We start from the raw sequence: 55542 nt of genomic DNA, 5'->3' as shown, positions 1-55542 counted from the left end.
CCCCCGCCCACCTGACAGGATTGCGCCCGCGCCTACAGCTCCGTGATGTTGCCGCGCAGGGGCTGCTTGCGTTGGTAGTGGCCGCGCAGTTCCTCGGCCAGGCCAGTGGCTTCCTGGTTTACCTTCTCCTCCTGCGGGTCCAGTAGCTGCATCTGGGCCTCGTAGCGGGACTTGAATACCTGCAGGGAGCTACGGCGCAGGGTTAGGCCCTGCTGCATAAGGTTCAGGCGCTCCTCCATGATAGCGGTTAGGTGCTGATTGTAGGCCTTAGCCCGCATAAACCAGGTAATGCGCTCTAGCGTGAGGTCAACCTGCCCAGGAAAAACGGCCGTTACGGCCCCGGTGCGGGCTTGGCTGGTGAGGTGGGCCGCGGCGTTTTCTGCCAGCCAGTAGCGCCGGGCCATGCGCAGGTAGCGGCCGGTGGCGGTAGTGTCGGCGCGGTCGGCGGCCGGGAGCAGGCGGCGCAGCTCCGCCACTTGGGCAGCCGTTTTGGCTTCGAAATCGGGTAGGCGCTCGGTTTTTACGGCTTCCAACACAATGGGCTCGGCCTTTTTGGCTGCTACCGATGCGGGCGGCGTAGCAGGTTTCGTTGGAGTGTGCAGGCCCCACCAGCCCAGCCCCAGCACCGCAGCAACCAGCACGCCGGCTGGCCACCACCGGGCCCCGGCAGAGGTTTCGGGTGCTGACTCAGGGTAGGCAGACTCTGGGGCAGCAGTGGCCTCCGGGGTAGGGGGGGCGGCAGGCTCGCCCGCGGCGGCGCAGCTCCCGGCCGGCTTCGGCTACCAAAGAAGGATGGTACAACTCGGGGTGCTGCACCAGGAAAAGCAGCTCCTCGGTTGGTTTTTGCAGGAAAGAGTCGGGGATAGAAGAGGCAGCCATGCCGAGGTAACAAACGGATAAGGGTGTAAAATCCCCCAAATTGGTAAAAAACGCCCGGACTACCGCTGCCTCCTTCCCAACGCGGCCGCCGGGCTTGCGTATAGCCAAAGCCGGGCCCCACCCGCCCGTTTCCTTCATCTTTACGCACCTTCCTCATGGATACTCCCCGCGAAGAACCCCTGGACGCTAGCTCCCTGCCGAACCGGCCCGACGCCCTCTCCAACGACAGCCAGCCCGAAGGCCGCATCTTTCCCGGCAGCCACGATACCGGCCTTAACGCCGATGATAACTCCGGCAGCGGCGGCACCGAAGGCGGCCAAGCCATCAGCGGCGCCCGGGTGCGCTCCGGTGCTCCCAACTACGACGCTCCCGGCAACGCCCAGGACGGCGACGTCGGCGGTAATACGGCCAGTGCCGGCACCGGCGTATCGGGCGGCGAAACCGGCAAGGTAAACCTCTAACAATCAGCTTTTACCCTACTTCCTCTATCATGGCTAACGACCAAAACACCCCGCAACCCCAGGGCCAGCCGGACAGCAACCCCGCTACTACCCCAAACAACCCGCCACCACCCAAGAGGAGCTGGCAAACGACAGCGGCGCCGGCATCCGCGGTGGCTACGGCGACAGTGACCAAACCAACGGCCTGGAAGGCGGCGGCCAAACCAAATCGGACCGCTCCGACATCCAGCAATCAGCCCAGGAATAGCTTGCCCTGACAAGCCCTGGTAGCTACTCCCACGTTGCCCGCTCTAGGGCGCTTGACCTTCATGTAAGGCCAGGCGCCCTAGAGCGGGCAACGTGAATTTATAGCGTAGTTGGGGGTTGCTGTGTACTTTGCTTCTGATGAGAAAACACCTCTGCTGGCTACTGGTGAGCTGCCTGTTGCTACCCTTGGCTCAGGGACGGGCCCAGAACCCCTTGCGCCAGTTGCTGCGGTCCGATTCTGTGCTGGCGCCCGTGCTTGGGCAGGCCGCTGCCCACCGGGTTCAGATCCTGTACACCCAAATCCGCCGCGACTCCCAGGGCCGGGCGCACTTCCGGAGCTACGGCTACCGGTTGCGCCCGCGGGAGTACTTCTATCCGGCCAGCTCCATCAAGCTCCCAACTGCCGTGCTGGCCCTGGAAAAGCTACACGCCCTGAGCGCGCAGGTGCCGGGCCTAACCAGCGAATCGCCCTTGCGCATTGACTCGGCCACCTGGGGACAAACACGGGTAGTGCGAGACACCAGCAGCCAAACTGGCCGGGCTTCTGTAGCCCACTACGTGCGCAAAGTGCTGCTGGTAAGCGACAACGACGCCTTCAACCGGCTTTATGAATTTGTAGGCCCGACGGGGCTGGTGGCTGGTCTGCGCCGCCACGGCCTGCGGCACACGCTGGTGCGCCACCGCCTTTCCGTGGGCGACCAGGACTCCACGGCTCGGCGCGCTAACCCGCTGGCTTTCTTTGCGGATACCAGCCTTACCCGTCCTTTGTACTTACAACCGGCCGCTACCTACGCCAGGCCCTGGCCCCGGCAGCCGAGGCGGGGCTGGCGAGTAGGGCGGGCCCACCTGCAAGGCAGCACGCGGGTAGAAGACCCACTGGATTTTCGCAGCAAAAACACCACTTCCCTACCTGACTTGCAGCGCACCCTGCGGGCCGTGCTCTTTCCCGAAACGGAGCCCGCGCGGCGACGTTTCCAGCTGGCTCCCGCCGATTATGCCCTGCTGCGAGACTACCTGCACCGCCTCCCCCGCGAAAGTGCGGCCCCCCGCTACCCAGTGGCCCAGTATCCGGATAATTACGCCAAATTCTTGCTGGCTGGCGGACCCGCGGGCCCGCTCCCGGCCGGCGTGCAGATCTACAACAAAATAGGCCAAGCCTACGGCTTCCTGGTTGATAACGCTTACATCACCGACTCAGCGCGCGGGGTAGAGTTTCTGCTGAGCGCCGTAGTATACGTAAACCAAGACGGCGTGCTCAACGACGACCAGTACGAGTACGATACGGTGGGTTTGCCCTTTCTGCGGCGCCTGGGCCAGCGCGTGTATCAGTATGAATTGCAGCGCCGCAAATAAGCCGAAAAAGGTAACGGTAGCGCTTAGTTGAGCGTAAGAGCGTCCATTATTCTTGTCCAGTACGGCTCCGGGCCCTTGTGTATAATGTCTGCCAATCCGTTTGGACTAGTTCTGATCAGCTCCCCTGAAGAGTACCACCAGCGGGTAGCCGCAGATGCTGAGCACCAGCTCGTGAATCTGCTGGACCTGATTCCGGATCTGGTGCTTGATATTCGGTACGCTACCTCCCGCAACCTGCTGGGCGAGGCAGTGTATCCGTCGGCGAAGGCCTACCTGCGGCGGCCGGTGGCCGAGGCCCTGCAACGGGTGCAGCAGGCCCTGGCGCGGCAGGGCCTGGGCTTGTGCGTGTACGACGCCTACCGCCCCTACAGCGTGACGGTGCGCTTTTACGAGCACATCCGCGACGAAAACTTCGCCGCTCCTCCCTGGCGCGGCTCCCGGCACAACCGCGGCTGCTCCGTGGACGTGGGCCTAGTGGAGCAAGCCACGGGCCGCCACTTGCCCTTACCCACTGATTTCGATGAGCTAAAGCCCGCCTCGCATGCTACCTTCAGCGAGTTGCCTAACCACGTTATCCTGAACCGTAGCACGCTGCTGGCGGCCATGAAGCGGCAGGGCTTCGTCAATTACCCCAAGGAGTGGTGGCACTTCGATTTTCACCGCTGGGCCGATTTTGACCTACTAGACCTCTCCTTCGAAGCCCTGGACATGCGCTGAGTGAAGGAGTGAGGGAGTGAGTGAAGTAGCATATACCAGTACGTCATCCTGAAGCGGTAGCCGAAGGACCTTCTCACGCATAAACGAGTCGTTGTTACGACTGTCGTGCTGACGTGAGAAGGTTCTTTGCTGCACTCAGGATGACGTACCATTTATTTACCGGCTTACTCATTCACTCACTCACCATTTCACTATTTCACCAACTCACCGTTCGTAACTTCGCGGGGATGTTTCGATTACTTGCCGCCGGCCGTTTCCTGTTTGCCCTAGTTCTGAGTGTGTATTGCCTAGTCGCCAGCCAGCCGGCTGGTGCCGCCGACGGGCCGCCCAAGCGGGAGTTGCGCGGGTCTGGATTGCCACCGTGGAGAATATTGACTGGCCTAGCTCCCGCAGCCTTACGCCCGAGCAGCAGCGCCGCGAGTACCGCCGCATGCTCGATGACCACCAGCGTAGCGGCATCAACGCCCTGTTCGTGCAGGTGCGCCCCGCTTCCGACGCCTTCTACCAGAGCAGCCTAGAGCCCTGGAGCAAGTGGCTGACGGGCCAGCAGGGCAAGGCACCCGCGCCCTACTATGACCCTTTGCCCTTCCTCATCGAGGAAGCCCACAACCGGGGCATGGAGTTTCACGCCTGGTTTAACCCCTACCGCGCCACCATGGACACCGTGACGCGGCGACTGGCCCCCAACCACCCTTACCGCAAGCACCCCGAGTGGTTTCTGCGCTACTCCGGCAAGCTGCTTTACAACCCTGGCCTGCCCGAAGTGCGCAACTACATCAGCGAGGTGATTCTGGACGTAGTGCGCCGCTATGATATCGATGGCGTACACTTCGACGACTACTTTTATCCCTACCCCGAAGCCGGGCAGGTAATTCACGATGAGGACGCTTTTGCCCGCTTCAACCCCGATGGCCTTAAGCTGGCCGACTGGCGCCGCCAGAATGTGAACACCCTCATTCACGAACTGCACGACACCATTCATCACACCAAGCGCTGGGTAAAGTTCGGCATCTCCCCCTTCGGGGTGTGGCGCAACCAAAGCACGGATCCCAATGGCTCGGCCACCAAGGCTTTCCAGGGCTACGATGGCTTGTACGCCGATGCTCTGGAGTGGCTGCGTCAGGGCTGGGTTGATTACGTGCTGCCCCAACTGTACTGGAGCACCGGCTTTCGGGTGGCGCAGTACCCCGTGCTGGTGGAGTGGTGGGCCCGCAACAGCAACGGCCGCCACCTCTACATCGGGCACGGGGCCTACCGCATGTCGGAGAGCACGAAGTCGGACACCGTATGGCGCAACCCGCGCGAGCTGCCCCGGCAAGTGCGCCTGAACCGCACCTTTCCTACAGAGGTAAGCGGCAGCGTGTTCTTTAGCTCGAAGTCCTTGATGGCCAACGTGCTGCACACTACCGATTCGCTGCGTCAGCACGAATTTCGCTACCCGGCTCTAGTGCCCACTATGCCCTGGCTTGATGCCGTACCCCCGCGCCCGGCTCAGAACCTGACCGTCGCGACGGAGGCCGCCGCCAACACCCTGACTTGGCAGCCCGGCCCTGCCGCCGCCGATGGTGACCAGGCCGCCTACTACGCCCTCTACCGCTTCGCCGACGACCAGACGCCTACCCCGATGACCCCCGCAATCTGCTTACCGTATTCCGGCCCAGCCTGGCCGCAAGCTAAATTTTGTAGACACTACAGCCCGCTCCGGGCGCGCTTACGCCTACTATCTCACCGCCTTCGACCGCCTGCACAACGAAAGTCGGCCTATCTCGGTGCGCACTACTGGCCGCGCCACCGAGGTAATTGTGGCCCAAACGGCCCCGCCCGAATCCGCGCCGTCGCCTGCCGCACCGGCTCCTGTCCCCAGCCCAATGCCCCCGGCCCGGCCTACGCCACGCCCACAGCCCCGCGCCCAACCACCACAGTCAACTCACCAACTAAGGTCAAAGTCAAGACCAAGCCTAAGCGCCGCGGCTTATTTGAGCGCATATTCGGCCGGCGGTAACAACGCATCTCCCGCGGGTAAGCAGCTTCCGGAAGAAAGCCAGCAAGTAAAACAAAAAGGGAGGCCTGTGTGCGGGCCTCCCTTTTTGTTGGATAAATACGCCGGAAAATTTACAGCGTACGGTACTCAAACTTCACGCGGCCTGTGGAGCCAGCGGTACTGGGTTTTACGCCTGTAATGCGCAAGAGCATCATTTCGCCGGTGCCCCGTACGCGCACGGCGTACACGTCGTTGACGGCTACCGTGCCCAGGTCGGCAAGGTTAGCGGTGGCGTTTTGGTAGAGCAGGTTGCCGACTGTGTTGGCAGTGGCCGTGTTGTAAAAGCCGGTGGCTAGGGTAGCGGCGGGTACCTTGTAGTAGCGGGTGCCGTTGGCGGCGCTCAAGGAAACCGTACCGCCCGAAATACCACTAACCAACAGGTCCTTGGCCGTAACCGGGTTAGCCGCCGGCTCGTTGAGGGCGGTTCGCAGGTTAAACGCCAACGAGTCGGGGGAGGAACTGGAGCCAAAGCTGACGCGACCGGTTTTTAAGCCGGCAAACGCAGTAGGCTGCGCCACGGTAATCGGAGCTGAAATGATGGTCGTGGTCTGGGTTTGGGCAAAAGCTACGAATACGAACTGGATAGCAGTACCAGCCGTGCGAACTGGCACGCGCACGTCCACGGTGCGGTTGGTGGCTGCCCCGTTGGAAGGAGCCGCTACTACGCCCAGCCGGAAGCTCTGACCCGCGGCGTTGCGGTAGCCGTAGGCCAGGCTGTCCACGTTCTTGAAAAGCGTAGCCGTAGAGGTAGCCGGCGGCGTAGGCAGCACTCCAATTCCGCCTTCGTTAATCACCAGCGAATAGCCAATAATATCGCCTTCGGCCTGAGCGGTGGCGGTTAAGCCGTTGCGGTAGGTGGCAGGGGTAGTCCCAAACTTCAGGGTAGGTGTGGCTGCCACCGTGTAAGTAAAGCGGCGCATGCGCTTGCCGCCATTGGCGAAGTTCATGGTCACATCCACGCGCACGGGCGTCTTGTTGGCCAGGGTTGTCGGCACCACGTAGGGCACCATCTGGGTAAAATACTGGGTGGTTTGGTTGAGCTGTCCGTTGGCCGGGTAGGTGCCTACTACCGCCGAATCCTGCCGGTTAACCACCTGAAATACGGTAATGTCTTTCAGATTATCCGTGGGGTTGTAAGCTACGCTTAACGGCACTGTTTCGCCGGGGGCGTATTTAGTAGCAAGGGTGTTAATAGTCGCGAAGCCCGGCTCGGCCGCTATCTGGTAGTGGTCATCGAAGGGTTCTTTTTCGCAGCTGGCAGTTGCTAGCCCTGCCAGGGCCAGGAAAGCGCCCGGCAGCAGGCGCCGCCAAGAAGAGGTGAAAGCAGAAAATATCGTCATCAGAAAGAGAAGTACAGATGGAGGAGGAGAATTAGGGACGGTCCCACCACAGGGGCTTGCTCACGTAATCGTCGTTGGAAGTGGCCTGCACATCGGAGAACAGCTTGGCTACAGCCTGCGGATTATACAGCACCTCCGTGGCGCCGGGCAGCATGCGGCGGGGCCACCGGTCCTTGTAATCAGCTTTGCCCGCCAGCGTGGCGTTGGCGTTGTTGGGGTAGCGCAGGTTCACGTAAATAGTAGGGTCAAAATCCAGGCGGCGCAAATCCGACCACGACTCTGGGTTCAGGAACATGGCAATGTACTTCTGCTCCATAATGCGCTTCAGATCCAGCTGGGCCTCATTCTGGGCCACGGCCGCGCTGGCTAGGTAGGCGTCAATCTGGGCTTGGGTGATGAGCGGGAAGGTCACGGCCGGGTTGCCGTTCGAGCCGCCTACCCCAATCTTCTGCATGTGGGCCCGGATGCCCGCGCGGTACGCGTTAAGGGCCCGGCCTTTGTCGCCGGCCCGGAACGCCGCTTCGGCCTCAATGAACTTCAGCTCGTGGAAGGTCATCACCTCGAAGTAGCCCAGGTCGCGGGCGTACCAGGAGCTGTAGAAGTCGGTGAAGCCGTTTACAATGTTGGCTGTGGCCGCCTGGGCTACGCCGGGGTCGTTGCCGGTGCTGGTGGCCGTGGCCATAATGGGCAGGCGTGGGTCAATCACGCCGGGATAGGCGGCCCCACCCACGTTGCCGTTCAGGTACTTGATGATGTTGGTGGAGAAGGTAGCCGTAGCGTAGTTATTGCGCGTGGTCCCGAAAATGTTGGTGGTGGCCGTAAGCGGGGCCACAGCCTGGATAAACTGAATCTGGGCGTCGTCGGCCGAGCTGGTCATGCTCTTGCCTACCAGGTCCAGAATCTGCTGGGGGTTGTAGGAGCTTTTCTTTACCAGGTGGTTAAGCTGGCGGGCCTTCAAGCCGTTGGCAAACCGGATCCACTTCTGCGTGTCGCCCCGGAACAAAATGTCGCCGGAAACGCTGGGCGAGGTCACGTACAGGGGGCGGAAGTTTTCTGCCGCCGGCTTCTGCATCAGGGCAATGCCCTCGTCGCAGAGTGTCAGGATGGTCTGGTAAATCTGCTCCTGCGGGTCGTACTGTGGGGTGTAGTTCTGGGCCCCTTTAAACGCCTCGGTGTAGGGAATGTCGCCGAGCATGTCGGTGGCGTGGGCTAGGTCCATGGCCAGCATAATCTTGCCGGCCCCAATGTAGTAGGGCGAGCCTTCCTGCTCAGCTGCCGCCGTCATTGTTGGGATGGTGCCCGCCGAGTAAAAGTAGGTGTAGTTAAAGGTGTTGGTGCTGTTGGCGTTGCTAAGCGTAAACTGGTCGGTGCTGCTAGCCGGCGTTTTGCGCACCGTGTACTGGGTAATGTAGGTAGTCGTCAGGGAGGTGAACATCTGCGTTTGAAAGCCCTGCGAAATAATGCTGGGCAGCAGGAAGTTCGGGGTCGACGTAATGGGGTTGTTGGGGTCGGTATTCACGTCCAGGAAACTTTCGCAGGAGGTGAGGCCCAAGCCTCCACCCAGCGCCAGGCCCAGCAAGAGAAGATATTTTTTCATTGAGTTGAGTTGTTGAGGTAGGGTAGCGTAGGGCTGAACGTTAGGCCGGCCGCTACAGCAATAGGCCACATCCAGCTTTTCGGTACTAAGCGCTACAAGCCACTAAAAATTCACGCGCACGCTCATATCCACGCCGCGGGTGCCGGGAATGCTGCCGTAATCGAAGCCACCGGAGCCGCCGCCGCGCACACCTGCGCCCGCCGAAGCCGTTTCGGGGTCAACGCCGCGGTACTTAGTGAACAGCAGTAAGTTGCGGCCCGTCACGGACAGCTCCACGCCGCGCACCGAGGTAGAATTCGTAAACAGTGTAGCGGGCAGGCGGTAGGTCAGGGTGGCGTAGCGCAGGCGCGTCCAGGAGCCATCCTCCACGAAGGGGGTTCCAACAACTCCCAGAATGGTCTGGTAGTAGGTTTGGTTAAGCTCCACCTGCCGCGTATTGGGGGTGTAGGTGGTGCTGCCATCGGCCGCTCGGCCGGCCACTACGCCATCAAACACGACGGTTTTGTAACGGTCCAAAGTCCGCTCGCTCAGGCCCGTGCGAGTGGCAAACCAGTCGTTGCCGTTTACTACCATGCCGCCCTTGCGGAAGTCCCAGAGGAATGACAAGGAAAGGTCCTTGTAAGTGAGCGTATTGGTTACCTGCACGGTGTAGTCGGGAGCCCGGTCGCCGGCGTACACAAAGGTGCTGGTGTTTACCAGGGGGTAGCCCGTAGTAGGGCTGATGAGGATGCGGCCATCGGGGGCACGCTGGTAATCCAGGGCACTAACTGAGGAAATGGGCTTGCCGGGGAAAGCACCGCCGCGGGCCACGTCAATCACCCAGGAGTCCGATTGGTACACTTCGGTCAGGAAGCCGGGCAATTTGTTGGCTTTGTTGCGGTTGGCGTAGAAGTTGGCCACCACATCCCAGGTAAAGCCTTCCTTCTGAACGGGCGTGCCGCGCAGGGCCACTTCCAGGCCCTTGTTTTCCACGGTGCCGCCGTTGATGTACTGCAAAATGAAGCCGGTGGCCTGGCTCACGCGGGGCGCAATCAGCTGGTCGCGGGTAATTTGCTGGTACACGTTGGCTTCCAGGCCCAGGCGGTTTTGCAGAAACTGCAGGTCAATTCCTACTTCATACGCGCGGGTGCGCTCCGGTATCAGCTGCCGATTTGAGCCGTAGAAGCCGTTGCGGAAACCGCCCCCAATGTAGGTAGCCTGGGCCAGGGGCGAATCAACGCGGTAGGGGCCGGTGTCTTTGCCCACCTCCGAAATCGAGCCCCGAATCTTGCCGTAGTTCAGCCAGGGGTTCTGGTCGAGGCCCAGCAGCTTGGTAAACTGCCAGCCTGCCGAAACTGAGCCGTAGCCGAAGGGGCGGCCGAAGTTCTTGTTTTCCTCAAACCGGGGTAGGGTTGAGGACTGATCCAGGCGCCCGTTCATTTCCAAGTTCACCTGCTGAAACAAGTTAATGTTCAGACGAGCAAAATTACCAATCAGTCGCCGCTCCGTGTTGGTAATAAGTGTGTTACGATTGACGGTGTTGTTGATGGAAGGCACTACTGGGTTGGGGTTCTGGAAAATCAGGCCCAGGTTGTCGGTGGCCTCGTTGCGGCTCATTTCTACCGTATTGCCCAGCACCAGGAAGCCCCCTAAGTTCTCGGAGAAATCGTGCTTGAGCGTAACCAGGAAGTTGGAGTTGAGCAGGCGGTTGAGGGTAGTGGTTTCGGCAATACCGCCGTCCTGGTTACCCGTCAGGGAGGTACCCACGGCCCGCACCGAGCGGTCCTTCTGCACGTAGAAGTCGGTACCAATGTTGTAGCTCACACCCAGCCACTTCAGCAAATCCAAGTTGGCCTGCACGTTGCCGATAAAGCGGTTGGTGCGGGTAGTCTGGGGGTTGCGGTAAATGGTGAAGTAGGGGTTGTCGGCATCGGTGGCGGCGGTAGCGGAACCCAGCAGGCGGCGGCGGCTACCATCGGGGTTGAGGTACACCCGGGCGTCGTCGTTGCGAGGCCAGTTCAGCAGGCTGACCAGGTAGCCCCCGCTCCCCCGAACAGGCCAGGGCCCTGCACTGGGTTGCGCCCGCCTGCATTGAGGTACTGGGCTGAGCCCGTAATGGACAGCTTTTCCGTCATTTTAGACGTGCCGGCCAGGCGCAGGGTCGTTTTATCGTAGAGGCTGGTGGGGGCCACGCCGCTTACATCGGTGCGTGAGCCCGAAAACAGGAAGGTGCTGCGGTCAGTACCGCCCGAAACGGTGAGGTAGTGCTGCCAGCTCTTACCCTTCTGGAAAAAGTCGCCGAGGTTGTCGTATACCGTTTCGCCGGGTTGGAAGGCCGGGCCCCAGGAGCCCCGGGTGCCGGCGTCGAACAAGCCCAGGTTGCCCTGCTTGTAACGGTCCTGGAGCTTGGGTAGGCGGCTCACCTCATCCACCGAAAACTGCGTGCGGTAGTTGATGGTAGCACGGCCGGAGGTGCCTTTTTTGGTGGTGATGATAACCGCCCCGTTGGCGGCCCGCAGTCCGTAAATGGCGGCGGCGGCCGGGCCTTTCAGCACCGTCATGGAGGCAATGTCCTCGGGGTTTAGGTCGCCGGCGCGGTTCTGGTTGGCCTGGGAGCGGCCCAGCACCCCGTTAAAGCCTGAGCCCCCACCGGGGGCCGTGCTTTCCGTGAACGAGGAGTTATCCATGATGATGCCATCAATCACGAACAGAGGCTGGTTGTTGCCATCCAGGGAGTTACCGCCCCGAATTACGATGGCCGCGCCCTCGCCCGGTGCTCCGCCCGAAGACGTAATGCTTACGCCCGCTACTTTGCCCTGCAGGGCATTCACGATGTTGGTCTGGCGGGTTTCTACCAGCTCTGAACCTTTCACTTGCGGAGCGCTGTAGTTGAGCTCGGCCCGCTCCTGCTTGATGCCATAGGCCGTTACAACTACCTCGTTCAGGCTCTTGGAGTCGGGGGCCAGGGTAATGTTGGCCGTGGTGCCCGCGCCTACCTTGTACTCCTGGCTGTTATAGCCAATAAAGCTGAAGATCAGGGTGCTGCCAGCCGGCACGTTGGGGAGGGAGTAGCGCCCATCAACGTTGGTTTGGGTGCCAATAGCGGTGCCCTTTACCAGCACGTTCACGCCGGGCAGGGGCTGTTGGTCGTTGCTGGCCGTAACGGTGCCTTGCATGGTCACGGTGGCCTGCTGGGCCCACGCTACGGGCGCGGTCAGCATCAACCCCAGGGCCAATGGGGCGGACCATAAACGTCTTTTCATACGCAGTGCAAAAGAAGGTGAGAAAGTGAGAGAAACAGAACGAAACGGCACTCGATACGCAGCCGAGTTGCAGTTGGATTATGACCAGATGATGGGAGTGTTATGCCGGAAGAAAGGAAAGAAATCCGGCGGGCCAGAGTCTGGCCGGGCAGCACAAAAAGGGTGGGTAGGAGGGGCGGGCGGCGGAAATGCGTACGAAAGTGGGGACTAACGTAAGCGCGAAAGCTAAAACTACGGGATGCAACGTAGTGAAGCAACTATATATGGTATTTTTTGAAGGCGCAATTTGGTTTTGAATCCCGGTAGTAAAGCGCCAACTTTCCCGGCCTCCGTTAGCTGCCAGCCCCGACCCTGGAACCGGTGACGGAACCGCGCTTTTCGACTTTGCCCTGCTTCTCGTTATGCAGACTACTACCCAGGCCGCTATCCACACCACCGGCGCCATGCCCTTGGCGGAGGCGTCCCAGCCCGGCCGCCTCGTCAGCCTCGACGTGTTTCGGGGCCTGACGGTCATGGCCATGATTCTGGTGAACAACCCCGGCGACTGGAGCCACATCTACGCTCCGCTGGAGCACGCCCACTGGCACGGCTGCACCCCACCGACCTGATTTTTCCCTTCTTCCTGTTCATCGTTGGGGTGAGCATTGTGTATGCCCTGGATGGGGCCCGTCGTCAGCCGGCAACCCACGGCCGCACCCTGGTGCGTATTTTTAAACGGTCAGCTATTCTGTTTGGGCTGGGGCTGTTTTCGGCCTTGTTTCCGAAGTTTGATTTTGACACCGTGCGTATTCCGGGCGTGCTGGCTCGCATTGCGGTGGTGTTTCTGGTGTGCGGCATCCTATTCCTGAAAACCTCGCGCCGCCAGCAAATTGGGCTGCTGGCCTTCGTGCTCATCTTTTATAATGTGCTGCTGCAGCTGGTGCCCGTGCCCGGTTACGGGCCCGCCAACCTGGAGGCCGGTACCAACCTAGGCGCCTGGCTTGATAGAACGGTGCTCGGGGAGGCTCACCTCTGGAAACAGAGCCGCACCTGGGACCCGGAGGGGCTGCTGAGCACCTTGCCCGCCATTGGTACCGGTTTGCTGGGGATGCTGGCTGGGCAGTGGCTGCGCCGCCGCGAGGTAGAGCCCGCCACCAAAGTAGCCTGGCTGTTTGTGGCCGGTGGGGCCTGCACGGTGCTGGGCCTAATCTGGAACGGCTGGTTTCCCATCAACAAAAGCCTCTGGACCAGCTCCTACGTGCTCTACGCTGGCGGCTTGGCCCTGGCCGTGCTGGCGGGCCTGTACTGGCTGACCGATGTGCAGGGCTACCGCCGCTGGATTAAGGCCCGCTGGTGTACGGGGTGAATGCCATTACCGTGTTTTTCCTCTCGGGCCTGATTCCGCGCTTGCTGAACATGGTGAAGGTGGCGGGCCCTACCGGCCAGCCCACCGGCCTGCGCGACTGGCTGTACCAGACCTTCTTCGTGCCTTACTTCAGCCCGGTTAATGCCTCTCTGGCCGGGGCCATAGCCTGCGTGCTCATCTGGCTAGTCGTGCTCTGGCTGATGTACCGGCGCAACATCATAATCAAAGTGTAGCGTAGGGTTATGCCGGCCGTGGCCTCCTACTACCGGCGCGTCATCCTTCTAACTTCTATTTCGTACCTCTGTAGTATGAAGAAACTATTGATTCTGGCGACTGGGCTAGCCCTGGCAGTTCCGGCGGTGCAGGCGCAGTCTACCGCTTCGGCTACGGGTACGGCCGCTGCCATTTCAGCGGGGCAGCGCAAAGCCGCCGAGGAGCTACTGGCGGCCACTGACTCCGAGAAAAACCTGTCGGCCACCATTGACCGGATGCTGGCCGCTCAGCTGGAGCAGAACCCGGGCATGAAAGCCGTGGAGCCGGAAATGCGCGCCTACCTCACCAAATACATGAGCTGGCCTTCGATGAAGGAGGATATGGTGCAGCTTTACGCCCGCGAGTTCACCGAAAAAGAACTAAAGGAACTCACCAAGTTCTATCAGACGCCGACCGGCCGTAAGACCATTACCAAAATGCCCGCGCTAATGGCCGCCGGCATGGAAATCGGCCAGAAGCGCATGCAGGAACACCTCCCCGAGCTGCAGCAGGCCATTGCCGAGAAGCTGAAGTCGCAGGCGCCGGCCAAAACGGAATAAGCGCTGGCGCCGTCCGCCCGGCGCGCGGCACCGCTACCCCTGCGCTATCCTATTGAACCAGCCCTTACTTCTGCTATAGAAGTAAAGGCTGGTTTTTTGTTCGAGTACCGGCGAAAAATGTCCTGAGTTGGCCTGCCGACTCGCGCGAGAAACCCGGGAGCTGGCTTCAGGCCCGCCGAACACCTACTTGGGGTCAGAATGGCGCAGCACATGTGTACTACCTACCTCGAGTGAAGGCTCACACAGGTGCAGATCAGACATGAAGTGGGGAAGGATAGCCACGATACATGCGCCACGATGGGAATTCCACCTGTGAGACAAGCAGAGCCTAAGCTGGGCGATGGTAGGTCGGTTAACTAGGTGTGCTATTCCTCTGAACTACTTGGCAAGCAAATCCTAGCTGACAGGCTTAAGTATCGACGAGAAAAATTATACATAACTGATGTAGGCTCAGTTACTTGGCTCCTGCATGTAGTGCCCGTTTCCTGCGGTCCGTTGTTTGGAAGACCTGCCATAAGCCTGCACTATACCGTGAACTACTGGAGTTCAGAAGGATAAATAGGTCTTGAACGCGCCCCGCATGCCCTAAACAGGACGCTGACGCCTTTTCACCGCATGCTTAGAGGTAGCAAAGATTCAAGAAATTGAATTGGATAAATACAATTAGTTCGTATTTAAGTCAAACTGAGGGTAGTGCCAGACGTATAGAGGGCTGTTCGACCTGCGAATATCCTTCTCTACACAAGTAGCGGCTTAAGCCCCGCTACTACAAACCAAAACATGTTATGGCAACGAGTACTGATCCACAAGACCACCAGCGCGTGGTTGCAACTTACACCGATACGCCTTTGTCGGCGCGTCCGGGGGTAGCGGGCGTAGTGCCTGCGGTAAAGCGTATTTCATGGGGTGCCATTTTGGCCGGAGCCGTGCTGGCTCTGGTTATTCAACTGGCATTGAGCCTGCTTGGGCTAGGTATTGGCCTGGGTACCGTCGATCCGTTGGAGGAGCAGAATCCAATGGCGGGCATCGGTATTGGCGCTGCCATCTGGTGGGTAGTCAGCATGCTGGTTTCCTTGTACTTGGGTGCCACGGTAGCCAGTCGGCTGGCCGGGATTCCACGTCCCATCGATGGCTTGCTGCACGGCCTACTTACCTGGTCGGTGGTTACGCTGCTCACGTTTTATCTGCTTTCAACGGCGGTAGGACGTATTATTGGCGGGGTGACGGGCGTGGCCGGTCGGGCCCTGACCGGGGCTGGGCGCGGTATTGCGGCCGTGGCACCCGAGGCCGGCGAGGCCATTAAGGACGAGTTGCAACAGCGCGGCATTGACGTAAGCGACTTGAAGCGGGAAGCTCGTTTGCTGCTCCGCCAGACCGGCAAATCGGAACTGAACCCCGATAGACTGGAGCGGGAAGCCAAGGCCGCGGGCCAGGAAGTACAATCAGAAGCCTCGCAGAGTGCTCAGAACCCCCAGGGCGCCGATGATAACTTTGACGACGTAATTGACCGCCTCACCAGTCGGGCCGAAAACATTGGCAATGCCGCCGACCGCGACGCTGCGGTAAACGTGGTAATGCGCCGCACGGGTAAGAGCCGCGCGGAGTCGGAACAGATTGTGGATAACTGGATTAGCACCGCCCAGCAAGCCCGCGTCAAGTTCGACCAAGCCAAGGTGCAAGCCGAAGCCAAAGCTCGCCAGACCGGCGACCAAGCCGCCGAAGGTCTTTCCAAAGCGGCATTGCTGGCTGCGCTGGGCCTGGGCCTGGGAGCTGCTGCCGCGGCATTTGGCGGGCGCCGGGGCGTCCCGCACGACCTGGCTGTAGCCGGAGCCCCGGTAGCGTAGTTGAGCCAGTAAGGCGCGCGGACTGTTCAAGCGCACCGCTTATTGTATTGCTCATCTGCACCCGGTAGTATTACCAGCTTACACGAAAAAAGCGCCTCACCAATTGGTGGGGCGCTTTTTTCGCGTAAGCTGCAAGCGTAGGTAGTGTAGCAAAGCGCCTGCTAGAACTTACGGGCGCTGCTGCAGAGAATTGCGCCGGTTGACGGCATTCAGCGCCTGACGGGCGGTAAAATCTTTGTCAACAGTAACATCGCCACTGGGCGAAATGCGGCGGCCAGCGCTGGTTACGGAACTAGGCTTCAGGCGTAAGGTCAGGCGCATGGACTGCTGGTTCCGGTCGGCCAGGCCAAGGGCAAAATTCGCCAGACTTTCGCCGGTTTGCTCCCCAAGCATGTCGTGCAGGTTGCTTTCCAGCGTAACGGGCGCCAGGGTTGGATAGGTTAGGACCTTGACGAAAGCAGAAGTGGCAGGCAAGCGCCCGCACAACAGCCGGCTTCTGCACGCAGAAGCCGGCTGTTGCGTTCCTGTGGGGGCACGCGTGCTACTCCGCTTTCTTTTCGTCTTTTCCGTCGAATACGTCTTTCACGGCGCCGCCTACTTTCTTGCCTACTTTCACGGCTCCCTTGCCAACGTCCTTACCGGTTTCTTTGGCGTCCTTGGCGATGCTAACGGCGTCGGAGCCGGCGTTGCGAGCCGACTGCCCCACCTTTACGCCCCACCTTTGGCCTTGGCCTCGTCCAGGTCGCCGGTTACTACGTCGCCACCCTGGGAAACCCGCGACTCCGTCTTGTCGTACGACTTAAAGGCCGCGTACTTCAGCTTTTCCTTGGAAATTTCAGCCTTGTCTTTCGTGCTGACCTCGTCCTTGATCTGGTCGTACTTCTTGTCCATGGCGCGCCACTCCGCATTAATTACGCGCCAGTCGCCAATTTCGTACTTGTCCTCGTTGGCTTTCACCCGCTGAATGAAGGCCTCGTACGTCTGGCGGGCGTTGGCTGCCGTCATGGCCGTAGCGGGGTTGCTGGCTTTGTAGAGCTTGGCTGGGGCCTCGTTTGCCGGAGTTGAGGTGGCCGCCACCGAGGTAGTAGTTGCCGACTCCGTGGTCATCATGGCGCCAGTTGTGTCGGTGCTGGCCGTGGCGCTGGCAGAAGCACTGCTACCACTTTGGGCGCGGCTGTAACGCTCCTGCAGGCGCTGAATTTCTGCCTGCTGGGTGGTATCATACTCGGCATTGTACTGCTGGGCAGCGGCCAAACGAGCCGCGAATGTATCGGGAACGGTAGTCGTGGGGTTTGTTTCGGCCTCGCTGACGTAGGCTTGCAGGTTGTCGTAGGCCCGCTGTCCTTGCTCCGATACTTCTTTTTTGTCCTTGGATGAGCAGCTGGTGAAGGTAGTGGCGCTGCTGGCTAGCAGCAGGCCAGCCAGTACAGCGGCATTGATGTGTTGTTTGAACATGAGCAGGTAAGAAAAAGTAGATAAGTAAAACGCTTGTTTACAATATCTTAACGAATTAACGCAGCTCGGGTTGTACCCAAAAGCCAAGGCGCCGGCGCAAGTCTTCCGGTGTTTACTGCCTTCTTTAAGCCGCTCATACTAGTTATTGACGCCGTTTCGGTAGTGAAGCAGGAAGGTGAGGCTGGCCCTCAATAGGTAGGCGCACCGGGCTTGCTCACGGGCTTTTGGGCGACAGTGCTTAGCCTTAGTAACGCTCAACACGGCGTAAAAAAAAGCCCCAGCTGAATCAGCAGGGGCTTTTTTGGGGTAGTAGACTTCGGTTAATTTTCCTGGGGCACGGTGCTTTCCACGGCCTGTTTCCGAGCCTGCTGAATGCTTTCTAGCGCCACCTGCAGCACTCCAGACCGCACGCTCAGCTCCGTGATTTTATTGTTGCGGCGGGTGGGGTTCACGCGGTTGGTCAGCACAATACACGTCAGCTCTTCCTTGGGGTCAACCCAGAAGTAAGTGCCCGTGAAGCCCGTGTGGCCGTAGCTGAGCTGAGAAACACTCTTAGCCGAATTCACCGTGGGATTAGCAGCGGGCCTATCGAAGCCAAGGGCGCGGCGGTTGTCGGGGCAAAACTGGCAGCGGGTGTACTCGGCCAAGGTTTCCGGCTTGAGGAGCTGCTGCCCACCGTAGCGGCCATTCCAGGCGTAGAGCTGCACCACTTTGGCCAGGTCGTTGGCGTTGCCGAACAGGCCCGCGTGGCCGGAGAGGCCGCCCAGCAGGGCGGCGCCTTCGTCGTGCACGGTCCCGTGCAGCTGGGCGTGGCGGAACAGGGAGTCGTACTCAGTGGGCGTGATGCGGCTGAGCGGGAAGCGACGGGTAGGGTTGTAGCCCAGGGTAGTAGCGCCCAGGGGCCGGTAGATTTCGTCCGTCACGAACTGGTCAATGGTCTTGCCCGAAGCCGACTTCACGAAGCGCGGGTACATGATAAACGACAAGTCAGAGTACACGTAGCCCGGCTTCTCATTCAGCGGCGACTCGGCAATGGCTTTGGTGATGCGCTCCAGGAAATCTTGGCGGGCCCAGAGGCCAGGGCCGGCCGGCAGCGGGAAGCGGGCCGAGGAATCGGGGCGGAAATAACGGCGGCTCATTTCGGCGGGCCTGGTGGCCGAAACGTCCTTGGCATCGGGACTCTTGCCGAATAGGGAGTTGAACAGGCCGCGGGGCTTGGTGTAGTCTTTCCAGAACGGAATCCAGGCTTTCAGGCGCGCTTGGTGCGTGAGTACGTCGCGCAGCTTCAGGCTTTCTTTGTTGGTGCCCTTGAACTCCGGAAACAGTTGGCCCAGAGTCATGTCGGGGTTGAATTTGCCTTCGTCCTGGAGCTTCATGAGGGCCGGCAGCGCCGCCGATACCTTGGTCACGGAGGCCAGGTCGTAGAGGTCGGTGTTGCGAACCGGGCGGGCCGTTTGGCCCGCGGCGGCAGGGTAGGAGTGGGTGCCGTAGCTTTTGCGCAGCACTACCACGCCGCGGCGGGCAATAACTACCTCGCCGCCAGGAAAGGCGCGGGCCGCTACCGCTCCGTTCATGATGGAGTCCACGCGGGCTTCCAGGTTGTTGTTCATGCCCACGGCCTCGGGGAAGCTGTAGCGCAGCCGGATGCCGCCCTTGGTAGCCAGCCCCGCCCCGTATGGGTACCGGTCAGAAACCGTAACGGGCAGTTTGCCGCTAGCCGACACGCCCCCGAAAATAACCTCGGCGGCTACGTCCTGGGCGTTTTTGCTTTCCTGGTAGGCCAGCACCACCGCATCGGCGCGGTCCAGGTCCCGGACTTTCGCCACGGCGTACGCCGAGCCAAACACCGTCACGACCAGCTTCTGGCCCTTGCCGCCCAGCTCCCGCAGCAGCACGTTAGTTTCGGGCGCTACCCCAAAGTTGGTAGCGGGTAGGCGGCCCAGGTTGTTCAGGCCCACCAGCACCAGGTTGTAGGGTTTCAGGGTTTCGCGCATGCGCGTCAGCTCATCCATGCTGGGGGCGGCGGGCAGCCAGAAGTGGCGCACCGGGGCGTAGTCGGCCGCCATGCGCTGGAAGTCGGTGGTATCCTTGGTACCGATGGTGAGGGTAGCCAAGCGCAGCGTGTCGAGGCGTTGCAGGGGTAGCAGGCTCTTCTGGTTGCGCAGCACCGTCACGCTCAGCTCCGTGAGGCGCTGGCTCAGGTACTGGGCGTGGGGCGTGTTCAGGTCGGCTGTAAGGTTGCGCAGGTCAATGGGACGGTACCTGTTCAGGCCGGCCCACTCCTTCAGGGCCAGCACCTTGCGGCAGCGGGCATCCAAGTCGGCCTGGCTGAGTTGGCCTTTGTTGATGGCTTCGCGCACCATCTTCAGGGCCAGCGGAATGTTCTTCGAAAACTCCAGAATGTCGTTGCCGGCCAGCAGGGCGCGCAGGTCGGCGTCGCCGGGCGGGTACTTCGAGATGACGCCCTTCATGTTCATGGCGTCGGTGAAGATGATGCCCTCGAAGCCCAGCTTCTGTTGCAATAGGCCCTGGATGATGGGCTTGGAGAGGGTAGAAGGCAGGCCCGTCGTATCGAGGGCTGGAATGTTAAGGTGAGCCACCATCATGCCCCCAATGCCGCGCTTAATCAGGCTTTTGAAGGGGTACAGCTCCAGGGTATCAATGCGCTTCTTGTCGATGCGGAGCAGGGTAGGGCCAGGTGCGAATCGGTGTCAGTGTCGCCGTGGCCAGGAAAGTGCTTGGCTACGGCCAGCACGCCCGCGTCCTGCATGCCCTTCATGTAGAGGTAGCTTTTCTCCGTGACGCCTTCCCGGTTTTCGCCCCAGCTGCGGTAGCCGATGACGGGGTTCTGGGCGTTGTTGTTTACATCGACTACTGGCGCGAAGTTGACGTGCATGCCCAGGCGCTTGAACTGGGCCGCTACCTCGGTGCCCATGTCGTACACCAGCTGGTTTTCGCGAAGGCTGCCCATGCTCATCTGGTAGGGAAAGCGCTGCACGCTGTCCAGGCGCATGCCCACGCCCCATTCAGCATCCATGGCTACCAGCAGGGGCACTTTGCTCTGGCTCTGGTAGCGGTTCAGGAGCTTGCTCTGGCGTACCGGTCCGCCCTGGAAGAAGATGAGGCCTCCAATGCCATACTGCTGAATCAGGGCCGAAATAGAGTCCTCATCAATGCGCTTGCGGTTGGAGTAGGCTGCCACCATGAACAGCTGGGCTACCCGCTGGTCGGGCGTGAGGGTTTTCATCACTGAGTCAACCCACCTGGACTGGCCCAGCTGGCCGGCAAAGGGCACGGGCTGGTTGCGGCTTTTGGCGGGGTAGGTTTTCTCAGCTGCGCCGCCTTGCTGGCCGCCGTGGGGACCTTGGCAGACGAGTTGCGGCCAGAGGTAGTGGCGGTTTGCTTAGGTGCAGGCGACTTTTTGCGACGCTGAGCCGAGCTGTCGAGCGGGCCCAGCAGCGCTAACAGTAACCACAAAAACGGGAGGGAGCGGGTAAGAGGCAAGGGTAGGGGCAGCAGTTAAGTGGGGGTAGACTGCGAATTTAGGAGAATTGAAGGGATAGGCGGGTGCATACTCAGTCTCTGGGCAATTGTTCCTCCAGCTCAGAATTAAGAACGTCATTCCAAGCTTGTCGAGGAATCTCGCATGCTGAGGTTGGAGTTATTACCCAACGTCAGCACGCGAGATGCTTCGCTCTGCATGACGATCTGTTTACTTTTTCGTTCACGCCTTCCAAGTTGCTCTACCTGCCCAGTTACTTTCCTACCTCGATTTCCTGCGAGTAAAACACCTTGCCGTCGTCGCCTCGCAGGGAGGTGGTAAGCAGCAGCTTGCGGCCCTTGGGCTGAAACTGGAACAGGGCATAGTGCTTGTCGTTAACCAGTGGACTGACGCGGTACTGGTTCGGCTCCGAGGTGTTATGGGTAGCCGGGTGGGTCAGGCCGCTAGACGTGACTTCGTACACGGGGTAGGGCACGCCGGGCACGGGCACTTTGGAAACCTCCCCGATGTGCCGGTCGCCGCTGATGAGGACTACCCCTTTGGCCTGGGTAGAGGCCAATAGTTCCAGGAAACGCCGCCGGGCCGCCGGGAAGTTGGCCCACTTCTCGAAGCGGTGCTCCTGGGGTAGGAACTGAATGCCGGAAGCAATGATGTGAGCGTCGGCGTCGGAGTGCTGGAGCTGCTGCCGAAGCCACTGCCACTGCGCTTCGCCCAGCACGTCGCCGGTGGGGTTGGGGTGGTACACCTGCTGGGCGTCGCGGGTGAGCGGGTCCTGGAAATACCGGTCGTCGAGCAGAATCACCTTAACCTTTTTCTTGCCAGCCTGATACTGGTAGGCGGCATAAATGCCCTCTTGCTGGCGGCGGGGACTACCGGCGGGCTCCTGCAAAAAGTCGAGGGCCAATTGCTGATTCTGGGCCTTAAAGGGGTAGTTCTTGTCGCCGTCGTTGCGGCCGTAGTCGTGGTCGTCCCAGGTGCCAATAACGGCCGTGCCTTGCTCGCGCAAGGAGCGGTAGCCGGGGTTGTTGAATTCTGCCTCGTACTTGGCCTTGAGCACCACCGGGTCGTCGGAGTCCCCGTAAATATTGTCGCCGAGCCAGATCCACACATTGGGTTTATCCCGGGCAATATCGTCCCAGAGGGGTTGGGGCAAATCGTGGCGGTTGCAGGAGCCAAAGGCGATGCGCAGGTCTTTGCCAGCTTTTTGTGCGGTAGCCGCCGGGGCAGCAGTAGCAGAGAGCCAGCAGTCAGCAGGTAGGTCAGGGTTGCTTTCATGCGGTAAAGATGCACCTGGCCGTTGCCTTCGCGCGTGAGGTAGCAATAAGGTAACAAGGCGGCTAACACCCCGCCCGGCCACCGCATGCTGCTAATTGAACGGTATAAAATCTCGCTGCTGCCGGATAATACTTGGTGCCAACCCGCTTCCGGTGTTCCTTTGCAACGTGTACCCATAGTGCCTAACCCTTGCTTGCGTGCGTAAGGCCATAGCCATTCTGCTGCTGTTCTCGCTCTCGGTGCATTGCGCCGGGCAGCTGGGTATTGCGGCTAGCTGGTGGCTGAACCAGGACTACATTGCCCGGGTGCTGTGCATCAACCGCGACAAACCCCAGCTCAAGTGCAACGGCAAGTGCCACCTGCGCAAGCAGCTCAAAGCCGTGGCCGAGCACGAAAAAAAGCAGCAGCCCAGCAGCAAACAGGTTTTCCCCGAAATCACCCTGTTCTGCGTGGTGGCCGCGCCGCTGCGGGTTAGCCCCCGGCGCATTTTACTACCCCTCTGCGCTACGCCACTTACCGCGTAGCCCACTACGCCTGGGACCGGCCCGGCCCCGACCACCCGCCTGCCGAGGGCTAATTGACTTCGCTTTTTCCGAATCTGGCGGGCCCGCGTAGCCTTGCCCGGCACCGTGCGCGTGTCCGGGCTCGGCGCGGCCTGCCCTCAATTAGCCTCGCTACTACCTTGAAAAAAATCATGCTGCTGCCCCTGGCCCTGTGCGCCAGTCAGGCAGCCTGGGCCCAACGTGCCCTTACCGGCCGCGTGTTCGATGCGGCCACGAAAGAACCCCTGGTGGGCGCCACCATCCGCACGCCAGATGGGCAATTAGGCACTGCCAGCAACGCTACCGGGCAGTTTTCACTCGCTACAACTGCCACTGAACTGGTGGTATCGGGGGTGGGCTACGAAGCGGCTACCGTGAGCGTGCCTGCAGATGGAGCCGCCCTGCGCATTGGTCTGAAACCGGCGGTGCAGGACCTGCAAACCGTGGTGGTGACGGCCAGCCGCGAAGCCCAGTTGCGCACCGATGCGCCCGTAGCCATTGCCAAACTCTCTCCTACCGTGGTGCAGGACACCAAGCCCACGCTGCTGGCCGAGCTGATTAACAAGGTACCGGGCGTGGTGATGCTCAACTACGGCAACGAGCAGCACGCCATGGGCATCCGCCAGCCCTTCGGTACCAGCGCCTACTTCCTGTATTTAGAGGACGGAATTCCGCTGCGGCCCATGGGCGTGTTCAACCATAACGCCCTGCTAGAGTCCAACCCCTTAGCCATCAACTCAATTGAGGTGGTGAAGGGTCCAGCTTCCTCGCTCTACGGGCCCGAAGCGGTAGGTGGGGCCCTGAACCTGCTCACCAAGCGGCCAACTGCCGTGCCCACGGCCAGCGTGGGCGTGCAGGCCGACCAATATGGCTACCGGCGGGTGCAATTTGGAGGAGGCGGGATGCTTACGTCCCGGCTCGGCGGCTTTGTGAGTGGGTACGTGGCCCGGCAGCGCAACTCCTGGCTCGCCAGCTCCGACTACGACAAGGTAAGCTTGAACGGCCGGCTGGAGTACGCCCTGGGCACCCGAACCCACCTAACAGCCGCCGCTTCCTACAACGATTACGACTCCCAGACCAGCGGCTCGGTGGACAGCGTGGCCTACTACCGCCGCGAGTACAGCAGCCCGACCGACTTTACCTACCGCAAAACCTACGCCCTGCGGGCCCGCCTGACCGCCGAGCAGCAGTGGAATGCGCAAAACCAGACGACGCTCACCGGCTTCTTCCGCAACAACAGCATCGGCCAGAATCCCTCGTACGGCATCCGGTGGCGGTCCGGCGCTACTACCGCTACGGGCGAGGTCAACGAGAACAGCTTCCGAAGCTACGGCCTGATTGCCCAGCATAGTGTGCGCTGGAATTGGCTTAGCGCGCGCCTGTTGGGCGGGGCCAGCCTCGACTATTCGCCCACCGAGTACGACGCCCACCAGCTTGATTTGGCGGCCCAGCTACGGCCCGATAAAAAGTCGGTGGAGAAGTACACCATTACGGCCGACCGGCCCGACCTGCTGCTTGCCGACTACGACACCAAGCTGCTAAACTCGGCCGTGTACGCCCAACTGGACTTCCATCCGCTGCCCAAGCTCCAAGTAACCCTGGGCGGGCGCTTCGATAGGATGTCTTTCGACTACAATAACTACTTGGATAAGTCGAGCGGGACGAAAGCTTTCCGGCAGGCTACCCCTAAAATCGGGCTGACCTATGACCTGGAGCGCGGGCGCGGGCTATACGCCAACTACTCCCAGGGCTTCTCGCCGCCGGGCCTCACGGCCATCTTCCGCAAGCGGCCCGGCACCGGCATTACCACAACCACCGGGGAGGTAGTGCCCGCCGAGTTTTACTATAACCTGCGGCCCGCGCGCTTCTATAACCGTGAAATTGGGGGCTGGGCTTCCGTGTTGAACAACAAAGTGTACGTCGATATAGCGCTCTACCAGCTAAATGGGCGCAATGAGCTGCTCAGCATCCGCCAGCCCGACAACTCCACCGACTACCAAAGTGCGGGCAAAACCCTGCACCGCGGCATCGAATACAGCCTGACCTGGAAGCCTACTGCAGGACTATTCTTCCGCTTCGGCGGCACCAACGCCCTGCATCGGTTCGAGGATTTCACCCTGAGCACCAGAGCCACGGATGCAGTCAAGGACGTGAATGGCAAGCAAATGCCCCAGGCCCCGCACTGGGTAGCCAACACCGAGCTGACCTACAAACCCCAGTGGCTGCCGGGCCTGCGCACCTCCCTGGAGTATCAGCGCATCAGCAGCTGGTACCAAGACCAGGTAAATCAAGTTCGCTACGACGACCGGACTTTGTTCGGGGCGCGTGGCGTGAGCGTGCTGAATCTGCGGGCGGGCTACAGTTGGCGCGAAACCCTGGAGGTGTTCGTGAACGTGCTCAACCTCACCGATGAGCTGTACGCCAACGCCGCCACCCGGGGCAACGCCACCACCGACCGCACCACCTTCACACCCGCCGCCCCACGCACGGTGGCTATAGGAGTGCAGCACAACTTCATTGGAAAGAAGTAGGGTAGGCGGTAACAAGTGACGGATGACGAGTGACAGGTGACAAGCTACCGCCAGACCAGGCAGGACAGATGCTTTTGCAACATCACCATGCGAGGAATCTAAGACCTGCGTCAGCACACACCAGCTTCCCCATAACACGGACAAACAGGGCCCTTGGGCCTTGGTAACATACTTTTCTTATGCAAACAACCCAACAAGCCGCGCCGGCTGCCCGGGCGGCTAGCCCGTTGAAGCGGGCAGTACAGCGCAATATGTTCCGCTGGCACCGCATCATCGGGCTGCTGACGGTGGTACCGGTTATCCTCTGGACCCTGAGCGGGCTGGCGCACCCGCTAATGAGCAACTGGTTGCGGCCCAAAATTGCCCGCGAAGCCCTGGCGCCTACCCCGCGGCCAAGCCTAACGTGTCGCTGCGGCAAGTGCTGGCGCAAAACCAACTAGCCAGTCTGCGCAACGTGCGGCTGGTGCAGTGGCAGGGGCAACCGGCGTACCAGGTACAACTAGGTACGGACGCCGCTACGGCGGTACCGCGCTACTTCAGTGCCGCTACGGGGCAGCCGTTGCCTGCCAGCGCCGACCAGCAGTTTGCCGAGCAGCTGGCCCGGTATTTCGCCCAGGACTCAGGGGCGGCGGTGAGCAGTGCCGTGCGCCTCACGGAGTTCGACCAGGACTACAAGTTCGTGAACCGGCTGCTACCCGTGTGGCGTGTCGCCTTCAATCGGCCCGATGGACTAGTGGTGTACGTGGAAACCGCGCCGGCCCGGCTGGCGACGTTTAACAACACTGGCCGCAGCACCTTCATTCGGGTGTTTGATCTGTTCCACAACTGGTCGTGGCTGGAGCTACTTGCGGGCAATACGTTTCGGGTGGTAGTCATGCTGGGGCTGCTGGGTGTTATCATCGCCTCGGCCCTGAGCGGACTAGTGATTTACGGGTTCCTGTGGGGCAAATTCCGTACACCCCGCAGCGCCCAGGACCACATAGGCTGGCTGCGGAAGTACCACCGGCAGATAGGGCTGGCCGTGGCCCTAGTTACATTCACTTTCGCGGGCAGCGGGGCTTTTCACGTCTACCTCAAGCTTCACCCCGATGACCGGCTGCGCTACCAGCACGCGCCAGTCGTACCCGCTTCGGCCCTACCCGTGGACCTAACGGAGCTGCCCGTAGCCTGGGAAACTGTGCAGCAGGTTGCCCTGGCCGAACTTAACGGGCAGGTGTACTACCAAGTGTTTCAGCTACCTAGGGCCGAAGCAACAGATGCTACCCCCGGCGCTAGCACCGGGCAACCAGTGGAAGCCGTGCGGGCTACTCCGGTGGCCTACTACAGCGCCGCTACCGGTGAGCTGCTGCCCGATGGGGCCTCGCGCTACGCCCGCAGCCTGGCCGATTCTTTCCTGCGGCAGGCCGATGGGGCTACCCCCGCCCTACGCGGCAAGCCCGAGCTAATCGACCATTTCGAGGGTGAGTATGGCTTCATCAATAAGCGCTTGCCAGTTATGAAGGTAGCGTATCAAACCCCGCAGGAAACGACCCTGTACGTGGAGCCAGCTACGGGGCGCCTGGCCGCTCGGGTTGAAAATACCGCCCGCTACGAGGGTCTCAGCTTCGCCTTTCTGCACAAATACCACGCCGCTGGCCAGCTTGGCAAAAACATCCGCGACATCATCACCATGCTGGCGGCGGCGGGGTATTGGCCGTGTCGGTGCTGGGCTTGTGGCTATTTATCAAGATGAAATAATGCGCCGAATAATGTTAACTACGTGGCTAGCTGGTAGCGCAACCCTGCTGCTACTGGCCTGCCAACCCCAGAACGACCACCCCGCGGAAAGCAAAACGCCCGCTACCCGCGCCGCCGTCATGCGCCAGCATGATGACCTAATGGGCCGCATGGATGCCCTTACTACGGAGCGCCAGCGCCTCACCGCCCAACTTGCCGCCACCGACTCGGCCACTACTACCGGCTACCGCCGCGCCCAGCGCCTGCACCGCGCCATTGCCGCCCTACGCCGCGCCGATGCCGCCATGCTAACCTGGATGCACCAGTACCAAGAGCCGGATACCGTGCAGCTCACCGCCCACCAGTACGAAGATTTTTGGAACACGGAAGCCGAGGAGTTGCGCGCGCTAGAACGCCACATGACGGCCGCCCTGGATTCAGCCAAGTCCGTGCGGTAGGCCATAGCTGAACTATACCGCTGCCTAGCGATGCGCATTTCAGCGCGAGCTACCGGTGTTTAGGCGGTCATTCCGACGCAGGAGGCATCTGAGTCAAGCCGTTGCATGGTGACGGTGACCCCAGAATCCTCGTCACTGGCTTGATGCGCCACCTGCTCGGAAAGACAGGAAAGTTGGCTTGAAACGCCAGGCCGGTTCTGCTAACGCTCCAGCTCGAACCGCCAAGCCGCGGCGCGTTTCGATGCTGAAAAGAAAAAGCGCCTCCGATACATCGGAGGCGCTTTTTCTTTCGTGAGGTAGGGAAATTTACTTACCCTTTGCGGGCTTCGTCGAAGCGGCGGTTTACTTCGGCCCAGTTAATGACGTTCCAGAAGGCTTTCACGTAATCAGGACGCTTGTTCTGGTACTTGAGGTAGTAGGCGTGCTCCCACACATCCAGGCCCAGCAGCGGGGTGCCGCGTTGAATGCCCGAGAGGTCCATAAGAGGGTTGTCCTGGTTGGGGGTAGAAGTAACGGCCAGCTTGCCCGCCTTCTTATCGTGAATCAGCCAGGCCCAACCTGAGCCAAAGCGGCCGGTAGCGGCCTTCGTGAATTCTTCCTGGAATTTCTCGTACGAACCGAAATCCTTGTTGATGGCCGCGGCCAGGGCTCCGGTGGGCTGCCCGCCCCCTTTGGGGTCCAGCAGCAGCCAGAAGAAAGAGTGGTTCCAGTGGCCGCCGGCGTTGTTGCGAATGGCATCGGGCTGCTTGCTGGCCGAGGCCAGCAGTTGGGCCAGGCTCAGCTTTTCTTCGGGCTTGCCGGCTACGGCCTCATTCAGCTTGGAAACGTAGGTTTTGTGGTGCGCATCGTGGTGAATCTCCATCGTCTTGGCGTCGATGTGAGGGTCCAACGCATTGAAGGCGTAGGGTAGGGCCGGTAGGGTGAAGGGGCCATCGGCTATGGGGGTGGCGCGGGCTTCGCGCAGCAGCTTTTCTTCGTGGGCCGCGGCCAAAATAGCGGGGCTCACCAAAGCACCTACTACGGTTAACAGGCCGTTTTTCAGGAAATCTCGCTTCAGCATGACAGTAGGAGAGAAGGAAAGGTGAAAGGACTGACAACCCGACGAACGCCGAAGCTGCGGTCCAAGGTACACTACTTACCCGCATTAGGGCCGGGCTGTTGCGTTTAGCGCCTACTTTTGTCGAAGCGGGCACGGTTTTGGGTCAGGCCCGCGTTATTCCGGTCGGTGTACCGTTTTCTTTTTTCGCTGCTTGCTATGCTGCCAGTTCGCTTGCCTTCTGTATTGCGCCGGTTCCTCGCGCGCCCTTCCGTTGTGTCCTTCTTCCTGCTGGCGTTTCTGCTCGGCGCGGCCCACCTAAGTCAGGCCCAGGTGCAGCTGCGCGGGGTCGTGCGCGACAAGGAAACCAAGGAAGTACTACCCTTTGCCAGCGTGGCCGTGCCTGGCACCACCAACGGCACCACTACCAACATGGAGGGTGAGTTCTTTTTGGTGGTGAAAGAGCTGCCCGCCACCCTACTCTTTTCAGAGCTAAACCACGTCCGCGACACGGTGCGGGTATCTTCCAATGCCATTCTGGATATCATGCTGGCCCCGGCCACGGTGGTGCTGCCCGAGGTGAAGGTGGCCAGCTTCCCCTTTCAGCTCGTAGACCGGGCCTTCCGCAACCTGCAGCGCAACTACCGCCGCTCCTACTACGGCAAAGCCTTCTACCGCCAGATTACCCGCATCGACAACGAGCCCACGGAGTTGCAGGAGGTAGTTTGGAACGTGAAATCGAACCCGGCGCGCATTGATGGCACCACCCTGGCCCAGGGCCGCTACGCCGGCCGCCCGGCCGCCATTAACCTCAGCAACTTCTCGGTGTACACCCGCAAGTTTGGCCTCTTCGATGCCCAGCAGGACAGCACTACGTCGCTGGCTTTACTGAGCCCGAACGTGGAGAAAAACTACTTGTTGGAGCTGAAAGGCATTGTGGGCGAGGACTCGACGGGCGGGGTAGCGGAAATTTCGTTTGAAACCCGCCCCGAGGTAAAGTACCGGGCCCAAGGCACTATCTGGATTGACATTGAAACCAACCAGGTAGTGCGCTACCGCATGGTGCAGCCCAACTTCACGGGTTCCACCAACAACCCCCGGCAGAAGTTCGAAAACGCCAAGCTGACCATCGAAATGTCCTTCCACCCCGGTGGCAAAGGCAGCGTGGCGCCCCTGGAGCTCATGAAAATGGACCTGACCACGGACCTGACCGAGCCTGGCAAGAAGCCCCTGGCCCTTACCGTCTCGTCGTTTACCTTCTTCTACGACCAGTCGACCACGCCGGCCCGCTTGCCCTACGCCCGCGCCAGCCTCACCGACCGAGACCTAGACGCCATCCGGGCCAAGCCCTACAACCCCGAGTTCTGGGCCAACAACCCGGTAGTAAAGCGTACGCCCGCCGAAGATGAGGTTATTGCCGCCTTTGAAAAGCGCGGCGCTTTTGGCACCATGGTCAAGAAGCCCGCCGCAAAACCCACCAACAAGCTGCAATAGCCCGCAATACTTTCAACCATAAAAAAGGCCCGTAACAGCAGTTACGGGCCTTTTCTGTGCTGTAAGCTTCTTCTGCCCTAGTTACGGGTTGGTGCTCCACATGCCGGCTTCCTTGATGAAGATGCGGCGGTTGAGCTTGAGCTGGGAAACCACGAACTCGGCCAAGTCTTCGGGCTGCATCACTTTCTCGGGGTTGCCGTCGGTGAGCTTGTTGCTGATGGCCAGTTCCGTAGCCACGGTGCTTGGGGTAAGCGCCGATACCCGGATGTTCTGCTTGCGCACTTCCTGCATCAAGGATTCAGTAAGGCCCAGAATGGCAAACTTAGAGGCACTGTAGGCGCTGGTAGTGGCGGCCCCACGCTGTCCAGCCGTGGAGGCAATGTTGATAATGTCGCCGGTTTCGCGGGCAATCATCTGGGGTAGCACGGCGCGGGTAGTGTAGTAGGTGCCCAACAGGTTCACCTGAATGATCTTCTCCCACTCGGCTGGGTCCATGTCAACCAGCTTGGCGAAGGTGCCGATGCCGGCGTTATTAATCAGGATGTCAATTGAGCCCAACTCCTGCAGGGCCTGGGCCACGGCAGCTTCCACGGCGGCGCGGTCGGCCACGTCGGCTGTTACGGCCACGGCTTTACCCCCGAATTCCGCTATTTCTTGTGCTACCTCCTGCAGCTGGCTTTCGGTGCGAGCCAGCAGGGCCACTTGTACGCCTTCCCGGGCCAGGGCCACGGCTATGGCTCGCCCAATTCCTTTGCCTGCGCCCGTTACCAGGGCCGTTTTGCCAGTGAGTACTTCCATCTGTGTGTGCTGTGTTATCAATGATGTGGCTGTATAACCGAACCAGCCCGATTCAGTTACGGCGGCTACCGGTGCAGGGTGGTCACTAGCTACTCTAGCAGCCACTAACTAGAGGGCAACACCAGGCATTGCACTAAAAAATAGTAGCTATCCTAGAAAATTTTTACGGGTCGACGTGGGATAATCACGTTTAATATTATCAAGATTTAATATAATAATAGTGAAACATCATGCTTGCTGTTAGGCTTATTTGTAAATTTGTAATAGGAATAGTTATATTATTGATATTGCTGGGTTAATCAAAATAGTTATATATGAGAAAAAGAATGTTGTTCGTGTGCTACGGATCAGGTGAATCGTAAAGTGCTGTGTTTCGTATGAATCACGGCATCAGACACCGTAGTCTGATTTGATAAGTAACGCGAATGAAAACTCCCATACTTTCTTTTGTCCTGTTTTTTGGTTCTTTCTTTGGTCTGCAGGAGCAGCTCCAAGCCCAGACTACCTTTACCTCCAAGCCTGGAGGGGGTAAGTGGTCTGATCCAAACACGTGGGTAGTAACCAACGGCACTGGTGGGCGCACCGTACCAACCAACCCCACTACTACCCGGACCCACGATGAAAACAACGACGTCATCGTCATTAACTCGGCCGTAATTCTAAACCAGAACTACAGCGTAGCAGGTAGAGATGGTAAACTGACCATTACCTCCAACGGCTCTTTGGTGGAGGATGTGCCTGGCCGAACGCTGAGCTTCGGTAGCCAGGCTGGTGCCGATGAAACCCGCCTAATTACTAATGGCACCTTGCGCGTTTCGTCGCTGAGCTTTTACAAGGCCGATGCCGATATTAACGCACCCCTACAGGCCGCGTGCAGTATTACGCTAGCTAATCAGTCTACGCTCAACATCGACAGCAGCGTGGATATTGATGGAAACTTGGTGTTGCTACAGGGCAACAGCTACATCACCACCGATGCCGACAACACCGCCCAGCTGTCGATTGACGGCTGCGTAATGACCCAAGGCAATGGTAAAGGCCTGGTGAGAGACTTGTTTGATTCTGGTCTGCGCGTGTGCATCACAGGACAAAGCTCAGATTGCGGCGCGGTAGGTATCAGTGGGTTGGAGTGCAACTCCTACGCTACGGCAGAAATTACCTTGAACGGCTGCAGTACTTCCAGCCCCCTGCCCGTGCAGTTGGTAAGCTTTACGGCTCGCAGCCAGGGCAACCGGGTGCAGCTTAATTGGGCCACGGCCACTGAACTTAACGCCGCCACCTTCACGGTAGAGCGCTCCGCGGACGGCACCAGCTTCCAGCCCGTAGCTACGGTGCGGGCGGCCGGCAACAGCACCACAGCCCGCAGCTACCAATCGGCTGACGTGTCTCCACGACCTGGTACTACCTATTACCGCCTGCGCCAAACTGACTTGGATGGTACAGTAGCGTACTCCCAAGTAGTACCCGTGGAAGTTAAGGCAGGCAACGTAGCCCAGCAGGTGATGACGGTGTACGGCAACCAGTCGGCTGTAACGGTAGAGCTGGAAACGAGTGGCGTGTGCCAAGCCATCCGAATCATGGATAGCATGGGCCGGGTACTTCGCACGGAGCAGATGCCCGCCGGTCTCACCGGCGCATTTAGCTGGCAAGTAACGCTAGGGCGGCCCGTACTGGGTGGTGTCTACATCGTGCAGGCACTTACTACCCAAGGCGCCATCAGTCGCCGCGTACTGCTCACGGAGTAGTTTAACACTAGTCTCCCTCAATAGAACACCGCAGGGCTCTCGGAACAGTTGTTTCAAGAGCCCTGCGGTGTTCTATTGAGGGAGCCTGTCAACTCGCGCAGAAGAGGTAGAAATGTTCCGGGCCGGGAGCTATGCTTGGCATTTGGCTTCGGCTACTTACCTTCCGGCCTCACCTTTACTTTCCTTGCGTTGATGAAAAAAATTGCCCTGACCGGCCTCTTGGCCGGGGCACTGCTGGCTGGCTGCAACCCCCAACAAAAAAACGCGGCCGAAACCGGCACTGCTACCGAAACCAACCTGGCCGACGTGAAAAACCTGCCCGAATTGTTCACGGCCTACTGGGAAGAAAATGCCCGCCTGTTCCCTCTGGACGCCACCACCCAGGGCGACAACCGCTACAACGACCAGCTGCCCAACGACGGCACCAAGGAGTTTCGGGGCAAGCTGCAGGCCTTCTATCAGAAGTACCTGGATGGGCTCCAGAAGTTTAACCGCGAGGAGCTGTCGACCAATGATAAAATCAGCTACGATATTTTCCAGTACGACCTCGAAAACAAGCTCGAGGGCCTGAAGCTGAACACCTGGATGATACCTTTCCAGCAGTTTTGGGGTTTGCCCATCACTCTGGGCCAGTTTGGCTCGGGCGAGGGCGTGCAGCCCTTCAAAACGGCCAAAGACTACGACAACTGGCTGGGCCGGGTGCGCGGCTTCACGGTATGGGCCGATACGGCCATCGGCAACTTCCGCCAGGGCATGAAAGCCGGCGTGGTGCTACCCCGCACCCTGGTGGATAAAATGATTCCGCAGATGCGGGCCATGGAAACCACTGACCCTACCAAGAGCCTGTTCTACGGCCCCATCAACAAGCTACCCGAAGGCCTGAGCGACACCGACAAAACCCGCATTACGGCGGCGTACAAAAAGGTCATTCTAGAAGAGTTGGTGCCTACCTATAAAAAGCTGGGCGACTTTCTGGAAAAAGAGTACCGGCCCAAAGCCCGACTCAGCACCGGTATTTCCGCTATTCCGGGCGGCCCCGAGTTGTATAAGTACTACGTGAAGACGTGGACTACTACCGACAAAACCCCGGAGGAGATTTACCAGACGGGCCAGCGGGAAGTAGCCCGCATTCGGGGCGAGATGGAGAAAGTAAAGGCGCAGGTGGGCTTCAAAGGCGACCTGAAAGCTTTCTTCGCCTCCCTGAAATCGGACCCCAAGCTTATGCCCTACAAAACGCCGGAAGAGGTGCTGGGCGCCTTCCGGGCTATTCAGGCTAAAATGCAGCTCAACCTGAAAAAAATGTTCGGCCGCACGCCCAAAACGCCGTTCGAAATCCGGCAGACGGAAGCCTTCCGCGCGGCCTCTGCTTCCGCCGAGTACAACCAGGGCAGCCCCGACGGTTCTCGGCCGGGCATCTTCTACATCCCCATTGTTGACGCCACGAAGTTCAACGTCACCTCGGGCATGGAGTCCCTGTTCCTGCACGAAGCCATTCCGGGCCACCACTACCAAATTTCTTTGCAGCAGGAAAACACCGAGCTGCCTAAATTTCGCCGCTTTGCTTGGTACGGGGCCATGGGCGAAGGCTGGGCGCTGTACACCGAAAGTCTGGGCAAGGAGCTAGGCCTCTACCAGGACCCCTACCAGTACATGGGTGCCCTCGGCGACGAGATGCACCGCGCCGTGCGCCTGGTAGTAGATGTGGGCATGCACACCAAGAACATGACCCGCGAGCAGGCCATTGACTACATGCTAGCCAATGAGGCCATCAGCGAGGAAGGAGCCATTGCTGAAATTGAGCGCTACATGGCCATTCCGGGCCAGGCCCTGAGCTATAAGATTGGGGCCCTGAAGATCCGGGAGTTGCGCGAGAAGTACGAGAAGCAGCTCGGCGCTCATAACGACCGGCTACGGGAGAAATATGTAGGGCAGAACCGGGCCCACTTCAGCCTCAGCAACTTCCATGATGAACTGCTCAAGGATGGCGTTATGCCCCTGGCCGTGCTCGAGCGCAAAATGGATACCTGGGCCGCCAACCAGAAATAACCCCGCATTACCCCGCACTGCAAAAAAGGCAACCCATTGGGTTGCCTTTCTTGTATGCCGACGTTGGAACGCTTAGGTAGTTCCGCCGCCGCCCGTGGTGCCGCCTGAAGTAGTTCCGCCACCGGTAGTAGTGCCAGTCGTGGAGCCGGTCGTGCCAGTCGTGGAGCCGGTCGTGCCCGTTGTACTGCCGGTAGTACCCGTTGTGCTACCTGTTGTTCCAGTGGTGCTGCCAGTAGTACTGCCGGTGGTTCCAGTGGTGCTACCGGTAGTTGTGCCCGTTGTACTGGTGGTGCTGCCAGTAGTACCCGTAGTGCTACCGGTGGTGGTTCCTGTAGTGCCCGTCGTCCCAGTTGTACTGCCAGTAGTGCCTGTTGTACCTGTCGTGCTACCCGTCGTACCTGTCGTGCTACCAGTAGTTCCAGTAGTTCCAGTGGTACCCGTTGTTCCGGTTGTGCCGGTAGTCCCCGTTGTGCCTGAGGTAGTGCCTGAAGTAGAGCCGGAGGTGGTACCGGTAGTAGTACCCGAACCCGAATCATCGTCGTCATCGCATGAGGTCAGGGCTAGGGAGCCCCAAAGCATGGAAGCAATTAGAGCGGACATCCATTTGTGTTTCATAGCTGCTGAGTATTGGTATGAGAAGAATCGGTGTAGAGATACTACGCAGATAAGAGGGGCGGATTTACTCGTAAATCGACCCGAGAAGTACGGTTTATTATCCGTGTAAAAACGTAGTAACTATCTATAGATGAGTTAAATAGATGAGTAATAACTGGCTGTTAACAGACGCAATAGCCGCAGCCTAGTACCCTGTCCGGGGAAGCTGAAGTAACGGAGTAACAAAAAGGGTAGGGCAGTCCCGAGGAAGGCCTCAGCAATCCTAGTCGCCAATTAGCGTGACCTATTCAGCGGGGTGCCCGTTAAAGGCAGCAGGTTTCGTTGAGTTCACCCGCAATATCTTTTACTATGAGTAAGCATCTGTGGCAAACTGTGGGGCTTGGTGCCATTGCCGGCTTCCGGAGCATGACAGCGCCGGCCCTACTGAGTAGCAACCTCTTGCAATACCATCCGCAGGCTCTGGCTGGCTCTCCGCTGCGCTGGCTGCAGAAGCCCCTGGTAGCCCACGGGCTGAAAGTGCTGGCCGCCGGCGAAATGACGGCCGACAAACTACCCCAAATGCCCGACCGCATTGCCCCGATGGTTCTGCTAGGCCGGGCCGCCGCCGGCGCTTTGGTTGGCGCTACGCTCTACAAAATCAACCACGACAAACCACTAAGCGGCGCCCTAGTAGGTAGCGTAGCGGCTGTAGCGGCCAGCTACCTCAGCTTTGTGCTCCGTAAAAAAGCTACTGAAGGCTCCGGGCTGCCCGGCGGCCTGATTGGCGGCCTCGAAGATTTGTTTACCCTCGGCACCGGACTGGCCCTCACCAAAGGCACCCACGTCGGTCAGCCCGAGCCCCGGCACTGGGTGCTGTAAGCTCGGCTATCGGGCTATACCAAGCCAAAAAGCGGCTCCGAACTAGTTCGGAGCCGCTTTTTGGCTTGGTTGACAGGCTGTAATCAGCCACTTCATGGGCGGGCTGCTGGAAGTATAAATCCCGCTTATTGTTCGCGGGTAGTGCTTTTAACCTCCGTATTGTCGGACGGCATGTCGCCCACGGGGGAGTTGGCATTGTTGGGCTGGCCTTCCAGAGCCGCGCCCGTAGATTTTTTCTGATCCTCCGCCGAGCCGGTTCCGATGGGCGTGTAGGCCTCGTCGCCGTTGCTCACACTGTCGCGGTTAGTTTCGGCGGGACGCGCCTTTTGGTAGGTCGAGAAATCTTGGGTGGTCTGCGGGTCTTTGCCCGGTGTGTTGGAGTAGTCGCAGGAGGCGAGGGAGGACAGCAGGCCGGCGGCAAAAAACAGGGGGAAGATGCGTTTCATACTATGGTTGCAGAAAGTCTGAAGAAAAAAGAATATATGGGTAAGACGGGAAGCCGCCGGTTTCAGTTACACGGATAAGCCCGCGCCGTCGTTGTATTATTGCGCATGACCCTAGCTGCCCCGGCCCCCGCTCTGCTGAATTGGAGCGGCGGCAAAGATTCGGCCCTCGCCCTCTACCATGCCCTGCGCAATCCGAGCCTGCAGGTAACTACCCTGCTGACCAGCGTAAATGCCTACTACAACCGCGTATCCATGCACGGCGTGCGGGTAGAGCTGCTCGAAGCCCAGGCCCGCCGCATAGGTCTGCCACTCACCAAATTAGAGCTGCCCGAAATGCCCGACATGGTCGAGTACGAGCAGCGTATGCGTGCCACGCTGGCACCCTTGCAGGCCCAGGGCATTCAGCACTCCATCTTTGGGGATATTTTTCTGGAAGATTTACGCCGCTACCGGGAGCAGCAGCTCGCCCAGCTGGGTATGCAGGCCGTGTTTCCACTCTGGCAGCGCCCCACGGCCGACGTGCTGCGCGAATACTTGGACCTGGGCTTCCATGCGATAGTCGTGTGCGTCAATGAAAAGTTTTTGGATGCCAGCTTCTGCGGGCGCCTGCTCAACGAGGAGTTTCTGCGGGATTTGCCTGCCGGCGTTGATGCCTGCGGGGAAAACGGGGAGTACCACAGCTTTGTCTTTGACGCGCCGTACTTCAGCAGCCCTGTCCCATTCGAGCGGGGCGAACTGGTGCGCCGCACGTACCAGGCCCCGGCCAGCAGCGCCACTACCTGCCCCGGCCCCGACGGTGAGCCCACCGATTCGCCCTTTGCCACTGGCTTCTGGTACTGCGACCTGCTACCCACCGAGCCAGCTGCACTATAACAAACCGCCGGGCCACGCGGTATTCCACTACCACCTCCGGCTTAGCTCGTTTTCGTATGTCGTCTGCCCCTTCCGCCACCATCCTCTTTGATGGAGTTTGTAACCTGTGCAATGGTTTTGTGCAGTTTGTCATTGAGCACGATGCCGCCGGCTATTTCCGGTTTGCTTCCCTGCAGTCGGCGGCGGGCCAGGAGCTGCTCCGGGCCCACGGTCTGCAACCCCAAACGGAGCCCGACTCGGTTATTCTGGTAGAAGGTGGGCGGGCCCATACGCACTCGGCGGCCGCGCTGGGGGTGTTGCAGCGGCTGAGCGGGGGCTGGGGCGTAGTAGGTACCCTTGGCAAGTTGTTTCCCCGCTTCCTGCGCGACGCCGTGTACCGCCTTATTGCCCGCAACCGCTACCGCTGGTTTGGCCGCCAAGATGCCTGCTGGCTGCCTACCCCGGAGCTGCGGGCCCGGTTTCTGTAGGCTTCCCCTGTTTGTTTTCTTTATTCACCCCTTACCCCACTGCATGCAAGCCCTCGTGCTCGAAGGAATCGGTCAGCCCGTCACGCTTCAGGAAGTTCCTACCCCACAACCCGGCCCCGGCCAAGTGCAAGTGCAGCTGCACGCTGCCGCCCTTAATCACCGCGACGTCTGGATTCAGAAGGGCCAGTATGCCGGGCTGAAGTTCCCCATCATCCTCGGTTCCGATGGGGCCGGCACGGTTTCCGCCCTCGGCGAGGGAGTTGATGCCAGCTTGCTGGGCCAGCCCGTTGTGATTAATCCCGGCCAGCACTGGGGCAATAATCCCGCCGCCCAGGGCCGCGACTTTCAGATTCTGGGGCTACCGCAGGATGGCACCTTTGCCGAGTTTGTGTGCGTGGCTGCTGAGCAGGTGCAGGCCAAGCCGGCCCACCTAAGCTTTGAGCAGGCGGCGGCATTGCCCTTGGGTGGCGTTACGGCCTACCGGGCAGTGTTTACCCGGGCCGGTCTGCAGCCCGGCGAGCGGGTGCTCATTAGTGGGGTAGGGGGCGGCGTAGCGCTGCTGGCCCTGCAAATGGCTGTGGCCAGCGGAGCCGACGTATGGGTCACCTCGGGCTCGGAGGAGAAAATTGCCAAAGCCGTGGCCCTGGGCGCTAAAGGCGGCATCAGCTACAACGCCGAGAAGTGGCCCGCCACCCTCAGCAAGCAGGCCGGCGGCGGGTTCGACGTAATCGTGGACAGCGCCGCCGGCCCCGGCTTCAACGACCTGATTGACGCCGCCGTCCCCGGAGGGCGCCTCGTGTTTTACGGTGCTACCCAGGGCGACATTCCCGAAGTAGCAGCTCGTAAAATATTCTGGAAGCAGCTTTCCGTGCTGGGTTCCACCATGGGAACGGCCCAGGATTTCAGCGCTATGGTCCGCCTCTTTGAGCAGCACGCCATTGTGCCCGTGGTTGATGAAACCTTCCCTTTGGCTGAAGGTGAGCAGGCCCTACGCCGCATGGCTGAAGGGCTGCAGTTTGGCAAGTTGGTTTTGAACATAAAATACTGATAATCAATGTATTAATTTCATGAAAAAGTAACAGAAAGCCCCGGTATTTCGGAATGAAAAACCGGGGCTTTCTGTTACTTATCCGACATCTGATAATTAGACTTGCTGCCCGATGAAAGCTCCTGCTGACTACCTGAATTGCCCGGTTTTCGAACTGACCTACCCCACTGGCGAAGCCGCTGAGTCGGTGCCGGTGGTGGCGTATGATGATGCTGTGCGGGCTATTGAAGTAGCCTTGGCCGACGCGGAGAAATACAAATATCTGCTGATGCGCGCCCTGCGCCGCCATGCCACCGATACCCAGGTTTCCTACCCCGCAATGCCCCAGTTGCCTCTCCCCGAAAAAGCCACCGACACTCCCGTTCGTCCGCTGTACCCGGACTTAGCGGCGTAAGTTTTCCTGGCAGTGTTACGCTGAACAAAACAAGGCCACTCCTGCCTAGGAGTGGCCTTGTTTTGTTCAGCGTAACACTGCCAGTGGCTACTCGGGCAAGTGCTGACCCAGACACTAGCGTATCTCGGTGTTGGGTAGCAGCCGCCGGCCTAGCTCTTGGGCCAGCGCTACGGCTTGCTTGCGCAGCTCCGGTACGGCCGTCGACTCAAACGAAACAGGGCGGCGGCTTGGGCCAAGAGTGAACAGAACCGCAGAGGCGTCTCCTTGCGCCGTGAGCAAGGCGCCGTGCGCATCGGTTTGAATTCCTAAGCCAAGCTCATCCGGCACCAAGTGGCCCTCGGTGCGCAGGCCTGCTACCACGGCATCCTGTACGCGGCGGTAGTCGAGTAGGGGGCCCGTGCAGGTAATAACGTGCTGAGCTACTAGCTGGCGAGTTGGCTGCTGGGCCTTGCGCACGGTTACGGCCAATCCATCGGCGGCGGGCTCAATGGCCTGCACCCGGCCCCGCTCCAGCCGCACCAGCCCAGAGTCCAGCATTTCCTGCACGGCCGCGGCATTTTGGGGCGGGCTGCGGTGGCGCACCACTGACCATATGCCTGCCACATGCCGCAGGAAACGAGCCTGCTCCGGCCGGGGCCACGCCGCCCAAATACGGCCTAAATCTGGGCGTAGTGAATCAATAACAGCCTGCCAGCTAATGCCCTGCTGCTGGGCCCGCTGCACGTGCCGCCGTATCACCCAGAGCACATCGGCTACGCGGGAGAGGCCGGCCAGTTCTGTTGCGTAAAAGCTCGGGTATGTAGCCTCCTGCTCGGCATGCGTTGCGGGCCAGCGGCCGTGGCCCGACACTACCGTTATCTGGCCCCGGTGCCCATCGGCCCGCAGGCCCAGCAGCACATCAATGGCCGTTAAGCCCGTGCCAATCAGCAGTACCGTTTCGTCAAGGCCTATGCTACGCAGGGCCCCCGGGCCCAAGGGTTGCCGTGGTAAGTAGGGTGGTTTAGGTAGCGAAGGTCGTGGCGGGCAGGGGGCAAAGGCGGAAAGTTGCCCAGGGCCAGCACCACGTAGTCGCTGTGAATTTCGGTGCCGTTGCTGAGCTTCACCACGGCCGAGCGGCCATCTGGCAGCACCCGGATTTCCTTGGCAGCTTGGTTGTGCCACTGGCAGCGAATCCCGTTACTGGAGGGCCATTCTAGCACCTGGCTGATTAGCTGCTGCAAGTAGCGCCCGTAGTTTTGGCGGGAGCAAAAGGAAAAGTGGCAGGGCTCAGAATGAGTAACGCGGAGCCAGTTTACAAAGTGGTCGGGCTGCTCCGGGAAAGCACTCAGATATTCGCTGCGCACATTCAGCAGGTACTCCGGCCGGTGGGCCGTGTACGCCAGCCCCGGACCCGGCACGGGGCGCGGCTCCACCAAGTGAACGTCACAGGCAAAAAGCTCCTGATTAGACAACCGGGCTAATTGAAGCGCCAGCATGGAGCCGGAAAAGCCGCCGCCTACAATAGTTATGCTTTTTCGTTGCACCGGCCTGCGAGAGTAAGATGAACTGGGGGCCGGAAGTTACTCTGGAAAAAATGATATTAAAATTAATTTTTACTATATAAACCTCGGCATATTATCATTTCCTACGCCGACTCAAGTGGTAAGCAGCTTACACTCAAAGTATACGCCATGCCCCAAGAGTAGGAGCATGGCGTAAGAAAGGCTGCTGAGACCTTGTGTATAAAATTGGCCCGCTGCTCCCAGAGTGGCAGGAGCAAGCCAATGCTTCAGCTAGTAATACTGGCCCGGAACCAGGTAATTGCGCACGTAATCCGAAATGCCATCTTCCAGGCGGGTGAAGGGCCGGTCGTAGCCAATGCCGCGCAGCTTGCTCATGTCGGCCTGGGTGAAATACTGGTAGGTGTCGCGGATGTCCTCGGGTGTGTCGCGGAAGCGGATGTCGGCGGTACGGTCCAGGGCCGCGAAAGTGCTCAAGGTCAGGTCGAGGAAAGTGCGCGCCTCGCCGGTGCCCAGGTTGTAGATGCCGGAGTTGCGGCGGTTCTGCAGCAGAAAAAAGCACACTTCCACCACGTCCTTCACGTACACAAAGTCGCGCTGCTGCTCCCCGTCGGCGTACTCCGGGTTGTGGGAGCGAAACAGGGTCATGGACCCTGTGTCCTGAATCTGGCGGAAGGCGTGCAGAATGACCGACGCCATGCGGCCCTTGTGGTATTCGTTGGGCCCGTACACGTTAAAAAACTTCAGCCCGGCCCAGAAGAAGGGCTTGGCCGGCTGTTGCACGGCCCAGTTGTCGAAATCGTTCTTGGAGTCGCCGTAGGGGTTAAGCGGCCGCAGCAGGGGTAGCAGGGCGTCGTCATCGGAGTAGCCCAAAGTGCCCGAGCCGTAGGTAGCGGCCGAGGAAGCGTACACCAGCGGCAGTTGATACTGGCAGCAGGCCAGCCACATTTGCTTGGAGTACTCCAGGTTAAGCACGTTGAGCACGTCGCGGTTTTGCTCAGTGGTATCGGTGCGGGCCCCCAGGTGGAAGATGAATTCTACCTGCTGGTGGTGAGTTTCCAGCCACTCAAAAAACTCCTCCCGGTCTACGTACTCGCGCAGGTGCTTGCCGGTCAGGTTGGCCAGCTTGCGCTCGGAGGTGAAATTATCGACCACCACGATATCGTTAAAGTTGGCGGCGTTGAGGCGGGTAACAAGACAGCTGGCAATAAAGCCGGCGGCTCCGGTAACAACAATCATAAGGCAGAGATTTAGCTCAAAAGTAGTGAGATGCAATGGAAGCGCCGTAGTGCGGCTGCCGGTGGCAGGTAACTAACTTCAACGCGGCGGGGCTGGTTGTAGCTGCCAACTGGCTTTGGATACGGCTCCTGCGGCAACAAAGCCGAACCCGCGAAACCTTGCGCTACCTTTGCGCCATGCTCTGCTCGCCCCGTCTAGCCGCTTCGCCGCGGCCATTTCTGCCGCTGCTCCTGCTACTTGCAGCCGCCTGCCAGCCCGATAAAGCCCCTGCCTCAGAAGCTGCCGCTCCGGCCCAACAGCTGCGCGACGACCTGGGCCGCGCCGTAGTGGTGCCGGCTCAGCCCCGCCGCATCATGGCCTTAGCCGCTTCCATGACGGAAATGCTCTACGCGGTAGCCGACACCGCTACCATCGTAGCCCGCACCCAGGTGTGCGACTACCCGCGGCCGCCCTGCGTAAACCCGTCATTAACAGTTACCCGCTGGATTTGGAGCGGCTGGTAGCCCTCCGGCCCGATGTGGTATTCACGACCGACGGCATTACCTCCCAAGCCGATGCTCAACGCCTGCAGGAGCTAGGTATTCCGGTGTATTACCAGCATTATACCAGCGTAGAAGACATTTTTCGGGGCCTCAACGACCTGGGCCGCATCCTGGGCCGCCAGCCCCAGGCGCGCCGCCTCACCGACTCGCTGCGCACGGAGTTGGTGCGTCTGACTCCTGGCCCGACTGCCCCTCGGCCCCCGGGTACTGGCCATTACCTGGTCGGACCCAATTTATGTGTACGGTCAGAACACGCTGTTTACCGATAAAATAGCCATAGCCGGCGGCCAGAATGCAGTGCAAGAGAAATTTGCCCAACCCTACCCGGCGCTAACCCGCGAGTACGTGCTCAAACTCAACCCGGATATTATCATCGGGGTACTTTCGGCAAAATGGACAGCACCTTTTTCCGGTTGTATCCGGAGCTGAAACGCATCCGAGCTTACCAAACCCGCCGCATCTACCGCGTCACCGACGACCTGATGTCGCGCCCTACCCCGCGGGTAGTGGAGGGAGTGCGGGAGTTAAAACAGGTAGTTTCGGGTTCGTAGCCAGTCGCTTCTTTCCTTATGCCCCGTCCCGCCCTGCCCTGGATTTTGGCCTGCCTGCTGCTCACGGTGGGGCTATTGGCCGTGGGCCTACGGGTGGGCAGCTACGAAACCGACTACGACCTGATCCGCCGCGCCCTGTTGCACTACGACCCCCGCGACCCGGCCCAGCTGGTGCTCATGGAGCTGCGGTTGCCGCGGCTGCTGCTGGCCCTGCTCGCCGGGCTGGGCTGGCCGTCAGTGGCTACATCATGCAGGCCATGGTAAACAACTCCCTAGCCGATCCTTATCTGCTGGGCACGGCTTCGGGAGGAGCACTCGGGCTAGCCTGATGTTTACTTTCGTGCCTACGCTTACTTTGGCAGGCGTATATCTGCCCCGCTGGCAGCGCTGGCTGGTGCGCTGGGCACTACCCTCGTTGTCGTTGTTATTGGCAGCCGGCGGGGGCGTATCATCCCTACCCAGTTGCTGCTGGCCGGAGTTGCGGTGGGTTCCCTGACTACCTCTCTAGGCGGCCTGCTTACCTTTCTGGCTGCTACGGAGGAGAAGCTGCGTACTATCACGTTCTGGGCCCTGGGCGGCTTCGATAAGGCCAGTTGGGCCATTCTGCCGTATCCGGCGGCGGCCCTACTGTTGGGGCTGGGGGCCCTGGCCCTGCTGCACAACAACCTAAACTTGTTGCTACTAGGGAGGAGCGGGCTACGGCCCTGGGGCTACCCGTGGCGCGCACCCGCTGGTTCTTACTGCTTATTGCCTCGGGACTTACAGGGTGCGTAGTGGCGCTGGTCGGGCCTATTGGCTTTGTGGGCCTGGTAATTCCGCACAGTACCCGGTGGCTGTTAGGCACCGTAGGGCGAGGCAACATACTGGTTTGTGCCCTACTGGGCGGCAATTTCCTGCTACTCTGCGACCTACTGGCCCGCCTGCTCTATCCACCGGCTGGGCTACCCGTAGGCTTGGTCACGGCCCTGTTCGGCGTACCGTTCTTCGTATATTTGCTGCGAAAACAAGGGTCTTAGGGCTTGGGGACTTAGGGTCTTGGTTGATATTAAAATTCACCTGCCAAAATCCAAGACCCCGAGACCCCAGATCCTAAGACCCCAATCAATGGTTTACATCAGCCGACAGGAACACTTCAACGCGGCCCACAAGCTCTACAACCCGCAGTGGAGCGATGAGCGCAACCGTGAAGTCTTCGGCCCCTGCGCCAACGCCAACTGGCACGGCCATAACTACGACCTCGTCGTGACCGTCAAAGGCAAGCCCGACCCCGAAACTGGCTTCGTCATCGACCTTAAGCAGCTCAGCACGGTTATTCGCACCCACGTCGTGGACCAGGTCGACCACAAAAACCTGAACCTCGACGTGCCCTTCATGCACGGACAGCTAGCCAGCACTGAAAATCTGGTAATGGCTTTCTGGAAAATTCTGCAGCCTGAAATCGAGCGGATTTCCCCGGCCCGTCTGCACAGCATCAAGCTCTTCGAAACCCCGCGCAACTTTGTGGAATACTTCGGGGAATAAATCAATTAAAAATTGAGAATGAAAAATTAAAAATGGCGCCTGCTAAAATCAGGGCAAGCTGTTTTTAACTGATTTTTTAATTTTTAATTTTTAATTTTTAATTGAATGAGATACTACCTGATAGCTGGCGAGCGGTCCGGCGACTTTCACGCCGCCAACCTCATGCGCGAGCTGCGCCACCAGGACCCCACCGCCGAGTTCCGCTGCTGGGGCGGCGACATGATGCAGGCGGCCGGTGGCGAGTTGGTACACCACTACCAGGAAATGGCCATCATGGGCTTCTGGGAAGCGGCTACTAGCATCCTTAAGTTTCGGGGCTACCTCAAGGAATGTCAGCGCGACTTGCAGGCCTACAAGCCGGACGTTGTAATTCTGGTGGACTACGCCGGCTTCAACATGCGGATTGCCAAGTTCGCTAAGGCCAATGGGCTGAAGGTATTCTACTACATTTCGCCTAAAATCTGGGCTTGGAACCAGGGCCGTGTGTATAAAGTGAAGGCGCTGGTCGATAAAATGTTCGTCATCTTGCCCTTCGAGGAGGAATTCTACCAGCGCTTCGATTATAAGGTAGACTACATCGGTAACCCCACCGCCGACGCCGTAGCGGAGCACCGCAAGTCTGACGACTTCTACGACCGGAACAACCTCGACCCCTGCGGCCCATTATTGCGGTACTACCCGGTTCCCGCAAGCAAGAAATTGAGGAAATGCTCTACGAGATGGTGGCCATCCTGCCGCCCTTCCTCGACTACCAGTTCATTGTGGCCGGCGTCGACAACCTCGACCGGAATTACTACGCTCACTTTGAGCGCAACAACGTCCGCATCCTCTTCGACCAGACCTACGACCTGCTGGCTCACGCCACGGCGGCTCTCGTCACGAGCGGCACCGCTACCCTCGAAACGGCCTTGTTTGATGTGCCCCAGGTAGTATGCTACCGCACCAGCGCCGTGTCGTACACCATCAGCAAGGCCGTTATCAAGGTGCCCTACATTTCCTTGGTTAACCTGATTGCCGGCAAGGAGGTAGTAAAAGAGCTGATCCAGAGCGAGTTCAATGCCCGCAACCTCGTCACGGAACTCAAGAAAGTTACCGCCGACGAAGATTTCATTGCTCAGCAAAAAGCCGGTTACGCCGAAATCCGCGAAAAGCTAGGCCAGCAAAAATCAGCCGAGAAGGCCGCTAAGCTGATGGTGGGGTATTTAAAAAAAGTAACGCCCGTTTGATTGCTGCTGGCAGGGCAAACTTAAGATGTCTGTATCATTTCAGTAACATCTTCATTGTTATGTAGAGGAGCGGCATTGCTACTAAAAGTGAGGGGCCCAACAGATGAATCTGTTGGGCCCTCACTTTTAGCAGCCTAACCTATCTACGCCGCCCGCAGCTGCTTTAGCGCGGTTTGCTCGAACTTACTCCGGGCATATTCCTCGTCAATTACCAGCTCCTTTACGCCCTCTTCCGAAGGCATATCGAACATGGCATCGGTCATGATGGCTTCGCAGATGCTACGCAGGCCGCGGGCACCAAGGCGGTACTCGTCGGCCTTCACCACAATGTACTCTAAGGCACTTTCCGAGAAGCTCAGCTGAATGTTTTCCATATCGAACAAGCGCTGGTACTGCTTCACGATGGAATTCTTGGGCTCCGTCAGGATTTTGCGCAGGGTAGCGTGGTCCAGCGGGTTCAGGTGGGTCAGGACAGGTAGGCGGCCGATGAGCTCGGGGATGAGGCCGAACTGCTTTAGATCCTGAGCAGTCACGTAGCGTAGGAAATTCTGGGTATCTACCTTTTCTTCCAGCTGCGTTTTGGCAAAGCCAATAGGCTTGGTGTTGAGGCGGTTCTTGATGATGCGCTCAATGCCCACGAAGGCCCCGCCGCAGATGAAGAGGATGTTTTCGGTGTTCACTGTAATCATCTTCTGCTCGGGGTGCTTGCGGCCGCCGTGCGGGGGCACGTTCACCGTGGTGCCTTCCAGCAGCTTTAGCATGGCCTGCTGCACGCCTTCGCCGCTCACGTCGCGCGTAATGCTAGGGTTGTCGCTCTTGCGGGCAATCTTGTCAATTTCGTCGATGTACACGATGCCGCGCTCAGCGGCTTCCACGTTGTAGTCGGCGGCTTGTAGCAGGCGGGTCAGGATGCTTTCTACGTCCTCGCCCACGTAGCCGGCTTCCGTCAGTACGGTCGCATCGGCAATGCAGAAGGGCACCTGCAGAATGTTGGCCAGCATCTTGGTCAGGAAGGTTTTGCCCGTTCCCGTCTCGCCTACCATGATGATGTTCGACTTTTCAATCAGGACGTCATCCTTCTGGGGCTTCTGCATCAGGCGCTTGTAGTGGTTATATACCGCCACTGACATTACCTTTTTTGCCTCGTCCTGACCGACTACATATTGGTCGAGGTACTCCTTCATCTCGCGGGGCTTCACGAGGTTGAACTTCGGGGTCTTGGAGTTGGCCCGAATCTTATTCTCCTCGTTTAGGATTTGCTGGGCCTGACCTACGCATCGCTCGCAAATGTGCGCGTTGATGCCGGAAATCATGACCGAGACGTCTTTTTTGCTCTTACCGCAGAAGGAGCACGTGATATCTGCCATTGTCAGGGAAACTCTCAGGATAGGGGAGGATAGGTAACTTTCGCTAACCTAGCTCAAAGGTACGAAAAGGCCAACGCCCCGCGCCGTTAAAAAAGTGCCGTTGGGCTTTACCTCTACTAAAAACAAAAAGCCCACCAAGGCGGGCTTTTTGTTTTTATCATTCCAAGCGAGACGAGGAATCTAGCTTATACACAAGATGCTAACTCAGATTCCTTACGAGGGCCGGAATAACCTGAATTATGCTTTCTTTTTCTCCAGCACCTCGTCAATTAGGCCGTACTCTTTGGCCTCATCGGCTCGCATCCAGTAGTCGCGGTCTGAGTTGTCGTGGATTTCCTGGTAGGTTTTGCCCGTGTGCTCGGCCAGAATGTCGTACAGCTCCTTCTTGAGCTTGAGGATTTCGCGGGCCGTAATTTCGATGTCCGATGACTGGCCTTGCGCGCCACCCGAAGGCTGGTGAATCATCACGCGGGCGTGGGGTAGGGCCGAGCGCTTGTCTTTGGCGCCGCCAGCGAGCAGCACTGCACCCATAGAAGCAGCCAAACCGGTGCAGATGGTGGCCACGTCGGGGTTTACGTACTGCATCGTGTCGTAGATGCCCAGACCTGCGTACACCGAGCCGCCGGGCGAGTTGATGTAGAGCAAGATGTCCTTCTTGGCATCCACCGACTCCAGGAACAGCATCTGTGCCGTCAGGATGTTGGCAATGTAATCGTCCACGGCCGTGCCCAGGAACACAATCCGGTCCATGATCAGGCGCGAAAACACGTCAATCTCGGCGAAGCGCGTGGGGCGCTCCTCAATTACCGAGCGGGTCATGCCCGTAGGCATGATCAGGCCGTTGCGGGTCTGGCCCTCCACGTGCTGGATGTATTGGTCAACGCCCAGGCCGCTCAGGCCCTGGCCTTTCACGGCAAACTTGCGGAACTCTTCTTTATTCAGCATGTCAGAAAATTAGGAGAAGTAGTAAGGTGGCAAACGAAACCGCAAGGGCAACAAAAAAGCCCATACGACAAGTAAGGGCTTTTTTGTTGGTCTAAAACCAAAAATGTTAGCGTTTAGCCAGCATTTTGATTGCGGAAGTCCTCAGCCGTAATCGGGTTGTCATTAACAACAACTTTGCCGCGCAGGTTTTCCAGCACTTTCTCTGCCAGAATGGCTTCGTACTCGTTCACGTAGTTCTTGCCGTTCTCCTGACGAAGGAAATTGTCAGCAAAGCCGCGCACCGACTCTTCCAACTCCGGGGTCATTTCCATGTTGAATTGGCCCAGAATCTTCTGCATCGTGCGGTTCACGATTTCCTCGTTCGATACTTTCAGCTCCTGCGCTTCTACTACCTTGTTGCGGATCAGGGACCATTTTAGCTCCTTCTCGTAGTCTTCGTAGTGCTCCTCAATCTGCTCCGGCGTCAGCTTGCCTTCGTTGGCGCGCAGCAACCACTTCTTGAAGAACTCCTTAGGAATCTCAATGGTAGTGCTTTCCAGCATCTTATCGATGATCTGGCGGTTCACTAGGTTGTCAGACTCCCGGTCATAGTTCTCCTGCACCGTTGAGCGCACCTTTTCGTCGAAGTCCTCTTTCGACGTTACGATGTCCTTGCCGAATACTTTGTCGAACAAATCCTGGTTGAACTCAGCTGGCACCGAGCGCTGCACTTTGCCCACGGTTAGGGTGTACTCGCCCTCTACCCCCTCAACTTCCTCTTTGCTGAGGCCCGAGAAGTTGGAAATAGCAGCCGTGTCACCATCGAAAGCGTTTTTGAGGTCGAACGTAACCACGTCGTCCGCCTTAACGCCCACGAACTTGTCAGCGTCATTCTTCAGCTTGTTGGTTGGCAGCAGCACCACGCGGCCTTCACCTTCTTCACCCGCCTTTTTCAGCTTGCCCGAGATGTAGTCACCAGCTTCTGCGGTTTCTGGCTCGGAGGTTTCTCCGAACTGGCGCTCCAGCTGCTCGTAGGTTTCCTTCAGGGTATTCTCGTCGAGGTCAACTTTGTGACGGTCAACAGCTACGGACTGATCAGCTGGTAGTTCGAACTCGGGCAACAGGCCCAGCTCAAACTGAAAAGAGTAATCTTTCTGGTTGTCGAAGTCCACGTCGGAAGGAACCGGTAGGGGCTCACCCAGAATCTTCAGGTTGTTTTCCTTAATGTACTCATCCACGGACTTACTCAGCAAGCCGTTAATTTCTTCCACCAGAATGCCTTTGCCGTACATTTTGCGAACCAGCGTTACCGGCACCTTGCCCGGGCGGAACCCTTTGATCTGCGCCTTTTTGCTGTATTCTTTCAGCTTCGACTCCACGGCAGGAGCGTAATCAGCCTCCGTGAGGGTTACTGTCAGGATGGCATTCAGCTGGTCGTCTTTCTTGTCGAGGGTAATGTCCAAAACGAGTGGTCGGTTAAGGGTACTACTAGTGGTGTCAAAGGCGGGGAAAATCCCGGGTAAAAAGAAACCCCCAACGGGTGGGTTGAGGGTTTAGAAGCGGTTTTTACAAAGAAAAACCAAAATAAGTGCGGATGGAGGGACTCGAACCCACACGCCTTGCGGCACCAGATCCTAAGTCTGGCACGTCTACCAATTTCGCCACATCCGCGTCTCAAGGCCAACTGCCTCGGGGGCGCAAAACTACAAAAGCCAATTGTAAAAACAAGAGCGGAAAGTAAAATATACTGCTGGGCTAGTAATTCAGTGAGCGGTAGCAAAGCTTGTTTGAGACGGCTCAGGCGTTAATCTGTCGAAAATAAGGCTCGCAAATTCTCTCTTTATTTATTCTGCACCAACTCCTCGGCGGCTGTGTTCTACTAGAGCTTCTCGCCAGTAGGAGGCAAACCGGTAGGTGAGAAGTTAAGCTTGCCGTACAAGCCGTACCTTAGCAGTCTATAATTTCGGCACCTTGGGTGTCGCCCGCGTACCATGTCCACCGTCATCGACCCTGAAGTAGAGCGTCAGGAAATTCTGCGCCACTACCGCCGCCTTCTGCGCACCGCCAAACCCTACCTAAATGAGGGCGATGCAAAGCTTATTAAAAAGGCGTTCAATACTTCTTTGGAAGCCCACAAGGAGATGCGCCGCAAATCCGGCGAGCCGTATATACTGCACCCGCTGGCCGTAGCCCAAATTGTGGTGGAGGAAATTGGCTTGGGCACTACCAGCATTATTGCGGCCCTGCTCCACGATGTAGTAGAAGATACGCCCTGGGAGGTAGCCGACGTGGAGCGTGAGTTTGGCTCGAAGGTAGCGCGCATCGTGGACGGGCTGACCAAAATCTCCGGCGTGTTCGAATACGGCACCTCCGAGCAGGCTGAGAACTTCCGCAAAATGCTGCTGACGCTCTCTGACGATGTGCGTGTCATCCTGATCAAGCTGGCCGACCGTCTGCACAACATGCGGACCCTGGACTCGATGCCGCGGCACAAGCAGCTCAAAATTGCTTCCGAAACGATTTACCTCTACGCGCCGCTGGCCCACCGCTTGGGCCTCTACGCCATTAAAACGGAGCTAGAAGATCTGTACCTGAAATACACCGACACCGAAATTTATACGGAGTTGGTAAACCGGGTGCGCCAAAGCCGCGCCGCCCGCAACCGCTTTATTAAGGAGTTCGTCCAGCCCATTGATGAGGAGCTGAAAGCTCAGGGCTTTGATTATGAAGTGAAGGGTAGGCCCAAGAGCATTTATTCTATTTTGCGTAAGATGCGCAAGCAGAACATCACCTTCGATGAGGTGTATGACCTGTTCGCCATTCGGGTAATTCTGGACGTGCCGCCGGACCAGGAGAAGGCCGCCTGCTGGCAGGTATATTCCATCGTGACGGACTTCTACCAGCCTAACCCCGACCGTCTGCGTGACTGGGTGAGCACGCCTAAAGCCAATGGCTACGAGTCGCTGCACACCACGGTCATGTCGCGGACTGGGCAGTGGGTAGAGGTCCAGATTCGCAGCCGCCGCATGGATGACATTGCCGAGAAAGGCTACGCGGCGCACTGGAAATACAAGGATACGGGCGTGCCCCAGCCGGAGTCTACCCTGGAGTCGTGGATTAATAAGGTGCGCGAAATGCTCGAAACCAATAACTCCAGCGCCCTGGAGTTCATGGACGAGTTCCGCCAGAACCTCTTTGTGAAGGAGGTGTACGCCTTTACGCCCAAGGGCAAGCTGGTTATTCTGCCCGATAAGGCTACGGCCCTGGACTTCGCTTTCGAAATTCACTCCCACATCGGCTTGCAATGCCTTGGGGCCAAAGTAAACCAGAAGCTCCAGCCACTCAGCTACCAACTGCGCAATGGCGACCAAGTCGAGATTCTGACCTCGCATAAGCAGAAGCCTACGGAGGAGTGGCTGCAGTACGTGACTACCTCCAAAGCCCGGACGCGCATTAAGGATTGGCTCCGCGACGACCGACGCAATAAGTCGGAAGATGGCCGCTTTATCGTGGAGAAGCGACTGGAACTGCTCGGAATTGAATACAACCAGGACAACCTGAACCGGCTGCTCGCCCATTTCAACACGAGCCATGCCCAGGAGTTCTTCTACCGGATTGCTATTGGGCAGATCGATGGCCGCGAGATTCAGAAGAATCTGTTTGATTCTGTCATTGAAGCGCCGCGCCTACCCTCCATGCTAGAGCCTAAAGCCTTCGACCACGAGGTGCAAAAGGTGCGGGGAGTCAATGCTAACATGCTGGTTATTGGGGAGCAAACTGACAAGTTCGACTATACTATTGCCCCTTGTTGCAATCCCATTCCTGGCGATGATGTGTTTGGCTTCGAGACCGATCAAGGCATCGTAATTCACCGCACCTCCTGTCCTAAGGCCGTGCAGATGATGTCCAACTATGGCAACCGCATTGTGCGGGCTAAATGGACGGAGCAGTTGGAACTGGCGTTTCTGGCCGGAATTCGGATCAAAGGCTCCGACCGGGTTGGCTTGGTCAACGATGTTACCCGCATCATCAGTAACAGCCTGAAGGTAAATATGCGCTCCATCACTATTGACTCAAATGATGGCATGTTTGAAGGGCAGATTATGGTGTTCGTTAATGATACCGACCACCTAACCAAACTAATCCAGCGGCTCTCTAAAGTGAATGGAGTACTCCTTGTTGAGCGCTTCGATTCCTAAAGGAGTTCTAAAAAGTTTTCTCAAAAAGGAGAAGTATAAAACGGTACAAAAGTAGTTCGGATAGGTGCGGCTTTACCCATTTTTGGCTGACTACCTATGCCCGTAGCGAAGCCAAACTTCTCTCGATTTCGCCTGTTTTCACTCCTTATATATAAGGTCTCAATATGTCTGTCACAGAGAAGCATTTGGACAAGGAAAAGTACGAGGAGGTAAAGAAGATTTTCACTGCCTACCTCGAAAATAAAGGACTGCGCAAAACGTCGGAGCGCTACGCAATTCTGGAAGAAATCTACTCTCGCACGGGACATTTCGATGTGGAAGAGCTGTATGCGGGTATGAAGGAGCAAGGCTTGCAGGTTAGCCGCGCTACCGTGTACAACACCTTAGACTTGCTAGTTGAGCACGGGCTGGTCAGTAAGCACCAATTTGGCCGTAACCTGGCGCAGTACGAGAAAAGCTACGGCTACCGTCAGCACGACCATGTAATCTGCACGGAGTGTCATAAAGTGGTAGAGTTCTGTGATCCGCGCATCCACGGCATCCAAACGATGGTAGGGGAGTTGCTCAACTTCCATATCTTGCACCACTCTTTGAATCTTTATGGCGTGTGCGGCGACTGCCGCGCTAAAGCCGCTGCCCGCTCTCTAGCCGAATGAAAACTGAAACCGCCGTCCGGGACGGCATCCTCTTTGTGCGCCTAACCGGCGACTTAATCGGTAGCCCCGACACCCAACAACTCCTACAAAGCGTCGACCAGCACCTCGGCGACGAACTGCGCCACTGCACCGTTGACTTGTCGGGCATTCGTTACATCAACAGCACCGGGATTGGCGTGTTGGTATCGTTGCTGACCAAGTTCCGCAGTCGAGGCGGTGAGATGGTTCTGATTAACCCCGCCGACCATCCGCGTAAAATGCTCGCGCTAACCAAGCTGAACGCTATTTTTTCTATTGCGGATGACGAACAGTCGGCCGCTCAACAACTGAAAGTCGTAAGCTAATGCCCGTTGATGTACTAGTAGGATTGCAGTGGGGTGACGAGGGCAAAGGCAAGATTGTTGATGTACTCGCCCCTACTTACGACGTAGTAGCCCGCTTCCAAGGCGGCCCGAACGCCGGCCACACCCTTACTTTTGACGGGGTTAAGCACGTGCTGCACCAAGTGCCATCAGGCATCTTCCACCCCCATATTATTAACGTAGTGGGTAATGGGGTAGTGCTAGACCCTGTTGTCTTTCGCCAGGAGCTTCAAAAGCTCACGGACCGGGGCGTGAACTGGAGCCAGAACCTCTATGTGTCCCGCAAAGCACAACTGATTCTGCCTTCTCACCGGGCTCTTGACCGCATCAGCGAGGAGGCGCGTGGGGTAGCAAAATTGGCTCTACCTTAAAAGGCATTGGCCCTACCTATCAGGATAAGATCGGTCGTACTGGCCTGCGTGTGGGAGATATTCTACTGCCCGATTTTCAGGAACGCTACCAAGAAGCTGTTGCGCGTCACGCCACTCTTGCTGAATTCCACGGCCGCGGCCTCGAAATTGATGAATTCGAGGCCGATTTCTTTTCCGCGGTTGAGTTCTTGCGTACCCTTCAGCTTGCTGATACTGAATACCTGCTGAATGACCTGCTGAAGCAAGGTAAAAGCATCTTGGCGGAAGGTGCCCAAGGCTCCATGCTAGACATTGACTTTGGCACTTACCCTTTTGTTACGTCCTCTAGTACCATCGTAGCCGGTGCTTGCACAGGCTTGGGTATTGCGCCACGCCACATTAACAAGGTATATGGAATTAGCAAAGCGTATTGTACCCGTGTAGGTAGTGGCCCCTTCCCAACCGAACTACACGATAAAGTAGGAGAACAGATTCGCGCGGCTGGCAGAGAGTTTGGTGCCACTACCGGGCGTCCCCGCCGCTGTGGCTGGATCGATCTACCTGCTCTACGGTACAGCATCATGCTCAACGGTGTAACTGAAATTCACTTGATGAAAGCCGATGTGCTAGATGAATTCGACGAAATTCAGGTGTGCACTCACTACCGCTTGCCGAATGGCGAAGAGACAGATCAACTTCCAGATCATGGAGATCTGCAGAACCTGACTCCAGTTTACACCAAAATAGCGGGCTGGCGCACGGAACTGCAAACAATCACCGACCCCCAAGCACTGCCCCAGCAGCTAAAAGACTATGTTAGCTTTCTTGAGCAACGCTTAGCAGTGCCAGTTAGCATCGTTAGCGTAGGGCCTGACCGAGTTAGTACCTTACACCTTAACTAGTGAGGTCTCGTTAACTCTCTTATACATGAGAAAACCGCCTTCTAGGCGGTTTTCTTCACTATAGAGTATGCTCTATCCTGCCAGGATTAGGTGGTGTAAAAAAATATTTCTGAGTGGTGAACTTAAACAAGTACTTAAAGAATTTACCATCAGCCAGTTATTTAAAACCTAGTGAGTGTAAATAATGGCTTGATGAAAAAAGTGTGGGCAGAGTTTGGATAACTAAATTCGAAGCGCCACTTTTGCACTCCCAAACCGGAACGCGGGAGGGCGTGAGCGAACACGCGGTGCGACTCGCTTTGGTACGAAGACAGTAACTGATGCGGCGGGCGGGAAACGGATGAAAAAAAGTTTTCTACTGGGCTTGCAAAGTTGAAGTAGCCGGTGCTACCTTTGCACTCCGATTCAGCCGGAAGCGGGCATCGAAAGACGAAAAAACTTTCGTGACTTCCTTGCAAAAGCCAACTAGTTGGTGCTACCTTTGCACCCCGCTTTCGAACGAGAAACTGGGTTCTGGGAAAACAGGCCGCGAAAAACGAGAAAAAGTTTTTCCGCTGTGAACTTGGAAAAAGCAAAACGAGTTGTACCTTTGCAGCCCGCTTCAATCGGAAGCTGGCGCGAGAAAAAGAGAGTAGCGCGCTTCGAGAAAAAAAGTTTTTCGAAACGGTTGCGAAATAAAAATTGGGTGTTACCTTTGCAACCCGCTTCGAACGGAAGCTAGCTTGCCTAACACCTTTAGCCTCTTTCTAGAGGCACACGGTTAGACCCAACAGGGGTCTGGCACACGTTCTTTGAATGATTGGAAAAGACAAATTGGTAAGGCCTCTGGCTGCCTACGGGTACTAGAGGCAAGAAGCGTAACAAACGAGGTAGCTCGTTAAGACGAGTCGGATCAGCACTTGACATCAGCTAGTCTTCGGGCTAGTGCAGTAAGTTATACAATGGAGAGTTTGATCCTGGCTCAGGATGAACGCTAGCGGCAGGCCTAATACATGCAAGTCGAACGGGTGGTAGCAATACCACTAGTG

General features: G+C 58.5%; 53 protein-coding genes, 1 tRNA gene, 1 rRNA gene and 4 pseudogenes (1 of these 59 cut by a window edge). 36 read left to right on the top strand and 23 right to left on the bottom strand.

Annotation, left to right across the window (positions count from 1 at the left end):
• Nucleotides 1-32: 32 nt before the first annotated feature.
• Both MUN84_RS05260 and MUN84_RS05255 read right to left on the bottom strand, forming a co-directional pair.
• On the bottom strand, nt 33-641 hold the full coding sequence (locus MUN84_RS05260) for a hypothetical protein (protein WP_244696948.1): 609 nt from the start codon (nt 639-641) through the stop codon (nt 33-35).
• A gap of 46 nt (nt 642-687) precedes the next feature.
• A complete protein-coding gene (locus MUN84_RS05255) occupies nt 688-879 on the bottom strand; it encodes a hypothetical protein (RefSeq protein ID WP_244696947.1) in 192 nt (63 codons plus the stop codon).
• A gap of 155 nt (nt 880-1034) precedes the next feature.
• Here MUN84_RS05255 and MUN84_RS05250 point away from each other — a divergent pair, with 155 nt between their 5' ends.
• The 5 genes from MUN84_RS05250 to MUN84_RS05230 all read left to right on the top strand — a co-directional run bounded on the left by MUN84_RS05250 (nt 1035) and on the right by MUN84_RS05230 (nt 5658).
• Entirely contained in the window at nt 1035-1340 is a 306-nt protein-coding gene (locus MUN84_RS05250; protein ID WP_244696946.1) for a hypothetical protein, read from the top strand.
• Between the two features lie 29 nt (nt 1341-1369).
• Entirely contained in the window at nt 1370-1597 is a 228-nt protein-coding gene (locus MUN84_RS05245; protein WP_244696945.1) for a hypothetical protein, read from the top strand.
• A gap of 127 nt (nt 1598-1724) precedes the next feature.
• A complete protein-coding gene (locus MUN84_RS05240) occupies nt 1725-2939 on the top strand; it encodes a serine hydrolase (RefSeq protein WP_244696944.1) in 1215 nt (404 codons plus the stop codon).
• 84 nt (nt 2940-3023) lie between these two features.
• Nucleotides 3024-3656 carry a M15 family metallopeptidase gene (locus MUN84_RS05235; RefSeq protein ID WP_244696943.1) on the top strand — a complete coding sequence of 211 codons (633 nt, stop codon included), beginning with the start codon at nt 3024-3026 and terminating at the stop codon, nt 3654-3656.
• A gap of 283 nt (nt 3657-3939) precedes the next feature.
• A complete protein-coding gene (locus MUN84_RS05230) occupies nt 3940-5658 on the top strand; it encodes a glycoside hydrolase family 10 protein (protein WP_244696942.1) in 1719 nt (572 codons plus the stop codon).
• A 110-nt stretch (nt 5659-5768) separates the two neighbouring features.
• Here MUN84_RS05230 and MUN84_RS05225 read toward each other — a convergent pair whose 3' ends face one another.
• From MUN84_RS05225 to MUN84_RS05210, 4 genes are all read right to left on the bottom strand, one after another.
• Nucleotides 5769-7037 carry a hypothetical protein gene (locus tag MUN84_RS05225; RefSeq protein WP_244696941.1) on the bottom strand — a complete coding sequence of 423 codons (1269 nt, stop codon included), beginning with the start codon at nt 7035-7037 and terminating at the stop codon, nt 5769-5771.
• A 31-nt stretch (nt 7038-7068) separates the two neighbouring features.
• Complete coding sequence (locus MUN84_RS05220; RefSeq protein ID WP_244696940.1) at nt 7069-8634, bottom strand: SusD/RagB family nutrient-binding outer membrane lipoprotein; 1566 nt, start codon at nt 8632-8634, stop codon at nt 7069-7071.
• A gap of 102 nt (nt 8635-8736) precedes the next feature.
• On the bottom strand, nt 8737-10605 hold the full coding sequence (locus MUN84_RS05215) for a TonB-dependent receptor domain-containing protein (protein ID WP_244696939.1): 1869 nt from the start codon (nt 10603-10605) through the stop codon (nt 8737-8739).
• Between the two features lie 26 nt (nt 10606-10631).
• A complete protein-coding gene (locus tag MUN84_RS05210) occupies nt 10632-11876 on the bottom strand; it encodes a carboxypeptidase-like regulatory domain-containing protein (protein ID WP_244696938.1) in 1245 nt (414 codons plus the stop codon).
• Between the two features lie 401 nt (nt 11877-12277).
• On the opposite strand from MUN84_RS05210, the gene MUN84_RS23590 reads away from it, so the two are divergent.
• The 5 genes from MUN84_RS23590 to MUN84_RS05195 all read left to right on the top strand — a co-directional run bounded on the left by MUN84_RS23590 (nt 12278) and on the right by MUN84_RS05195 (nt 15877).
• The gene (locus MUN84_RS23590) at nt 12278-12484 is read left to right on the top strand and encodes a hypothetical protein (RefSeq protein WP_317239121.1); all 207 of its coding nucleotides are present in this window, start codon (nt 12278-12280) and stop codon (nt 12482-12484) included.
• 29 nt (nt 12485-12513) lie between these two features.
• The gene (locus MUN84_RS23585; protein ID WP_317239120.1) at nt 12514-13221 is read left to right on the top strand and encodes a hypothetical protein; all 708 of its coding nucleotides are present in this window, start codon (nt 12514-12516) and stop codon (nt 13219-13221) included.
• Nucleotides 13209-13454 (top strand): hypothetical protein, encoded by a 246-nt coding sequence (locus MUN84_RS23580; RefSeq protein WP_317239119.1) that lies wholly within the window; start codon nt 13209-13211, stop codon nt 13452-13454. The genes MUN84_RS23585 and MUN84_RS23580 overlap by 13 nt, the downstream gene beginning before the upstream one ends.
• Before the next feature lie 75 nt (nt 13455-13529).
• Nucleotides 13530-14033: a DUF2059 domain-containing protein gene (locus MUN84_RS05200; protein ID WP_244696937.1), complete on the top strand. Its 504-nt coding sequence runs from the start codon at nt 13530-13532 to the stop codon at nt 14031-14033.
• A gap of 785 nt (nt 14034-14818) precedes the next feature.
• Nucleotides 14819-15877: a phage holin family protein gene (locus tag MUN84_RS05195; protein WP_244696936.1), complete on the top strand. Its 1059-nt coding sequence runs from the start codon at nt 14819-14821 to the stop codon at nt 15875-15877.
• Nucleotides 15878-16045: 168 nt separating this feature from the next.
• On the opposite strand, the gene MUN84_RS05190 is transcribed toward MUN84_RS05195, so the two are convergent.
• The 6 genes and pseudogenes from MUN84_RS05190 to MUN84_RS05165 form a co-directional block, all read right to left on the bottom strand.
• Nucleotides 16046-16351, bottom strand: coding sequence for a hypothetical protein (locus tag MUN84_RS05190; RefSeq protein WP_244696935.1), 306 nt, complete (start codon nt 16349-16351; stop codon nt 16046-16048).
• A gap of 67 nt (nt 16352-16418) precedes the next feature.
• Nucleotides 16419-16583 carry a hypothetical protein gene (locus MUN84_RS05185; protein WP_244696934.1) on the bottom strand — a complete coding sequence of 55 codons (165 nt, stop codon included), beginning with the start codon at nt 16581-16583 and terminating at the stop codon, nt 16419-16421.
• A 2-nt stretch (nt 16584-16585) separates the two neighbouring features.
• Complete coding sequence (locus MUN84_RS05180) at nt 16586-17332, bottom strand: DUF6565 domain-containing protein (protein ID WP_244696933.1); 747 nt, start codon at nt 17330-17332, stop codon at nt 16586-16588.
• Nucleotides 17333-17652: 320 nt separating this feature from the next.
• Nucleotides 17653-18906 (bottom strand): serine hydrolase domain-containing protein, encoded by a 1254-nt coding sequence (locus MUN84_RS05175; RefSeq protein WP_244698670.1) that lies wholly within the window; start codon nt 18904-18906, stop codon nt 17653-17655.
• Between the two features lie 120 nt (nt 18907-19026).
• Nucleotides 19027-20537 (bottom strand): annotated as a pseudogene (locus MUN84_RS24440) (glycoside hydrolase family 3 protein); the annotation flags it as partial.
• A 550-nt stretch (nt 20538-21087) separates the two neighbouring features.
• Nucleotides 21088-22191: an alkaline phosphatase D family protein gene (locus MUN84_RS05165; RefSeq protein WP_262920651.1), complete on the bottom strand. Its 1104-nt coding sequence runs from the start codon at nt 22189-22191 to the stop codon at nt 21088-21090.
• Between the two features lie 115 nt (nt 22192-22306).
• Between MUN84_RS05165 and MUN84_RS05160 the strand changes: the two genes are divergently transcribed.
• The 5 genes from MUN84_RS05160 (at nt 22307) to MUN84_RS05140 (ending at nt 27356) form a co-directional block, all read left to right on the top strand.
• Nucleotides 22307-22633 (top strand): hypothetical protein, encoded by a 327-nt coding sequence (locus MUN84_RS05160; RefSeq protein ID WP_244696931.1) that lies wholly within the window; start codon nt 22307-22309, stop codon nt 22631-22633.
• Between the two features lie 158 nt (nt 22634-22791).
• Nucleotides 22792-25182, top strand: a complete 2391-nt coding sequence (locus MUN84_RS05155; protein WP_317239118.1) for a TonB-dependent receptor — start codon at nt 22792-22794, stop codon at nt 25180-25182.
• A 179-nt stretch (nt 25183-25361) separates the two neighbouring features.
• Nucleotides 25362-25622 carry a hypothetical protein gene (locus tag MUN84_RS05150; protein WP_244696930.1) on the top strand — a complete coding sequence of 87 codons (261 nt, stop codon included), beginning with the start codon at nt 25362-25364 and terminating at the stop codon, nt 25620-25622.
• Nucleotides 25586-26914 (top strand): PepSY-associated TM helix domain-containing protein, encoded by a 1329-nt coding sequence (locus tag MUN84_RS05145; protein ID WP_244696929.1) that lies wholly within the window; start codon nt 25586-25588, stop codon nt 26912-26914. Before MUN84_RS05150 ends, MUN84_RS05145 begins: the two co-directional genes overlap by 37 nt.
• A gap of 4 nt (nt 26915-26918) precedes the next feature.
• On the top strand, nt 26919-27356 hold the full coding sequence (locus MUN84_RS05140; RefSeq protein WP_244696928.1) for a hypothetical protein: 438 nt from the start codon (nt 26919-26921) through the stop codon (nt 27354-27356).
• A gap of 310 nt (nt 27357-27666) precedes the next feature.
• Here MUN84_RS05140 and MUN84_RS05135 read toward each other — a convergent pair whose 3' ends face one another.
• A complete protein-coding gene (locus MUN84_RS05135) occupies nt 27667-28416 on the bottom strand; it encodes a superoxide dismutase (RefSeq protein WP_244696927.1) in 750 nt (249 codons plus the stop codon).
• Between the two features lie 252 nt (nt 28417-28668).
• Between MUN84_RS05135 and MUN84_RS05130 the strand changes: the two genes are divergently transcribed.
• Complete coding sequence (locus MUN84_RS05130; protein WP_244696926.1) at nt 28669-29886, top strand: carboxypeptidase-like regulatory domain-containing protein; 1218 nt, start codon at nt 28669-28671, stop codon at nt 29884-29886.
• A gap of 81 nt (nt 29887-29967) precedes the next feature.
• On the opposite strand, the gene MUN84_RS05125 is transcribed toward MUN84_RS05130, so the two are convergent.
• A complete protein-coding gene (locus tag MUN84_RS05125) occupies nt 29968-30684 on the bottom strand; it encodes a 3-ketoacyl-ACP reductase (RefSeq protein WP_244696925.1) in 717 nt (238 codons plus the stop codon).
• 425 nt (nt 30685-31109) lie between these two features.
• On the opposite strand from MUN84_RS05125, the gene MUN84_RS05120 reads away from it, so the two are divergent.
• Nucleotides 31110-32429, top strand: coding sequence for a hypothetical protein (locus tag MUN84_RS05120; RefSeq protein WP_244696924.1), 1320 nt, complete (start codon nt 31110-31112; stop codon nt 32427-32429).
• 192 nt (nt 32430-32621) lie between these two features.
• Entirely contained in the window at nt 32622-34475 is a 1854-nt protein-coding gene (locus MUN84_RS05115; RefSeq protein WP_244696923.1) for a DUF885 domain-containing protein, read from the top strand.
• Nucleotides 34476-34547: 72 nt separating this feature from the next.
• On the opposite strand, the gene MUN84_RS05110 is transcribed toward MUN84_RS05115, so the two are convergent.
• A complete protein-coding gene (locus MUN84_RS05110) occupies nt 34548-35075 on the bottom strand; it encodes a hypothetical protein (RefSeq protein WP_244696922.1) in 528 nt (175 codons plus the stop codon).
• A gap of 363 nt (nt 35076-35438) precedes the next feature.
• Here MUN84_RS05110 and MUN84_RS05105 point away from each other — a divergent pair, with 363 nt between their 5' ends.
• Entirely contained in the window at nt 35439-35948 is a 510-nt protein-coding gene (locus tag MUN84_RS05105) for a DUF4126 family protein (protein WP_244696921.1), read from the top strand.
• Between the two features lie 125 nt (nt 35949-36073).
• Here the strand turns inward: MUN84_RS05105 and MUN84_RS05100 are convergent, their stop codons facing one another.
• A complete protein-coding gene (locus MUN84_RS05100) occupies nt 36074-36394 on the bottom strand; it encodes a hypothetical protein (protein ID WP_244696920.1) in 321 nt (106 codons plus the stop codon).
• Nucleotides 36395-36499: 105 nt separating this feature from the next.
• Here MUN84_RS05100 and MUN84_RS05095 point away from each other — a divergent pair, with 105 nt between their 5' ends.
• The 4 genes from MUN84_RS05095 to MUN84_RS05080 all read left to right on the top strand — a co-directional run bounded on the left by MUN84_RS05095 (nt 36500) and on the right by MUN84_RS05080 (nt 39176).
• The gene (locus MUN84_RS05095; protein ID WP_244696919.1) at nt 36500-37267 is read left to right on the top strand and encodes a diphthine--ammonia ligase; all 768 of its coding nucleotides are present in this window, start codon (nt 36500-36502) and stop codon (nt 37265-37267) included.
• A 56-nt stretch (nt 37268-37323) separates the two neighbouring features.
• A complete protein-coding gene (locus MUN84_RS05090) occupies nt 37324-37734 on the top strand; it encodes a thiol-disulfide oxidoreductase DCC family protein (RefSeq protein ID WP_244696918.1) in 411 nt (136 codons plus the stop codon).
• 43 nt (nt 37735-37777) lie between these two features.
• Entirely contained in the window at nt 37778-38782 is a 1005-nt protein-coding gene (locus MUN84_RS05085; protein ID WP_244696917.1) for a zinc-binding dehydrogenase, read from the top strand.
• A 112-nt stretch (nt 38783-38894) separates the two neighbouring features.
• Nucleotides 38895-39176, top strand: coding sequence for a hypothetical protein (locus MUN84_RS05080; protein WP_244696916.1), 282 nt, complete (start codon nt 38895-38897; stop codon nt 39174-39176).
• A gap of 114 nt (nt 39177-39290) precedes the next feature.
• On the opposite strand, the gene MUN84_RS05075 is transcribed toward MUN84_RS05080, so the two are convergent.
• The 3 genes from MUN84_RS05075 to rfaD form a co-directional block, all read right to left on the bottom strand.
• Nucleotides 39291-40151 (bottom strand): FAD/NAD(P)-binding protein, encoded by an 861-nt coding sequence (locus MUN84_RS05075; RefSeq protein ID WP_244696915.1) that lies wholly within the window; start codon nt 40149-40151, stop codon nt 39291-39293.
• Nucleotides 40124-40699, bottom strand: coding sequence for an FAD/NAD(P)-binding protein (locus MUN84_RS05070; RefSeq protein WP_244696914.1), 576 nt, complete (start codon nt 40697-40699; stop codon nt 40124-40126). The genes MUN84_RS05075 and MUN84_RS05070 overlap by 28 nt, the downstream gene beginning before the upstream one ends.
• Nucleotides 40700-40948: 249 nt before the next feature.
• Complete coding sequence (gene rfaD / locus MUN84_RS05065) at nt 40949-41914, bottom strand: ADP-glyceromanno-heptose 6-epimerase (RefSeq protein ID WP_244696913.1); 966 nt, start codon at nt 41912-41914, stop codon at nt 40949-40951.
• Nucleotides 41915-42090: 176 nt separating this feature from the next.
• On the opposite strand from rfaD, the gene MUN84_RS05060 reads away from it, so the two are divergent.
• From MUN84_RS05060 to lpxB, 8 genes and pseudogenes are all read left to right on the top strand, one after another.
• A complete protein-coding gene (locus MUN84_RS05060) occupies nt 42091-42417 on the top strand; it encodes a hypothetical protein (RefSeq protein WP_244696912.1) in 327 nt (108 codons plus the stop codon).
• A complete protein-coding gene (locus MUN84_RS05055) occupies nt 42345-42725 on the top strand; it encodes an ABC transporter substrate-binding protein (RefSeq protein ID WP_244696911.1) in 381 nt (126 codons plus the stop codon). The genes MUN84_RS05060 and MUN84_RS05055 overlap by 73 nt, the downstream gene beginning before the upstream one ends.
• Before the next feature lie 123 nt (nt 42726-42848).
• Nucleotides 42849-43007 carry a hypothetical protein gene (locus MUN84_RS05050; protein ID WP_244696910.1) on the top strand — a complete coding sequence of 53 codons (159 nt, stop codon included), beginning with the start codon at nt 42849-42851 and terminating at the stop codon, nt 43005-43007.
• Between the two features lie 18 nt (nt 43008-43025).
• Nucleotides 43026-43271: a hypothetical protein gene (locus MUN84_RS05045; RefSeq protein ID WP_244696909.1), complete on the top strand. Its 246-nt coding sequence runs from the start codon at nt 43026-43028 to the stop codon at nt 43269-43271.
• On the top strand, nt 43256-43336 hold the full coding sequence (locus MUN84_RS22855) for a hypothetical protein (RefSeq protein WP_317239196.1): 81 nt from the start codon (nt 43256-43258) through the stop codon (nt 43334-43336). The genes MUN84_RS05045 and MUN84_RS22855 overlap by 16 nt, the downstream gene beginning before the upstream one ends.
• 37 nt (nt 43337-43373) lie before the next feature.
• A pseudogene (locus tag MUN84_RS24435) lies at nt 43374-44023 on the top strand (FecCD family ABC transporter permease).
• A gap of 88 nt (nt 44024-44111) precedes the next feature.
• Nucleotides 44112-44528, top strand: a complete 417-nt coding sequence (locus tag MUN84_RS05030) for a 6-pyruvoyl trahydropterin synthase family protein (protein WP_244696907.1) — start codon at nt 44112-44114, stop codon at nt 44526-44528.
• Nucleotides 44529-44633: 105 nt separating this feature from the next.
• Nucleotides 44634-45754: pseudogene (lpxB, locus tag MUN84_RS05025) on the top strand (lipid-A-disaccharide synthase).
• Between the two features lie 143 nt (nt 45755-45897).
• Here the strand turns inward: lpxB and clpX are convergent.
• From clpX to MUN84_RS05005, 4 genes are all read right to left on the bottom strand, one after another.
• A complete protein-coding gene (clpX, locus tag MUN84_RS05020) occupies nt 45898-47121 on the bottom strand; it encodes an ATP-dependent Clp protease ATP-binding subunit ClpX (protein WP_244696906.1) in 1224 nt (407 codons plus the stop codon).
• A 237-nt stretch (nt 47122-47358) separates the two neighbouring features.
• Nucleotides 47359-48066: a ClpP family protease gene (locus MUN84_RS05015; RefSeq protein ID WP_135531719.1), complete on the bottom strand. Its 708-nt coding sequence runs from the start codon at nt 48064-48066 to the stop codon at nt 47359-47361.
• A 113-nt stretch (nt 48067-48179) separates the two neighbouring features.
• On the bottom strand, nt 48180-49508 hold the full coding sequence (tig, locus tag MUN84_RS05010) for a trigger factor (RefSeq protein ID WP_244696905.1): 1329 nt from the start codon (nt 49506-49508) through the stop codon (nt 48180-48182).
• 126 nt (nt 49509-49634) lie between these two features.
• A tRNA-Leu gene (locus MUN84_RS05005) sits at nt 49635-49716 on the bottom strand.
• A 320-nt stretch (nt 49717-50036) separates the two neighbouring features.
• On the opposite strand from MUN84_RS05005, the gene MUN84_RS05000 reads away from it, so the two are divergent.
• From MUN84_RS05000 to MUN84_RS04980, 5 genes and pseudogenes are all read left to right on the top strand, one after another.
• The gene (locus MUN84_RS05000) at nt 50037-52244 is read left to right on the top strand and encodes a RelA/SpoT family protein (protein WP_244696904.1); all 2208 of its coding nucleotides are present in this window, start codon (nt 50037-50039) and stop codon (nt 52242-52244) included.
• Nucleotides 52245-52408: 164 nt separating this feature from the next.
• Entirely contained in the window at nt 52409-52900 is a 492-nt protein-coding gene (locus tag MUN84_RS04995; RefSeq protein WP_188559270.1) for a Fur family transcriptional regulator, read from the top strand.
• On the top strand, nt 52897-53244 hold the full coding sequence (locus MUN84_RS04990; RefSeq protein WP_188559271.1) for an STAS domain-containing protein: 348 nt from the start codon (nt 52897-52899) through the stop codon (nt 53242-53244). Before MUN84_RS04995 ends, MUN84_RS04990 begins: the two co-directional genes overlap by 4 nt.
• Nucleotides 53244-54514, top strand: a pseudogene (locus MUN84_RS04985) (adenylosuccinate synthase). Before MUN84_RS04990 ends, MUN84_RS04985 begins: the two are co-directional and overlap by 1 nt.
• Before the next feature lie 938 nt (nt 54515-55452).
• Nucleotides 55453-55542, top strand: a 16S ribosomal RNA gene (locus MUN84_RS04980); it runs 1424 nt beyond the window's last position.

The sequence above is a fragment of the Hymenobacter sp. 5516J-16 genome, from assembly GCF_022919335.1.
GTDB classification, from domain to species: Bacteria; Bacteroidota; Bacteroidia; order Cytophagales; family Hymenobacteraceae; genus Hymenobacter; species Hymenobacter sublimis.
Note: the sequence above shows the minus strand (reverse complement) of the source record. Positions and strands in the feature narration are given on the sequence as shown.

Bases quoted from the DNA above. Each gene is read 5' to 3' on its own strand.
- MUN84_RS05245 (WP_244696945.1), top strand. From the start codon at position 1,370: ATGGCTAACGACCAAAACACCCCGCAACCCCAGGGCCAGCCGGACAGC.
- MUN84_RS05235 (WP_244696943.1), top strand. From the start codon at position 3,024: ATGTCTGCCAATCCGTTTGGACTAGTTCTGATCAGCTCCCCTGAAGAG.
- MUN84_RS05095 (WP_244696919.1), top strand. From the start codon at position 36,500: ATGACCCTAGCTGCCCCGGCCCCCGCTCTGCTGAATTGGAGCGGCGGC.
- MUN84_RS05085 (WP_244696917.1), top strand. From the start codon at position 37,778: ATGCAAGCCCTCGTGCTCGAAGGAATCGGTCAGCCCGTCACGCTTCAG.
- MUN84_RS22855 (WP_317239196.1), top strand. From the start codon at position 43,256: ATGCAGGCCATGGTAAACAACTCCCTAGCCGATCCTTATCTGCTGGGC.
- MUN84_RS05060 (WP_244696912.1), top strand. From the start codon at position 42,091: ATGCTCTGCTCGCCCCGTCTAGCCGCTTCGCCGCGGCCATTTCTGCCG.
- MUN84_RS05175 (WP_244698670.1), bottom strand. From the start codon at position 18,906: ATGAACGGAGCGGTAGCGGCCCGCGCCTTTCCTGGCGGCGAGGTAGTT.
- MUN84_RS05150 (WP_244696930.1), top strand. From the start codon at position 25,362: ATGCAAACAACCCAACAAGCCGCGCCGGCTGCCCGGGCGGCTAGCCCG.
- MUN84_RS23590 (WP_317239121.1), top strand. From the start codon at position 12,278: ATGCAGACTACTACCCAGGCCGCTATCCACACCACCGGCGCCATGCCC.
- MUN84_RS05135 (WP_244696927.1), bottom strand. From the start codon at position 28,416: ATGCTGAAGCGAGATTTCCTGAAAAACGGCCTGTTAACCGTAGTAGGT.
- MUN84_RS05030 (WP_244696907.1), top strand. From the start codon at position 44,112: ATGGTTTACATCAGCCGACAGGAACACTTCAACGCGGCCCACAAGCTC.
- rfaD (WP_244696913.1), bottom strand. From the start codon at position 41,914: ATGATTGTTGTTACCGGAGCCGCCGGCTTTATTGCCAGCTGTCTTGTT.
- MUN84_RS05045 (WP_244696909.1), top strand. From the start codon at position 43,026: ATGCCCCGTCCCGCCCTGCCCTGGATTTTGGCCTGCCTGCTGCTCACG.
- MUN84_RS05195 (WP_244696936.1), top strand. From the start codon at position 14,819: ATGGCAACGAGTACTGATCCACAAGACCACCAGCGCGTGGTTGCAACT.
- MUN84_RS05200 (WP_244696937.1), top strand. From the start codon at position 13,530: ATGAAGAAACTATTGATTCTGGCGACTGGGCTAGCCCTGGCAGTTCCG.
- MUN84_RS05140 (WP_244696928.1), top strand. From the start codon at position 26,919: ATGCGCCGAATAATGTTAACTACGTGGCTAGCTGGTAGCGCAACCCTG.
- MUN84_RS05105 (WP_244696921.1), top strand. From the start codon at position 35,439: ATGAGTAAGCATCTGTGGCAAACTGTGGGGCTTGGTGCCATTGCCGGC.
- MUN84_RS05240 (WP_244696944.1), top strand. From the start codon at position 1,725: ATGAGAAAACACCTCTGCTGGCTACTGGTGAGCTGCCTGTTGCTACCC.
- MUN84_RS05180 (WP_244696933.1), bottom strand. From the start codon at position 17,332: ATGTTCAAACAACACATCAATGCCGCTGTACTGGCTGGCCTGCTGCTA.
- MUN84_RS05255 (WP_244696947.1), bottom strand. From the start codon at position 879: ATGGCTGCCTCTTCTATCCCCGACTCTTTCCTGCAAAAACCAACCGAG.
- MUN84_RS05110 (WP_244696922.1), bottom strand. From the start codon at position 35,075: ATGTCCGCTCTAATTGCTTCCATGCTTTGGGGCTCCCTAGCCCTGACC.
- MUN84_RS05000 (WP_244696904.1), top strand. From the start codon at position 50,037: ATGTCCACCGTCATCGACCCTGAAGTAGAGCGTCAGGAAATTCTGCGC.
- MUN84_RS05120 (WP_244696924.1), top strand. From the start codon at position 31,110: ATGAAAACTCCCATACTTTCTTTTGTCCTGTTTTTTGGTTCTTTCTTT.
- MUN84_RS05090 (WP_244696918.1), top strand. From the start codon at position 37,324: ATGTCGTCTGCCCCTTCCGCCACCATCCTCTTTGATGGAGTTTGTAAC.
- MUN84_RS04995 (WP_188559270.1), top strand. From the start codon at position 52,409: ATGTCTGTCACAGAGAAGCATTTGGACAAGGAAAAGTACGAGGAGGTA.
- MUN84_RS04990 (WP_188559271.1), top strand. From the start codon at position 52,897: ATGAAAACTGAAACCGCCGTCCGGGACGGCATCCTCTTTGTGCGCCTA.
- MUN84_RS05115 (WP_244696923.1), top strand. From the start codon at position 32,622: ATGAAAAAAATTGCCCTGACCGGCCTCTTGGCCGGGGCACTGCTGGCT.
- MUN84_RS05210 (WP_244696938.1), bottom strand. From the start codon at position 11,876: ATGAAAAGACGTTTATGGTCCGCCCCATTGGCCCTGGGGTTGATGCTG.
- MUN84_RS05050 (WP_244696910.1), top strand. From the start codon at position 42,849: ATGGACAGCACCTTTTTCCGGTTGTATCCGGAGCTGAAACGCATCCGA.
- MUN84_RS05100 (WP_244696920.1), bottom strand. From the start codon at position 36,394: ATGAAACGCATCTTCCCCCTGTTTTTTGCCGCCGGCCTGCTGTCCTCC.
- MUN84_RS05250 (WP_244696946.1), top strand. From the start codon at position 1,035: ATGGATACTCCCCGCGAAGAACCCCTGGACGCTAGCTCCCTGCCGAAC.
- MUN84_RS05225 (WP_244696941.1), bottom strand. From the start codon at position 7,037: ATGACGATATTTTCTGCTTTCACCTCTTCTTGGCGGCGCCTGCTGCCG.
- clpX (WP_244696906.1), bottom strand. From the start codon at position 47,121: ATGGCAGATATCACGTGCTCCTTCTGCGGTAAGAGCAAAAAAGACGTC.
- MUN84_RS05080 (WP_244696916.1), top strand. From the start codon at position 38,895: ATGAAAGCTCCTGCTGACTACCTGAATTGCCCGGTTTTCGAACTGACC.
- MUN84_RS05125 (WP_244696925.1), bottom strand. From the start codon at position 30,684: ATGGAAGTACTCACTGGCAAAACGGCCCTGGTAACGGGCGCAGGCAAA.
- MUN84_RS05220 (WP_244696940.1), bottom strand. From the start codon at position 8,634: ATGAAAAAATATCTTCTCTTGCTGGGCCTGGCGCTGGGTGGAGGCTTG.
- MUN84_RS05015 (WP_135531719.1), bottom strand. From the start codon at position 48,066: ATGCTGAATAAAGAAGAGTTCCGCAAGTTTGCCGTGAAAGGCCAGGGC.